Here is a 56,434-nt window from a genome sequence, read left to right as displayed (position 1 = left end):
CGGCCTCCCAAAGGCTTTGCGTGTCGGTGATCCGCCGGCCCAGCAGCGCCTCCACCAGGGCCGACCGTTCCTCCTCCTGCTCGACGATCTGCAGCGTCAGCTGCTGGCGGTAGGCGCTGGCCATGGCTTGCGTGAAGATGTCCTGCGCGGTGAAAACCCTTGCCGTGGCATCCAGGATCGATTCGGTGGGGGTGCCCGCCGCCCGCGCCGCGGCCAGCGTGTCCTCCCACATAAACCGGAAACCCATGCGGTAGGCGGTCATCACCGCCGGCAGGGGAACCCCGGCCAGGGCGCGTTCCGCGCCCGTCTGCTCCGCGGGCGTCACATCGGGATCGCTGTGCCCGGCCAGCGAGTGAAAGATGAACGTCACGTTGGCCACGCAGCTTTCGGCGACCCGATCCCGGGTGACGACGGTGCCATCGCTGTAGGCGTCGATCTCTCGGCACAGCAGGTCCGCCATTTCCGTGCCCAGTTGCGGGGCGCGCGCCAGCATGAGCTTTCCGAGCTCGATGATGTGCGGATCCGCGGCCGCGCCCATACCCAGAAACCTTAGGCCCGCAGGCAGGCGGGTGTGCGCGGTGACACCGAATCGGCCCGCACGTTGTTTGCGCGGACATTGTGGTCTCAGCGCGCGGGCGCGACTCTGGATATACGCCCGATACGCACTTCCCGGAGGCAACCCATGACCGCACTGAGCGCCAACCTCGTCGCATCCAAAGACCGTCACCCCGACCGTATCGCGTTGCGCTGCAACGATTCGCAGGTCAACTACAGCCAGCTGCACGAGGCGGCGGGCCGGGTGGCGACGTTGCTGGAGCGGGCCGGGGTGGAGCCGGGCGATCGGGTGGGCGTGATGCTGCCCAACACACCCGCTTTCGCCGTCGCGTTCTACGGGATCATGTACCGCGGCGCCGTCGCGGTCCCCATGAACCCGTTGCTCAAGTCGCGCGAGGTGGCTTTCTATCTGTCCAACAGCGGCGCGAAGGCGCTGTTCGCGACGCCCGCGTTCGCCGACGAGGCCACCGCCGGCGCCGCCGAGGTGGGGGCGCAGTGCTGGCTGGTCGACGATGCCGGGCTGGCCGAGTTGACCGCTGATCTGCCGGCTGCCGAGGCGCACGTCGGCCGCGACGACGACGACGTCGCCGTCATCCTGCACACCTCCGGCACTACCGGAAAACCGAAGGGCGCCATGCTGACCCACGGCAATCTGAGTCGCAACGCCGATGTCTGCCAGCGAACGCTGGTGCAGATCAGCCCGGACGACGTGGTGATGGGCTGCCTCCCGCTGTTCCACGTGTTCGGACTGACGGGCGGACTGAACGCCTCGGTGTTGGCCGGCGCGACGCTGGCCCTGCTGCCGCGATTCGACCCGCGCGAGGCCGTCAAGCTGATCGAACGCGAAGGCGTCACGGTCTTCGAGGGCGTGCCGACCATGTACTCGGCGCTGCTGAGCGTCGCGGACGAGGCGGTCGCGGAGGCCACCCGCAGCCTGCGGACCTGCCTGTCCGGTGGCGCGGCCCTGCCCGTGCAGGTGCTCGCCGACTTCGAGGAGGCCTTCGGCTGCATGGTCCTCGAAGGCTACGGCCTGTCCGAGAGTTCGCCGGCGGCCTCGTTCAACCATCCCGACCGGCCACGCAAGGCGGGCTCGATCGGCACGCCGGTCGAAGGGGTCGAGATGCGGGTGGTCGACGTGGACGGCACCGAGGTCGCGCAGGGCGAGCGCGGCGAGATCCAGATCCGTGGACACAACGTGATGAAGGGCTATTGGAACCTGCCCGACGCGACGAAGGCCACCATCACCGCCGACGGCTGGCTGAACACCGGCGACGTCGGACGGATCGACGAGGACGGCTACTTCTACATCGTCGATCGCACCAAGGACATGATCATCCGCGGCGGCTACAACGTGTATCCCCGCGAGATCGAGGAGGTGCTCTACGAGCACCCCGCGGTGGCCGAGGCCGCCGTCGTCGGCATCCCGCACGACTCGCTCGGCGAGGAAGTCGGCGCCGCGGTGGCACTCAAGAAGGACACCACGGTCACGGCCGACGAACTGCGCGACTACGTCAAAGACCGCGTCGCCGCCTACAAATACCCGCGCCAGGTCTGGCTCGTCGAGGAGCTGCCCAAGGGACCCACCGGCAAGGTCCAAAAGCGCGACATCACTGTTCCCGCAACCTGAAAGCAGACGATAACGATGGCAACCCAAACCAAGCCCGACGAGCTGGCCGCGCCGCTCGACCTGTTGCTGACCAGCGCCACCAAGCCGTTCGCCAGCCGGATGCTGCCCGACGCCACCTGGGCCCGCTTCGCCGGCAACCTCGCCCAGCAGCCGGGGGCGGTCGCCGGCCGGGTGGGCGCGTTGACCCGGGAACTCGGCAACATCGCCGCCGGCAAGTCGCAGCGCGCGCCGGTGCGGGCCGACAAGCGGTTCAGTGACGCAGCCTGGCAGGAGAATCCGTTGCTGCGCCGGATCATGCAGGCCTATCTGGCCGGCTCCGAGACCGCGGCGGGGCTGCTCGACGATGCGCAGCTCGATTGGCGCGACGGCGAGCGCATGCAGTTCGTCGTCGACAACCTGATCGAGGGCCTGGCACCAAGCAACAACCCGCTGATCAGTCCGCTGGGCTGGAAGGCGTTGATCGACACCGGCGGACTAAGTGCGGTGCGCGGCGCGAAAGCCTTTGCCCGCGACATGCTTTCCAAGCCCCGCGTGCCGGCGATGGTGGACCCCGACGCCTACGCGGTCGGGGAGACCGTGGCGGTCACCAAGGGCGCGGTGGTGCTGAAGACCCGGATGTTCGAGCTGATTCAATACGCCCCGCAGACGCCCAACGTGCGCACGGTTCCCCTGCTCATGGTGCCGCCGGTGATCAACAAGTATTACGTCATGGACATCGCGCCCGGGCGCAGCATGATCGAGTACTTCGTGGCGCAGGGCCAGCAGGTCTTCGTGATGTCGTGGCGCAATCCGCAGGCGCGACACAAGGATTGGGGCTTCGACGCCTACGGCGCGGCGATCATCGAGGCGATGGACGCGGTGGAGCAGGTCACCGGGACCGACAGCACCCACCTGTTGGCCACCTGCTCGGGCGGCATCCTCGCAGCCATGACCGCGGCCCATCTGGCCGAGATCGGCGAGGGCGACCGGGTGGCGAGCCTGAACCTCTCGGTGACCGTGCTCGACGAGACCCGGGCCGGCTTCGCCGCCGCGGCGATGAGCGACCGTGCCGCCCAGGCCGCGATCCGGGCTTCGGCCAAGAAGGGCTATCTCGACGGGCGGGACATGGCGGAGATGTTCGCCTGGCTGCGGCCCACCGACCTGGTGTGGCGGTACGTGGTGAACAACTACGTGCAGGGCCGCAAGCCGGCCGCGTTCGACGTGTTGTTCTGGAACGCCGACACCACCCGGATGACCGCCGCGCTGCACCGCGACATGGTGCTGATGGGGCTGCGCAACGCGCTGGTCACCCCCGGTGAGGTCAGCATGCTGGGCAGCCCGGTGGACCTGGGCAAGATCACCGCCGACGCCTACATCGTCGGGGGTGTGGCCGACCACATCTCGCCGTGGCAGGCGACCTACCGTAGCGCGCGGCTGCTCGGCAGCAAGGACAACACCTACGTGCTGTCCACCAGCGGCCACATCGCGGCGCTGGTCAACCCGCCGGGCAACCCAAAGGCGTCCTACCGCACCGGGCCGGTCGATGCCGAGGATCCTCAGCAGTGGCTGGACGCCGCGGACAAGAACGCGGACTCTTGGTGGCCGCACTACGTGGCGTGGCTCGCCGAACGCAGCGGCGCGGAGGTTGATGCCCCGAAAGCGCTTGGTGGGGAGGGCCTTCCGCCGCTCGGCCCGGCGCCCGGGACCTACGTGATGGAGAAGTGAACATGCGCAGCGCCATCGGTGACGAACGCTATGTCACCGCCGGCGGGCAAAGGATACGCGTCAACGTGCAGCACGGATCGGGGGTGCCGCTGGTGCTGTGCAACGGCATCGGCGCCAGCCTCGAAGTGCTCGACCCGCTGGTGGAGCAACTGGACCGCACGGTGGTCAGGTTCGACGTGCCCGGCACCGGCGGATCGCCCACATCCCCGCTGCCCTACGGCTTTCCGTATCTGGCCTGGGTGCTGGGGCGGGTGCTGACCAAGCTGGGCATCGGCGTGGTGGACGTGCTGGGACTGTCCTGGGGCGGGGCCCTGGCGCAGCAGTTCGCGTTCCAAAATCCGCGCCGATGCCGCCGGCTGGTGCTGGTGGCGACGGGTACCGGTGCGCTGATGGTGCCGGCGCACCCGCGGATTTTGGCGAAAATGGTTACCCCGCGCAGGTTCTCCGATCCCGACTACGCGGCGACCATCGCCGGTGAGCTTTACGGCGGCACGGTCCGCGCCAACGGCGAGGATGTGGCGCGGCTGTTCGTGCGCCAGTTGCAGGCCGGCTCCAAGGTCGGCTATCTGCACCAATTGCTCGCGGGCTCGGTGTGGACCAGCCTGTTCGCGCTGCGCGCCGTGCGGCAGCAGACGCTGATCGTGGCGGGCACCGACGACCCGATCATCCCGGTGGTCAACGCCCACATCCTGCACACGCTGCTGCCGCATTCGCGGCTGCACCTGCACGACGGCGGGCACATCGACGTGGTGCACAACGCGTCCCAGCTCGCGCCGGTCATCGAGGAGTTTCTGGGGGATTAAGGCTTTATGCGAGACCGCCGGCACCGCCCGACGCGCCGGCGCCAGCCTTGCCGCCGATCGCGCCGACGTGAATTCTTTCTTTGCCAGTGCGGGCGAATTGGCCGGCGTCGCCGTAGTCGTAGTTGCCGTCCTTGACGCCAAGGCCTCCGGCGCCGCCGTTGCCGCCGAAACCGCCGTCGCCGCCGACATCGGGGAAGTTTGGATTGCCGTTGTCGGGAACGGTCGCGCCGGCTCCGCCCGTTCCGCCTGCTCCGCCGCGGCCACCCGGCCCGTCGACGCCCATGCCGCCCGTTCCGCCGTTGCCGCCATTGCCGCCGTCGCCGCCCCCGTAGGAGACGACACCGCCGCCGATGCTGCCATTCCCGCCGTTGCCGCCGTTCCCGCCGGCGCCGCCGGTGGAACCGACGCCGCCGTTGCCGCCGTTGCCTCCCGTTCCGCCGTCGCCACCGATGAAGAACCCGCTGCCGTCGCTGCGCACTCCGCCGCTGCCGCCCGTCCCGCCGGCGCCTCCGACGCCGAGGCCACCCGAAGCGCCGTTAGTGCCACCGGTCGAACCGGAGCCGCCGGCGCCCCCAGCACCGCCGAGCGCCGCGTCCCCGCCATCTCCGCCGTTGCCGCCGGCGCCGCCGATTACGCTGCCAGCTTCAGAGGAAGTCCCGCCGGTGCCGCCGTTGCCGCCGCGGCCGGCGGTTCCGCTTGTCCCGCCGGCGCCGCCGTTGCCGCCGACTCCGTGCCCCGACAGAGCATTGCCGCCGTTGCCGCCGGCACCGCCGATACCACTTGCTCCACCCTTCCCGCCAGTTCCGCCCGGACCGCCCTGCGGCGTCGTTGGCATGCCGGTGGTGCCTTGAAGTCCGTTGCCGCCCGCGCCGCCGTCGCCGCCGGTACCACCGGCGCCCCCGTTACCGCCGTTGCCGGCGATGGTTCCGCCGTCGCCGCCCTTCCCGCCGGCGCCGCCGGTTCCGCCCTGGGCCCCGTCGGTTCCGTTGGTGCCAGGGAATTTCCCGGAATGGCCCGCGGCCCCGGTCGCTCCGTTGCCGCCCGCTCCGCCGTCGCCGCCGTCGCCGACCGATCCGCCGTTGCCGCCGTCGCCGCCCTTGGCGCCGGCAGCGCCGATCGTGGTGGCATCGGCGCCCTTGCCGCCGTTGCCGCCGTTGCCGCCGCCGCTCGGAAGGCCGCCGGTCTGGCCCCTGCTGGCGCCATTGCCGCCCGCACCGCCCGCGCCACCGGTGCCGGGGTTGCCGCCGCTGCCGCCGTTGCCGCCGACGCCAGCGTTGACCCACAGGTCGCCGTCGCCGCCGGTGCCGCCGTTGCCGGCGATGCCGCCGGTGCCACCGTCGCCGCCGGTGCCGCCCGTGCCCTTGACGCCGGCGGAGGCGGTGCCGCCGGCCCCGCCCCTGCCGCCCGTCCCGCCGGCGCCGCCGGCCCCGCCCCGTCCGCCGGCTTGCCCGGCGTCCGCTGTGGTGCGAGTCGGGTCGGTGCCCCGGCTGTATCCGTCACCGCCGGTACCGCCGCTCCCGCCGTGGCCGCCGACGCCGCCGTTGCCAGCGTTTCCGGCCTTGGACCCGCCGCTACCGCCGTCGCCACCCTTGCCGCCGTCACCGCCGGTCTTACCGCCGGCGCCGTCGATGCGGGTCGCGGTCCCGGCGTCTCCGTCGACTCCCTGCTTGCCGTCGCCGCCGGCTCCGCCATTGCCGCCGTTGCCGTGGTTTCCGCCGTCGCCGCCGCGTCCGCCGTCGCCGCCCGTGCCGCCGGCGGTGATGGCGTCGGCGCCGCGGCCGCCGTTGCCTCCGTTGCCGCCGGTGGTGGGGGCGGTGCCATCGGTGCCGCGTGTCCCGGTGGTGGTGCCTGGGCCTTGGCCGCCGGCCCCGCCGTTGCCGACGGCGCCGACGTCGCCGCCCCTGCCGCCGTCGCCGCCCTTGCTCACGCCGGCCGACAGGTCGCCGTCGCCGCCCTTGCCGCCGTTGCCGGCGGCGCCGCCGTTGCCGCCGTCCCCGCCCGCTCCGCCGGCGCCGTGGATGCCTGCCGCCGCGGTCCCGCCGTCGCCGCCCTTTCCGCCGGCCCCGCCGGCTCCGCCGGAGCCACCGTGTCCGCCGGCGCGCCCGATGTCGTTGACGGCGTTGCTGGTATCGCTGCCGCGGTTGTAGCCGTCGGTGCCGAACCCGCCGTTGCCGCCGTCGCCGCCATCGCCGGCTCTGCCGCCGTTTCCGGCCAGCGAGCCACCGTTGCCTCCGTTGCCGCCCTTGCCGCCGGCGCCGCCGGCCACGCCGTTGCCCCCGTCGACTTGGGTCTTCGAGCTTGATGCGCCGTTTGTACCGTCCTTGCCGTCCCCGCCGTTGCCGCCGTCGCCGCCGTTGCCGTGGTTTCCGCCGTCGCCGCCGCGTCCGCCGTCACCGCCCTTGCCGCCCGCGGTGGTCGCGTCGGCGCCGCGTCCGCCGTCGCCGCCGTTGCCGCCGGTGCTGGGGGCGGTGCCGCCCGCGCCGTGGGTGCCGGTGGTGGTGCCCGGGCCCTGGCCGCCGGCACCGCCGGTGCCGGCGGTGCCGGTGTCGCCGCCTTTGCCGCCGGCGCCGCCTGTGCCGCTGTTGACCGTGCTGTCGCCGTCACCGCCGTCGCCGCCGTCTCCGGCGCTGCCGCCGTTGCCGCCGGCTCCGCCGGATCCGCCGTTGCCGTGGGTGCCGTCGATGCCGTGGGTGGACAGGGCTTTTCCGGCGGCGCCGCCGTCGCCGCCGGTGCCGCCTGCGCCGCCGGATCCGCCGTTGCCGCCGCGGTCGCCATCGTGGCCCCCGTCGGTGTAGCTGGCGCCGGTCAGGCCGTTGCCGCCGTCGCCGCCGCGGGCGCCGTCGCCGCCGCGGCCGCCGTCGCCGCCGTTGCCGGACAGGCTGCCGCCGGTACCGCCCGCGCCGCCGACCCCGCCGTCGCCGCCCTTGACGCCGTTGACGCCGTCGACGGAATCCGTTGTGCCCGAGGCGCTTGCGTCGGCGGCCTTGCCGTCGCCGCCGCGTCCGCCGTCACCGCCGTTGCCGTGGTTTCCGGCGTCGCCGCCCTTGCCGCCGGCCGCGCCGTCGGTGCCCGCGGTGGTGGCGTCGGCGCCGCGGCCGCCGTCGCCGCCGTTGCCGCCGGTGGTGGAACTACTGCCGGTGGCGCCGCGCGCACCCGTCGTCGAACCCAGGCCGCCGGCGCCGCCGGCGCCCCCGGTGCCGCTGTTTCCGCCCTGGCCGCCGGCGCCGCCGACGCCATCGTTGACCGACATGCCGCCGGCCGCGCCGTGGCCACCGTCGCCCGCGGCGCCGCCGGCCCCGCCGGCCCCGCCGGCGCCCCCGACGCCTTGGTTGCCGGCGTGCCCGGCCGTCGCCGTACCGCCCTGCCCACCGACACCGCCGGCGCCGCCGACGCCGCCGGACCCGCCGTTGCCCCCGGCGAGACCCGCTGCGCCGGCGCTTTGACCCGAGTCGCCGGCGGCGCCCGCTCCGCCGGCGCCGCCGAAGCCGCCCGCGCCGCCGGCGCCACCTGCGCCGCCGTCCCCGAGGAGCTTGCCACCGGCACCGCCGATGCCGCCGGTACCGCCGGTGCCGCCGCCCAGGCCGGAGCCACCGTCGGCGCCTGACGTCGTGGCCGAGAGACCCGCGGTCCCCGTCGCCCCGGCGCCGCCGGCGCCGCCCGCCCCGCCGAAGCCGATTAGCCCGGCGTTTCCGCCATTTCCACCGGTTCCGCCGGTGGCGTCCTGCAGCAGTCCGGACCCGCCGATTCCGCCGGTGCCACCATCGCCCAGCAACCATCCGCCATTTCCGCCACGGCCGCCGGCCGCCCCCGCCCCGCCGGTGCCCCCGGTGCCGCCGTTGCCGATCAGCCCCGCGGCACCACCGGCGCCGCCAGCAACGCCGGGATTCACTCCGGCCGCGCCGTTGCCGCCGTTGCCGTAGAGGAGCCCGCCCGCTCCGCCGGCCTGTCCCGGCGCGGAGCCGTCGGCGCCGTTACCGATCAACGGGCGTCCCAGCAGCGCCTGAGTCGGGCCGTTGATGATGTCCAGCGCAGCCTTCTCCACGGCCTGCAGTGGCTTGGCGCTGAGTAGCTCGGTGGTCGAGTAGGCCGACGCGGCCGCGGCGACCTGGCGGACGAACTGGTCGTGAAACGACTCCGCCGCCGCGTTCACGGCCTGGTAGTCCCGGCCGAATTCACCAAATAGCTTCGAAATCGCGACCGAGATATCATCCGCGCCCGCCGCGGCGAGACTGGTGGTCGGCGCCGCCGCGGATTTGCTGGCGTCAGTGAGCGTCGACCCGATCCGCGCCAGATCTGCCGCGGCGGTCGTGAGCGCTTCGGGTATGGCTACCAAGGACATCGTCGACCTCCGGCCAAAAGGTGGATTGCGCTTAAAAGAACTGTTCTCTGCAAATCAGAACGAGCGTGTGGTGGGCGTCACGTTACTCATTTGTTGCCTCAGCAAGCTATTAAGCAGGCCAAATTTCCCTGACATGCAACCCACCTCGGGCGGGTTATGCCGCCTGGTTCGGCGCAAGAGCCATGGGCATTCACCTCACCAGTATTCAAATGCAGCAAATGCACCATCAGCATCACAATCAGCAATAGCCACAAAGGTCACTGCAGTAACGCGATGGCGGGCTGCGGAGTCGCTCAGGCCTGTAGGTCGGCGGTGATCGCCCCGGTCAGCCGCACCAAGTCCTGCGGGGTGACGACGACGTCGAAGTGCCGCTTGCCGGCGCTGCACAGCACCCGGTCCCAGCCCAGCGCCGAGGAGTCCAGCACGGTCCGCAGCCGCCGGCGCTGACCGAACGGGGAGATGCCGCCGACGACGTAGCCGGTGGACCGCTCGGCCGCGGCGGGTTCGGCCATCGTCGCCTTGACGACGCCCAGCGCCGCGGCGGCCGCCCTCAGTGACAGGCGCGACGGCACCGGCACAACGGCCACCGCCAACTCGCGCGGCAGCGCGATGATCAGGGTCTTGAACACCTGCTCCGGTGCGAAGTCACCCGAGTCCGACAGGTCGGTCACGGCCTCGAAGCGTAAAACCTCGTGCGGCACACCGGCTTTGACGAGCGCGGCGATCGCGGGCGTCGCGCCTCGGGGCACGTTTGCGGGCCCGGGTGCGGCCCTAGGGTCCCGAGTATCCCGGCGGGTTCACCCCGTCCACCCAGAAGTCGACGCCCAGCTTCCCGCCCGGCACGCAGTCGTACACCGACAGATCGGTGACGCCGGAGTCGACCAGCACGTCCTCGCACAACGCCGTGTTGCCGGTGTACTCGCGCGACGGCTTGGTGAGGATGACGTAGGCGGCGTCGGAGTACACCTCGGGCTTGCGCGCCTTGGCCATCGCCTCGTCGCCGCCGAGCAGGTTCTGCACCGCGGCGGTGGCCACCAGGGTGCGCGGCCACAGGGTGTTCGACGCGATGCCCTCGTCGCGCAGCTCTTCGGCAATCCCCAACGCGCACAGCGTCATGCCGAACTTGGCCATCATGTACGCCGTCGGCTTCAGCCACTCCTTGCCCAGCAGCACCGGCGGCGACAGCGTCAGGATGTGCGGGTTTTCCCGGCCCTTCAGGTGGGGGATGCAGGCCTGTGAGACGGCATAGGTGCCGCGAACCTGGATGCCGTTCATCAGGTCGAAGCGCTTCATCGGCACCTCGGTGATGGAGCCGAGGTTGATTGCGGACGCGTTGTTCACGCAGATGTCGATGCCGCCGAACTGCTCGACGGTCTTGGCGACGGCGGATTCGACCGAGTCCGGGTCACGCACGTCCCCGACGATCGGCAGCGCCTGCCCGCCGGCCTCCTCGAGCTCCTTGGCCGCGGTGTACACGGTGCCGGGCAGCTTGGGGTGCGGCTCGGCGGTCTTTGCGATCAGCGCGATGTTGGCGCCGTCTTGGGCTGCCCGCTTGGCGATCGCGAGGCCGATGCCGCGGCTGGCGCCGGAAATGAACATGGTTTTGCCGTTCAGGGACATGGCGTCACAGTAACGTCCGCCTCACGCCGTTCTGGTCGCGGTACCGGCATCCGGCCGGTTGCCGGAAATAGCGGGCCGGTCAACGCTGTTGATGGATGGGGTTTCCGCAGCTAACAGGCCGGGGCAGACAGTCCCCGGTCACAGCCTTTAGATTGGGAGGAGGACTCTGGTGTCAACGGCGACGAGCCTGATCGACAACCCGTTGGACAACGAGCAGTTGGCTCGCTTGTTCGCAGAAGGGACCGTGTTAACCGACATGGCCGATATCGACGGCGCAACCGACTCGGACGTTCCCGCGCCCGCACCGCACGAGGAGACGGACGCGGAGCTGACCGCGCGCTTCGAACGGGACGCGATTCCCCTGCTGGATCAGCTCTACGGCGGCGCGCTGCGCATGACCCGCAATCCCGCCGACGCCGAGGACCTGCTTCAGGAGACCATGGTCAAGGCCTACGCCGGGTTCCGGTCGTTCCGAGAAGGCACCAACCTCAAGGCGTGGCTGTACCGGATCCTGACCAACACCTACATCAACAGCTATCGCAAAAAGCAGCGCCAGCCTGCGGAGTACCCGACCGAGGCAATCACCGACTGGCAGCTGGCCGCCAACGCCGAGCACACCTCCACCGGCCTGCGTTCGGCCGAGGTCGAAGCGCTCGAGGCGCTGCCGGACACCGAGATCAAAGAGGCGCTGCAGGCGTTGCCGGAGGAATTCCGGATGGCGGTCTACTACGCCGATGTCGAAGGTTTCCCCTACAAGGAGATCGCCGAGATCATGGATACGCCGATCGGGACCGTGATGTCCCGGCTGCACCGGGGCCGACGGCAGCTGCGCGGCCTGTTGGCCGACGTGGCCAAGGAGCGCGGCTTCAATCGCGGACACGCGCACGAGGAGGTGTCGTCATGAGCGAGATCACCGGTGGCCAGTGCCCCGACGCCGCCGCTTCCGACGATTCCCACGGCTACCTGGGCTGCGCGGAAGTGATCGCCGAGGTATGGACGCTGCTCGACGGCGAATGCACGCCGGAGTCCAAGGAGAAGCTGCGCCGCCACCTCGAGGCGTGCCCCGGCTGCTTCAAGCACTACGGGCTCGAGGAGCGGATCAAGGCGCTGGTCGCGACCAAATGCAGCGGCGAGAAGGCCCCCGAGGGCCTGCGCGAACGGCTGCGGCTGGAGATCCGCCGGACCACCATCATCCGCGGCGGGCCCTAGCGCCCGGACGTAAAAGCCCCCGGCGTGCCGGGGGCTTTTCGCTGTTCAACGCCTACGCGTTGGGGCGCTTACCGTGGTTGGCCTTCTTGTACTTGCGGTCGCGCTTCTTACGGCCACGCTTGGCCATGGGTAACCTCCGTCGTTCGTCAGATGCAAGGCGGTCCAGGTGCTGGTCCAGGTGCTGGTCCAGTGCCAAGGCCCGCCGGGTTACCCACAAGTGTCCCATGCCGCGCCAAATGCCTCGCCGCTAGCCCGCGCGGCGGTGCCCCGAACGGTCTTATGGTTCGATATACATTCGACAGACATGAGCCTGAGTGGGGTGAAGATGGCCGAGGATGTTCGCGCCGAGATCGTGGCCAGCGTGCTCGAAGTCGTTGTCCGCGAGGGCGACCAGATCGGCAAGGGCGACACCGTGGTGCTGCTGGAGTCGATGAAGATGGAGATCCCGGTGCTGGCCGAAGTCGACGGCACCGTCAGCAAGGTCAGCGTGTCGGTGGGCGACGTCATCCAGGCCGGCGACCTCATCGCCGTGATCAGCTAGCCGTAGACCGCGGCCCATGTCCACTCTCGGTGATCTGCTCGCCGAACACACGGTGCTGCCCGGAAATGCGGTGGATCACCTGCACGCGGTGGTCGGGGAGTGGCAGCTGCTGGCCGACCTGTCCTTCGCCGACTACCTGATGTGGGTGCGCCGCGACGACGGCGTGCTGGTGTGCGTCGCGCAGTGCCGGCCGAACACCGCGCCCACCGTGCTGCAGACCGACGCGGTGGGCAGCGTCGTTCCCGCCGACCGGCTGCCGCTGGTCGCGGAGGCCTTCGCCGCCGGCACCGCGTTGCGGGAAAACGATGGGGCGGAACATCATTCGTGGCAACTGCCCGGGCCGAACGTGTCGGCGTCCCCGGTCCGCTACGACGAAAACGTCGTGGCGGTGCTGACCCAGCATCAGACCGAAACGGCGGTCCAACGCTCGTCGGGCCACCTGGAGACCGCCTACCAGGATTGCGCCACCGATCTGCTGCACATGCTGGCCGAGGGCACCTTCCCCGACGTCGGGGACGTGGCGATGTCGCGGTCCACCCCGCGCGCCGGGGACGGCTTCATCCGCCTCGACGTCAAGGGCGTCGTCGCCTACGCCAGCCCCAACGCGCTGTCCGCGTACCACCGGATGGGACTGGCCAGCGAGTTGGAAGGGCACAATTTCATCGGGGTGACGCGCCCGCTCATCTCGGACCCGTTCGAGGCGCAAGAGGTGGCCGAGCACGTGCTCGACCTGCTGGGGGGTGGGGCGAGCCAGCGCATGGAGGTCGACGCCGGCGGCGCCACGGTGCTGCTGCGGACGTTGCCGCTGGTGGTCAAGGGGTCCAGCGCCGGCGCCGCGATACTGATCCGCGACGTCACCGAGGTGAAGCGCCGCGACCGGGCCCTGATCTCCAAGGACGCCACCATCCGCGAAATTCACCATCGGGTGAAAAACAACCTGCAAACCGTCGCGGCGCTTTTGCGCCTGCAGGCCCGCCGGACCGCCAACGCCGAGGGGCGCGAGGCGCTGATCGAGTCGGTACGACGGGTGTCGTCGATCGCCCTGGTCCACGACGCCCTGTCGATGTCGGTGGACGAACAGGTCAACCTCGACGAGGTGATCGACCGGATTCTGCCGATCATGAACGACGTCGCGTCCGTGGACCGGCCGATCCGGATCAACCGGGTGGGTGATCTCGGCGTGCTGGACTCCGACCGCGCGACGGCGCTGATCATGGTGATCACCGAACTCGTGCAGAACGCCATCGAGCACGCTTTCGACCCCGTGGCGCCGACCGGGTCGGTGACCATCCGCGCCGAACGCTCGGCGCGCTGGCTGGATGTCGTCGTGCACGACGACGGCCGCGGTCTGCCGGAGGGATTCAGCCTGGAGAAGTCCGACAGCCTGGGCCTGCAGATCGTGCGGACCCTGGTGTCCGCCGAGCTGGACGGCACCTTGAGCATGCGGGAAGGGCGGCTGCGGGAAGGCGCCGAGGGGGGCACCGACGTGGTGCTGCGGGTGCCGATCGGGCGCCGCGCCCGCTTACTGCTGTGATGCGGGCACGCAGCAATGCGGCCCCGACATTCGTCGAGGCCGCATTGGCTGAAACTGGGTCAGACTCCGCTGCGGGCCTTCGTCCGGGCGCTGCGGCGCTTGAGTGCACGCCGCTCGTCTTCACTCATGCCGCCCCAGACGCCCGAGTCCTGGCCTGTATTCAAAGCCCAGGCGAGGCACTCCGTGGTCACCTGGCATCGATTGCAGACCAATTTCGCGTCAGCGATTTGCGCGAGCGCCGGGCCGCTATTCCCTACGGGGAAGAACAGCTCGGGATCTTCGTCGCGACAGACCGCCTTGTGGCGCCAATCCATTAGTACTTACTCCTCACTGAGTGCGCAGCAAGACGCACGGGCGTAATTTCTCAGGCAGCTAGCGCTGGCACAAGAAAGCTTCCCGTACCTCTACAAATTTTCTGCGTGCAACCTTTCGATCGTTTCACAGGCTCAACAGATGTCAATAGCGTCAGTTAGCTCGTGGGCTATCTCACTTTGACCAACTCTTACCAAAGCCCTTACACCGTTGTACTACACTCTCCGGCCACTTCCCCAGAGATTTTTGTCTCACTGCCGCTGGGAATACGTAACGAGTCGCTATCTATGCAGCTCACGGAGATTTTTTGGCGGGCGGGGCCGCCACCGCAAGTACATCGCGAACGGCGCGGAATGTCATGCTTTCACGCTCCCCGAGGTACTCGCCGTCGAACTGGGTGGCGGCCGGCCGGCCCGGGGAACTGACCCGCAGCCACGGGGCGTCGTCGTCCCGAATGAGCTGCTTGGCCTGCGGATTCGGCCGCTTCGAGAGGAGCTGGCTGAGCAGTCTGAGGGTGGGGATGACCTTCATGCCGTTGACCGCGAACACCCCGAGGTCGGACTCGAAGCTGCAGCCTGGGTTGGTCACCATGGGCCGGTCATTGCTGTAGGTCCAGGGTGTGGTGTTGGACACCCAGGCGAAATGCACCCCTTCGATTGCCTGACGGTCGGGCAGTTCGATCGTCAGGGTGGGTTCGCGGCGCCGGAAGGCGACCACGATGGGCACCGCCACCCGCCAATACCGCAGGGGCGTGACCTGCAGGCCCTTGGCGCGGCGGGACTCCACCCCGGCGACCACCTCCGCGTCGACGCCCATGCCCGCGTTGATGACGGCCCAGTTCTCGCCGCAGTCGATCAGGCTGATCCGACGCCAGGTCTGGTGCCGGCGGTAGTCGTCGAGCAGCTGGATCAGCTGATTGGTGGCGGCGACCGGGTCCCGCGAAATGCCCAGGGCGCGTGCCAGCACGTTCGCCGAGCCCCCTGGCACCACCCCGACGGCGGGCAGCGGCCCCTTCGGCGTGCTGCCCGGGCGGCCCAGCACACCGTTGACGACGCCGCTGATGGTGCCGTCGCCGCCGTGTACGACCACCAGGTCCACTCCGTTCTCGGCGGCGGAGCGCCCGAGTTCGGCGCCGTGGCCCTGGTGGGCGGTGTGCTCGACGGTGAGTTCGAGGCGGCTCTTGAGCGCGCTGGCTAACAGGTCACGGGCGGCCGGTGTGGTGGACGTGGCGGTGGGGTTGACGATCAGCACGGCGCGCATGATGCACGAGCTTAGGGCGTGCCCGGGCCTCGATTAGGCTCGGTGCCATGACCAATCCGCCGCCCGGGCCAGTGCGCGGCGCGGGGCTGATCGTCGGGCTGCAGGGGGCGGCCGCGCTGGTGGTGGCCGTGGTGCTGCTCGTTCGTGGGCTCGCCGGAGCCGACCAGCACGTGGTCAACGGCCTGGGCACCGCGATCTGGTTCGCCGTGTTCGGCGGCGCGGTGCTGGCGGCCGGGTGGGCGCTGGTGGCCGGCAAACGCTGGGGTCGCGGGCTCGGGGTGTTCACCCAGTTGCTGCTGCTACCGGTGGCGTGGTACCTCGGCGTGGGGTCGCATCGGCCGGCCTTCGGGATTCCGCTGGCGCTGGTGTCGCTGACGGCGTTGGTGCTGCTGTTCAGCCCCGCGGCGGTGCGCTGGGCGGCGGGCGGCTATCAGCCGGATCGCGCGAGCTCGGCCAGGCGCGAGCCGGACAACCGGTAGGTCGTCCACTCGTCCTGCGGCTGCGCGCCGACGCGTTCGTAAAGCGCGATGGCGTCGACGTTCCAGTTCAGCACCGACCACGACAGCCGCGTGTAGCCGTTGTCGCGGCATTCGCGCGCGAGCTCGGACAACAGTGCGCGGGCCAGGCCCCGGCGGCGAAACCCGTTCCGCACGAACAGATCCTCCAGATAGATGCCCGCGACACCGTCCCACGTGGAGAAGCTGAGAAACCACAGCGCCATCGCGGCGACCTCGCCGTCGACCACCGCAACGTGCCCGTGCACCGTGGGGGAGTCGCCGAATAGCGCTGCGGAGATTTGTGTTTCGGTGACCGTGCACTGCTCGGGGGCGCGCTCGAATTCGGCCAATCCGCGAATCATGTCGACGATGTCGGTGACGTCTTCCGGCGTGGCGCGGCGGACCATCTCAGTCATGCGCAACCCCCAGCGCGTTCAGTATGGTGGCGAATTTCGTTGTCGTCTCGTCGACTTCGTCATCGGGGTCGGATTCGGCGACGATGCCGCCGCCGGCGTGCGCCAGCGCGGTACGGCGGTCAGCGGACAGCTGCGCGCACCGGATGGACACCACCCAGTGGCCGTCGCCGCCGGCGTCACACCAGCCCACCGCGCCGGCGTAGAAACCGCGGTCGCCCTCCAGCTCACGGATGGCCTCGGTCGCCGCCCGGGTAGGCACCCCGCCGACCGCTGGCGTGGGATGCAGCGCCAACGCCAGATCGATTGCCGTGATTGAGGAATCGCGCAGGCGCCCGCTGATCGGCGTGCACAGGTGCCAGACCGCCGCGGTGCGGCTGAGGCGGGGCTCGGCGGCGATGGTCAGGTCCTCGCAGAGCGGGTCCAGCGCCGCGCGCATCGTGTCGATGACGAGTTGGTGCTCGTGGCGATCCTTGGCCGAGGCGGCCAGCGCCGCGCCGTTGGCCGCGTCGGCGTCGGGGTCGGTGGCACGCGGGGCGGAACCCGCAAACGGCTGGCACACAACGCGATTGCCGGATCGCGCCACCAAGAGCTCGGGGCTGGCGCCCACGAGTGCGGCGCCCGCATAGGCGTCACCCGCGGCCGTCAGGTCGACGAGGTAGCCGTACGCGGTCGGGTCGGCGGCGATGAGGCGGCGCAGGATGATCCGGGCATCCAGTGGCGCGTCGGCGGCCAGTCGCAGGGCGCGGGCCAGCACCACCTTGTGCAGCGGGTCGTCCGGCGCCGCGAGCCGATCCCGCGCCCGGCCGATCCGGTCGCGGTAGTCGGGCAGGGCCGGCAGGGTGGCGGCGATGCGTACCGGCGGCAGCGGGCCCGTCGGCCAGTCGGGCAGCGCTTCGGACCGCGTCACCGCTGCCGGAGCCAGCAGCGCGGCCGGGCCCTCCGTGTCGAAAGGCAAGGCGCCCAAGACTATTGGCGCATCTCCGGCGCGCAGCGCGGCCTGCGCGGCGCGCACGTCCCGGTAGCGCGCCCGCACCCCGTCGGCAATCAGCGTCCCCTGTGGTCCGCACAGCGCGAACGGTGGTTCGGGGCTCACTTGATGGTCAGCCCGAGCGCGCCGAGCTGGCGATTGCCGTGCTCGAACCCACAGATCGCGATCGACGCGGTGAGCATCCCGAAGCGCTTGCCTTCTTCCAGCGGCAGTTCGAGCCAGCGGGTGACCACCGCGCGGGAGAAGTGGCCGTGGCTGACGAACAGCACGTCACGCGACTCCATGTGGCGCAGCGCCAGTGCCACGGCCGCGTCGGCGCGATCGCTGACCGCAGCGATGCTCTCCCCGTCGGGACAGCCGTGCGTCCAGACCAGCCAATCCGGGTCGGCTTCGCGGATCTGCGGAGTCGTCAGGCCTTCGTATGCGCCGTAATCCCATTCGGCGATCAGCGGCGAAACCTCGTCGACGGCGATATCGGCCAACCGCGCGGTATCCAGCGTCCGTTGACGCGGGCTGCTGACCACCAGCGGATCGTGGAGCTTGAGCTCGCTGAGTACCCGTCCCGCAAGCATGGCCTGCGCCCGGCCGGTATCGGTCAGGTTGATCTCGCTGCGACCGGTGTGCTGGCCCGTCTTGGACCACTCGGTCTCGCCGTGGCGCAGCAGCACCAGTCGGTGGTTGTGCAAGCCCATGCCGACCGATTCTGCCGGACCGACATGCCGGACCCCCGGGGGAGCCACCGTCCGTACCATTCGGCGGGCGACATGCCAGGATGGGCACAGTGACTGCGCAGCGATGAGGAGGAGCAGCGCTCGTGACCAAGACTCGGGTACTGGCGGTAGCCAACCAGAAGGGCGGCGTGGCCAAGACCACGACGGTGGCGTCGCTGGGCGCGGCGATGGTGGACATCGGTAAGCGCGTGCTGCTCGTCGATCTCGACCCGCAGGGCTGTCTGACGTTTTCGCTCGGCCAGGACCCGGACAAGTTGCCGGTGTCGGTGCACGAGGTGCTGCTCGGTGAGGTGGAGCCGAGCGCCGCCCTGGTCGCGACCACCGAGGGTATGACGCTGCTGCCGGCCAACATCGACCTGGCCGGCGCGGAGGCGATGCTGCTGATGCGGGCCGGCCGCGAGTATGCGCTCAAACGTGCGCTGGCCAAGCTCGAGGACTTCGACGTCGTCATCATCGACTGTCCGCCCTCGCTGGGCGTGCTGACCCTCAACGGGTTGACGGCCGCCGACGAGGTGATCGTTCCGCTGCAGTGCGAGACGCTCGCCCACCGCGGCGTCGGCCAGTTCCTGCGCACGGTCGCCGACGTCCAGCAGATCACCAACCCCAAGCTGCGGATGCTGGGCGCGTTGCCGACGCTGTACGACTCGCGCACCACCCACACGCGCGACGTGCTGATGGACGTCGCGGACCGCTACGAGCTGCCGGTGCTGTCGCCGCCGATCCCGCGCACGGTGCGGTTCGCCGAGGCCAGCGCGTCGGGGTCGTCGGTGATGGCGGGGCGCAAGAACAAGGGCGCGGTGGCCTATCGCGAGCTGGCCGAGGCGCTGATCAAGCACTGGAAATCCGGCAAAGCGCTGCCGAGCTTCAACGTCGACGCCTGATTCCCCCTGCGCTCGGCGGGGTCTAGCCGAGCGCCACGACGGTGTCGCCGCGCTGCTCGAACACCCGGGAGCCCGACACGGCCGGGACCACCGCGGCGCTGCTCGGCTGCCGGCTCACCTGGATGAAATTCGTGCTCTCGCCGCTGACCGGGTCGTACACCCCGATGCCGTCGGTGATCGGCACCAGCAGCTGGCCCGCCATCATCACGCCCGGCCCCAGCGGCACCGCCGACTCGCCAGAGGTGATGGTGTAGCGCAGCGTCAGCTTGCCCGTCTCGAAGACCATCAACGAGTCACCGGTCCACCAGGTCACCAGGTTGCCCGCCTGCGAAGCGACGGCCGCATCCGACGCCGGCTTGGGCAGTAGCGTGCTCGCGATCGTCGCGCCGGTCTCGTCGATGATGTCGACCTTCGGCGGTGTGCCGGCGCCACCGGGCAGGTACACGGCGGTGTTGGTTTCCGAGACGGCGACCACGCGCGCGCCCGAGCCGGGCAGGATCCCCGGTTCTGCCACCAGGTGCTGCTGGGGCTCGTCGTCGTCCTTGCCGGGCCGCAACAGCACGAGCCGCAGATCGGTCTGGCTGGAGCAGGCCTCGAGCACCGACACCGCCGACGAGCTGGCCGCGGCCGACTCGAAGCGGCACCCGGAGTGCAGGCCCCGCGCCGACGGCTTCACCCGGGCATCGGTCTCGCCGTAGGCCAGCATGCGGACCATGTCCGAGCGCCACAGCTCCACGTGCGTCTCACCGGCCGAGAGCACCGTGGTCCCGTCGGCGGACAGCCGCACGCGCGGGTCGGCGTAGCCGCTGCGGGCGGCGCCCCGGCGTCCCGTGGCAGCGTCGATGGTGCTGACCTGCCCGCAACCCCGGTCGTCGCGATACACCGCGACCGCGAAGTGGTAGACCCACGACACCCCGCACAGGCCGGTGTCGCGCGCATAGCTCCAGCGGGTCTCGCCGCTGGCGGGGTCGTGCCCTTCGACGCGCGTCCCGTTGCCGGTGGTCACGGTCCCGCCGACCACGATCGGTGCCGTGGTGGCGGCGCTGGCCGCGCTCCACAGCTGCTTGAGCGTGGTCGGCACCTGCTTGGCCGGGGTGGGGCTGGCCGCGGGGCCGGCGGCCGGCCGGCTGACGGTGGCCCGGGCGTCGCTGGTCCACCAGATCAGTGCTGCGGCCAGCGCGACCACGACCGCGATCGACGCCGCGGCGACGAGGTCGCCCTTGGTCCGGCGTTCGGGTCTGACCACTGCGGCGCCGGGTTAGCTGGCCGGCGCGGTGGTGTCCGCAGGCTTGCGGCGACGACGGCGCCGACGGGCGGGCGCCCCCGCGGAGGCAGCGGCGGCCGGCGTCTCTGCGGGAGTCTCGCCGTTGGTGGCGGCGGCGCCGGTGGGGTGTCCCGTCACGGGCTGGCCGCCGCGCGTGCGCCGGCGGCGGGTGCCGCTGCGCGTCCGCGGCTTGGCGGCCGCCTTGTCCGCACCCGGCTCGCGGGCGGGCTCGCGGCGCTTGACCGGCGACTTGCGCGGCGCGCCGACCGTGCCGCCGGTCTCGGTTGAGATGCCCAGCTCGGTGTACAGGTGCGGCGAGTTGGAATAGGTCTCACCGGGGTCCGGGGAGCCCAGGCCCAAAGCCTTGTCGATCATCTTCCAGCGTTCCAGCTCGTCCCAGTCCACGAGCGTGACCGCGACGCCGGTGCGCCCGGCGCGCCCGGTGCGCCCGATCCGGTGGACGTACATCTTCTCGTCCTCGGGGCACTGGTAGTTGATGACGTGGGTGACGTCGTCGATGTCGATGCCGCGGGCGGCCACGTCGGTGGCGACCAGCACGTTGATGTCGCCGGCGCGGAACGACTTGAGCGCCTTCTCGCGCGCCACCTGTCCCAGGTCACCGTGCACGGCGCCGACGGCGAAGCCGCGCTCGGCCAGCTCGTCGGCGACCTTCTGCGCGGTGCGCTTGGTACGGGTGAAGATCATGGTCGCGCCGCGGCCCTCGGCCTGCAGGATCCGGCTGACCAGCTCCACCTTGTCCAGCGCGTGGGCGCGGTAGACGAACTGCTCGGTGGTGTCGTGCACGGCCAGGGAGTGCGGGGCCTCGGCCCGGATGTGGGTGGGCTGGACCATGAACGTGCGGGCCAGCGTGATGATGGGGTCCGGCATGGTCGCCGAGAACAGCATCGACTGGCGGTCGGCCGGGATCTGGCGCAGGATGCGCTCGATGTCGGGCAGGAAGCCCAGGTCGAGCATCTCGTCGGCCTCGTCGAGCACCAGCACCGCCAGCCCACCGAGCTGCAGGTGGCCCTGCTGGCAAAGGTCGAGCAGCCGGCCGGGCGTGCCCACCACGACGTCGGCGCCCTTGCGCAGCGCCTCGATCTGCGGCTCGTAGGGCCGTCCGCCGTAGATGGACACCACAGACAGCGCACGCTGCACGCCGTCTTCGCTGGTGGCGGTCAGGTACTTGGCGGCAGTGCCCAGGTCGTCGGTTACCTGGATGCACAGCTCGCGGGTGGGCACCACGATCAGCGCTCGTGGCGCGCCGGTCAGCGGCCGTGTCGCGGTGTCGGCGGTGATCCGCTCCAGCAGCGGCACGCCGAACGCGAAGGTCTTACCCATGCCGGTGCGGGCCTGCCCGATCACGTCGTCGCCGACGAGCGCGAGCGGCAGGGTCAGTTCCTGGATGGCAAAGGGATGGTCGATGCCCTTTTCGGCCAGCGCGCGCACGATTTCGTCGCGGACTCCGAGTTGGGCAAAGGTGGGATCAGTTGTGCTTTTGAGCGCAGTCATACGTGGGGAATTAGCCTTCCGGTGACGTTATTCGGTGTTGTCGGTGTTTCTCTGTCGCGGTCACGCGCGCACGAGTTCCGACTCCGAGAACGTCTCCGGGCGGGCGGCCCCGCGGGTATCCAGGGCTCTGGATTTTCCGCTGGGCGGGAAGTGCACGCACATTTCGCAGATACCGGCTGAGTAACTGATGCAGCCAGTACCTATCAACATGATAACCGGTCGCACAGCGGGCACCCAGTACCACTTAAGCCCGCCGACTAGAGTGTTGCCATGACTTCGCCCTCGTCCGCGGACCAGGTGGCAGATTCGCCCACGCCCCGGATCCCGGCGGACCACCCGGCGATCAACGACCTGTTCGCTTTGCTGGCGTATGCCGAGGTGGCGGCGTTTTACCGGCTCACCGAAGAGGCGCGGATGGCGCCCAACCTGCGCGGTCGGATCTCGATGGCGAGCATTGCCGCCGCCGAGATGGGGCACTACGAGGTGCTGCGCGACGCGCTGGAACGCCGTGGTGTCGACGTCGTGGCGGCCATGTCGAAGTTCGTGTCGGCACTGGAGAACTACCACCGGCTGACCACGCCGAGCACCTGGCTGGAAGCGCTGGTGAAGACGTATATCGCCGATGCGCTGGCGTCCGCGGTGTATCTGGAGATCGCCGACGGGCTGCCCGAAGAGGTCGCCGACGTGGTGCGCGAGGCTCTCGCGGAGACCGCGCACTCGCAATTCGTGGTGGCCGAGGTGCGCGCCGCGGTGACCACTAGCGGCAAACAACGCAGCCGCCTGGCCCTGTGGTCCCGCCGGCTGTTCGGTGAAACCATCACGCAGACGCAGTACCTGCTGGCCGACCACGACCAGCTCGTTGAGCTGGTGGTATCCAGCGCCGGCGGGCTAGGTCAGATCACTACGTTCTTCGACCGATTGCAGGAAGAACACGACCAGCGAATGCGTGACTTGGGCTTGAGCTAACGCGTGCAGGTCGCCAGGTTGCTGTTCTTGACCGACACCGCCAGCGCTTGGCCCGCGGAGTTGACGACGCTGCAGTTGAGCTGGCTGTAGATGCTGGTCGCGATGACCGACTCCGTCTGCACACCCGGATTCAGCACCACCGCCCTGGTCCAGGGCAGCGCGACGTTCAATTCCGTGTGCGGGAAGCCCCTGGCGTCGGTGTAGACGATGTTCACCAGGTCGAACAGCTGCTTGGTCCCGGTCACGGTGTAGACCACGGTCCGCGGGTTCGGGGTTGCCGACGGCGGGATGGCCGTCGGTGCCGGCGCCGCGGTCGGCAGGCCGGGCAGCGTCCTGGGCGGCACGGTGGTGAACGTCTCGCGGGGTAGCTGGGGCGCTTGCGACGGGGTGGGGGACGGACTGGGCGGGGCGCTGGTCGACGCGCTCGGCGGCGCCGACGGCCGCGGTGTGGCGGAAATCACTGGCGTGCGGGAGGCGGGGGGCGCGATGGTCGCCTTCGTCGACGCGCTGTCGCCGCTGTTGATGATGACCGCGGTGGCGATGGCGCCGATCGCCACCACGGCGCCGACGACGATCGTCGCTGGCCGCCAGCGCCGGTCCGCCGGCCACAACGATTCGCCGTAGCCGTCGTCGTCGGCTCCGTAGTCGTCGTCGTACTCGTCGTCCGGGTAGTCCTCTACCTCGTCGGCGAGCGGGTGCAGTCTGGTACTGATGATGCCGATGTTATAGATGAGAAAACGCGGTGCGGGCCCCTCGCCGGGTGCGCGATCAGTATGGAAGCGAATCGTTATCTGCTCGCGAACTGCCTTTTCGCTTACCGCGAACCGCTGCGGTGGGCCAGGGGGCGATACGTGTCGCGGGCTTCCACTAGCCTGCTGCTGACACGTCTTGGTCAGGGCAGAGCTGAAGATTTGGGAGAGGGGCCACGGTGGAGGTCAAGATCGGTATCACGGACAGCCCGCGCGAGCTGGTCTTTTCCAGTGCGCAGACGCCCGATGAGGTCGAAGAACAGGTCAACGCCGCGCTGCGCGAGGGCTCGGGTCTGCTGGGCCTGACCGACGAGAAGGGCCGGCGCTTCCTGATTCACACCGCCAAGATCGCCTACGTCGAGATCGGTGCGGCCGATTCGCGTCGGGTCGGTTTCGGCATCGGCGGGGATTCCGCCGCCTCCGGCGCGAAGAAGGGCTAGCTGCGGGTCAGCGGCACGTGCGACAGGCCGCCCCAGGCGAACTGCACGGTGCCCTCGACGGCGTCTGACTTAGAAATCGGGCGGTCGGCGTCCAGCCAGTACCGAGCCGCGTCGACGCTCATGCCCACCAGGCCCACCGCGATCATCCGGGCGCGGTGCGGTTCCAGCCCGGAATCCTCGGCGATCAGGGCGAATACCGCGTCGATGCATGATTCGGTGGCCGCCCGCACCTGCGTGGACACCTCGGGCTCGGTCACGTAGTCGTTCTCGAAGATCAGCCGGTAGCCCTGGCTGTCGTGCTCGATGAAGTCGAAGAATGCCTGCACGGCCGCGTGGAGCCGCTGCCGGTTGTCGGTGGTGGTGCTCAGGGCCTGCTGGACGCCGGAGACCAAATTCTCGACATGCCGTTCCAGCACCGCCAGGTAGAGCTCGAGCTTGCTCGAAAAGTGTTGGTACAGGACGGGCTTGCTGACCCCCGCGCGGTCGGCAATCTCGTCCATCCCGGCCGCGTGGAAGCCGTGGTCGACGAAGACATCGCTGGCGACGATGAGCAGCTGGCCGCGACGCTCGTCGCGCGGCAGCCGGTTGCCGCGTCGGCTCGTAGCCGCCATGCTGTCCGCGGACCGACCCCGGTCGGCCGCCTTGACGGCACGGCGTTGCGCTGCCTTGGCGAGATCGCTCATCGACTCCTCATCTGATTCATTGGCTGCTCGTCGGAAAGACATTACTACCCATGAATACTCCGGCACCGACCATCGACCGGCGTGGGAGGTGTTGGCGCACGGAGATCGCAGTGTTGAGCGGTCGTCGGGCGCGCCAGCCATCCCACTGCCCGCCGACTGTGCCATCCTGGGGAAATGACTTCACCGCGGCCTGTGCGTAGCACCGGTCGAGTACCGGTGTTGCGGGACGAGTGGCGGGAACCGCTGCGAGCGCAGCGTGACCCGCTCGCCGAGGCCGGGCGCGCCCGGGCCGAACGCGACCGGCCGCGGCAGTGGCGCAAGCAGACCTGGCTGGGTCGCTTCGTCTCGACCTACGGCTGGCGTGCGTACGCGCTGCCGGTGCTCGTCGCGCTGACGGCGCTGGTGATCTACCAGACGGTGACCGGGACCAGCGCGCCCAAGCCCGCCGCCAGCAACTCGATTCAGGGGCCGCCGGCGATTGGCTCCGTCGGCACGGCGATCCTGGACGCGCCGCCCCGGGGCCTGGCCGCGTTCGACGAGAATCTGCCGGCCGGGACGCTGCCGGAGGGCGGTCCCTTCACCGAGGCGGGCGACAAGACCTGGCGCGTCATCCCGGGCGTCACGCAGCAGATCGGACAGGGCACCGCGAAGGTGTTCAAGTACACCATCGAGATCGAAAACGGCCTGGACCCGACGATGTACGGCGGTGACAATTCCTTCGCCCAGATGGTCGACCAGACGCTGGCCAATCCCAAGGGCTGGACGCACAATCCGCAGTTCGCGTTCGTCCGGGTCGACGCAACCAGCGGGGTCAAACCCGACTTCCGGATTTCGCTGGTGTCGCCCGTGACCGTGCGGGAAGGCTGCGGCTACGAATTCCGGCTGGAGACGTCCTGCTACAACCCGGTGTACGGGGCGGACCGGCAGGCCCGGGTGTTCGTCAACGAGGCGCGCTGGGTGCGCGGGGCCGTCCCGTTCGAAGGGGACATCGGTTCCTACCGGCAGTACGTGATCAACCACGAGGTCGGCCACGCCATCGGGTATGTGCGCCACGAGCCGTGTGACAAGCAGGGCGCGCTGGCACCGGTGATGATGCAGCAGACGTTCTCGACCGCCAACGACGACGCCGCCAAGTTCGACCCCGAATTCGTCAAGGCGGACAACAAGACCTGCCGGTTCAACCCCTGGCCGTTCCCGATCGCCTAACCCGAAATGGGGACTTTTGCGTCTGCTCGCGGCTGTTGGTGTGATGGAAGTGTGTCGACATCCCGGGCGCCCCTGCCACCGCTGGTCGAGCCCGCGCCCGACCTGACCCGCGATGAGGTGGCCCGCTACAGCCGGCACCTGATCATTCCCGGCCTGGGCGTCGTCGGGCAGAAGCGGCTCAAGAACGCTCGGGTCCTGGTCATCGGCGCCGGCGGACTCGGCGCGCCGACGCTGCTCTACCTGGCGGCCGCCGGCGTCGGAACCATCGGTGTCGTCGACTTCGACGTCGTCGACGAGTCCAACCTGCAGCGTCAGATCATCCACGGCGTGGCCGACGTCGGACGGCCCAAGGCCCAGTCGGCGCGCGACTCGATCCTTGCCATCAACCCCCTGGTCGACGTGCGATTGCACGAGTTTCGCCTGGAGCGCGGCAACGCCGTCGAGCTGTTTGCGCAGTACGACCTGATCCTGGACGGCGCCGACAACTTCGCCACCCGGTACCTGGTCAACGATGCCGCCGCGCTGGCCGGCAAGCCGTATGTCTGGGGGTCGATCTACCGTTTCGAGGGTCAGGTCTCGGTGTTCTGGGAGGACGCCCCCGACGGGCGGGGCCTGAACTACCGCGACCTGTACCCGGAGCCGCCGCCGCCCGGCCTGGTGCCGTCCTGCGCCGAGGGCGGCGTGCTGGGCATCGTCTGCGGGTCCGTCGCGTCGGTGATGTGCACCGAGGCCATCAAGCTGATCACTGGCATCGGTGATCCGCTGCTGGGCCGGCTGCTGATCTATGACGCGTTGCAGATGAGCTACCGAACGATTCGGATCGTGAAGGACCCGTTGGCCTCGCCGATCACGGAACTGGTCGACTACGAGGACTTCTGCGGCGCGGCGTCCTCCGCCGACTCGGGCTTGGACAGCACGGGGTCCGGCTCGGCGATCACCCCCCGGGAGCTGCGCGATTTGCTGGATTCCGGCAAGAAGCTGGCCCTGATCGACGTCCGCGAGCCCGCCGAGTGGGACATCAACCACATCGAAGGCGCCCAGCTGATCCCGGTGTCGCTGTTGAGCTCCGGCGAGGGACTGGCGAAGCTGCCGCACGACCGCACGGCGGTGCTGTACTGCAAGACCGGCGTGCGCTCGGCCGAGGCGCTGGCCGCGGTGCGCAAGGCCGGGTTTTCCGACGCGGTGCATTTGCAGGGCGGGATCGTGGCCTGGGCGAAGCAGATGCAGCCCGACATGGTCATGTACTAAGCGGGTAGCTGGATTGGCCTCTATTAGGCTGACCCGTGTGAATCTCGAGCCACCGCCGGAACACGTGCTGGTGGCGTTCGGTTTGACCGGTGTGAAGCCGATTCGCCTGGGGGCCGGGTGGGAAGACGGCTGGCGCTGCGGCGAGGTGGTGTTGTCGCTGGTCGCGGACCACGCCCGTGCGGCCTGGTCGGCCCGGGTGCGCGAGACGCTGTTCGTCGACGGCGTGCGGCTGGCGCGGCCGGTCCGCTCGACCGACGGGCGGTATGTGGTGTCGGGCTGGCGGGCGGACACGTTCGTCGCCGGCAAGCCCGAGGCCAGGCACGACGAGGTCGTCTCCGCGGCGGTGCGGCTGCACGAGGCCACCGGCAAGCTCGAGCGCCCGCGATTTTTGACGCAGGGGCCGACGGCTCCCTGGGGCGACGTCGACGTCTTCATCGCCGCCGACCGCGCCGCGTGGGAGGAGCGGCCGCTGCAGTCGGTGCCCCCGGGTGCGCGGATTACGCCGCCGACCGCCGACGCCGAGCAGTCGATCGACATGATCAACCAGCTCGCCGTGCTGCGTAAGCCGACCAAGAGCCCCAACCAGCTGGTGCACGGGGACCTCTACGGCACAGTGCTTTTCATTGCGACCGCGGCGCCGGGTATCACCGACATCACCCCGTACTGGCGGCCGGCATCGTGGGCCGCGGGCGTGGTAGTGATCGACGCGCTGTCCTGGGGTGAGGCCGACGACGGGCTCATCGAGCGCTGGAACGCGTTGCCGGAATGGCCGCAGATGTTATTGCGCGCGTTGATGTTTCGGCTGGCCGTCCACGCGCTGCATCCTCGCTCGACAGCCGAGGCGTTCCCCGGTCTGGCCCGCACCGCGGCGCTGGTTCGGCTGCTGCTCTAGCGCGGTCAAATTTGTGGTCTTGGAGCGGATTTCCGCATTTTTGTGCGCCCTCGTCGGCGGGGCTCTGCGGACCCGTCGCGAGGGGCCGCAAATTCGCGGTTTCCCGCGGGTAAGCCTCGAATTTGAGGACTTTCGCGGGGTTTTCCCGTCGCTAGTCCACGCGCACCCGCTATACCCCGGGCGGGAACTCGTACCGAACTTCGCTCAGCGCGACCCTACCGTCGATGCTGAGCACCCCCTCGGCGCGCAGCAGCTCGAGCTGCCGGGTGGTCAGGTGTTTGGCCGGGCGTCCGGAGGCGGTGATCACCCGGTGCCACGGCAGATCCGACGAGTCGGTCCGCATGATCCAGCCGACGATCCGCGGACTGGAAAGCTCTGCGACAGCGGCGATGTCGCCGTATGTGCAGACCCGGCCGGCAGGAATCGCGGCGACCAGGAAGCGCACCCGCTCGACCTGGGCGTCGGTTACCGCGGCCATCGTTAGCGCGCTTCCAGCAGCTTGCGGATCAGCGCGGCGACCTCGGTCGGCTTGGCGTGCGGAACCATGTGGTCGCACTCGAAATCCAGCAGCTCGAAATCGTCGCCCAGCCGTTCCGACAGCCCGGCAGTAAGTCGCTCGCCGACGTAGGGCGGCGAGGTCCACAGGGCCCGCACCACGGTCGTCGGCGTACCCGCGGGCGGCAGCACGACGTCACGGGCGAGCTCGCTCCAGTACGACATCATCGCGGGCAGGCTGATCCGCCACCCGTACCGGCCGTCCGGCTGCTCGACCAGGTGCTCGGCGAGGTCGGCGTCGAGCACCGCGGGATCCACGTCGGCCCACGACCCGGTCGCCTTCTCGCGGCGGGCCTCGGCCAGGTCGGTGTAGTAGGGGGAGCCGAACATCGCCTCGGCGATCTGGCTCATCCACTTACCGTCCAGGCCGATCGCCGGATCCAGCAGCAGCAGCGCGGCCACCCGGTCCGCACGGGCGGCGGCCAGATGCAGCGCGACGGCCCCGCCGAACGAGTGTCCCACCACCAGCACGGGCGTGTCGGCGTGCTCGTCGAGCAGGGCGGCCAGCGCCGCGACATTGGCGTCGAGGCTCCACGGCGCGTCCCACGACGACCGGCCATGGCCGATCAGATCCGGTGCGGCAACACTGATTTCGGGCACATAGCCAGCGAGGTGCTGCCAGCGTCCGCCGTGGCCGGTGAGCCCGTGCAGAGCCAGCATCCGCACCGGGCCGGGCGGGCCGAAGCGGTGCACCTGCAGGTCGGCGGTCACCCGTCGATGGTGCCAGCCCGGCTGCGTCGCGCGCTAATCCCGTTCGTCGTCGGGAACCGGGACCTCATATGCCTGCTCGATCAGATCGGCCTCGTCGGCCTCGTGATCCCCCGCACGCAGGCTGTCCAGGCCCGAATCGTCGTCGAAATCGGTGGACTGGTGTTGTTCGATGGCGTCGGCTTCAGGCACTTCCTCGGATGGCGTGAAACCCTCGACGTCCTTCACGTTCGAAAACCCTCCTCGACCGTTCGGCTCTTCGCCAGCCTACGCGGCGGGGCTAGAACATTCGCTCGCAGTGGCCAATCATCGGGAGCATCGCATGGGCAGGATCAGCGGGCCGCCGGGCCGGTTCGACCGGCAGGCGCTGCAGGAGGCGTTCGACCGCGGATGCCCGACGCCGACCTCCGCGTTCTGGCCCGGATCTTTCGCCGGAGCCGACTTGTCGGACCCTCGTGGTTGCATGCGTTCATGTCGTTGACGTGGGAGGCCGAGGCGGGCGCCGTTTTAGATGTCGGCGCGCGCGGCGTGCTGCGTGTCGTCGGGGGCCCCGGGACCGGCAAGAGCAGCCTGCTGGTCGACGCCGCGGTGGCCCGCATCAACGCCGGGGCTGACCCGGAATCGGTTCTGCTGTTGACCGGTTCGGGCCGGATGGGGATGCGGGAACGCAGCGCGCTGACCACGGCGCTGCTGGGCGCGCGCGGCACGGGTGTGGGTCGCGCCGCGGTCCGTGAGCCGTTGGTGCGGACCGTGCACAGCTATGCCTATGCGGTTTTGCGACGCGCTGCCGAGCGCGCCGGCGATGCGCCCCCGCGGCTGGTTACCAGCGCCGAACAGGACGCCATCATCCGGGAACTGCTGGCCGGAGACCTGGAAGACGGACTGGCGGCCTGGCCTGAACATCTGCGCCCTGCCCTCAGCACCGCGGGCTTTGCCAACCAGTTGCGAAACCTGTTGGCGCGCTGCGCCGAACGCGGGGTGGATCCGCTGGACTTGCAACGGCTGGGCCGTCGGTGCGGTCGTCCGGAATGGGCCGCCGCTGGCCGGTTCGCGCGGCAGTACGAGCAGGTGATGCTACTGCGCGCGGCGGTGGGGACGGCCGCGCCGCAGGCGACGACGCCCGCGCTCGGTGCCGCCGAACTGGTCGGCGCGGCCTTAGAGGCCTTCGCCGTCGATCCCGAACTGCTTGCGGCCGAACGCGCGCGGGTGCGCCTGCTCATGGTCGACGACGCGCAGCAGCTCGACCCGCAGGCGGCGCGGCTGGTCCGCGTGCTGGCGGTCGGAGCCGAATTGGCTCTGGTAGCAGGCGATCCCAACCAGGCGGTGTTCGGCTTCCGGGGCGGCGAGCCTGCCGAACTGCTCGCGGGTGACGGCCCGTCGGTGACGCTGACGGTGTCGCACCGCTGTGCCCCGGCCGTGGCGCGTGCGGTCAGCGGTATCGCGCGCCGCCTGCCCGGGGGCGGCCCCGGGCGGCACATCGAGGGCACCGGCGACGAGGACGGATCGGTCACGGTGCGGCTGGCCACGTCCGCGCACGCCGAGGCAGCGACGATCGCCGACGCGCTGCGGCGGGCGCATCTGATCGACGGGGTGCCCTGGTCGCAGATGGCGGTGATCGTCAGGTCGGTGCCGCGGGCCGCCGCGCGGTTGCCGCGCGCGCTGGCCGCCGCCGGAGTCCCCGTGGCCCTGCCCGCCAACGGCGGGCCGGTAGCCCAGGAGCCCGCGGCGCAGGCGCTGCTCACCGTCCTGGCCGCGACGGCCGATGGGCTCGACGGCGAACGGGCGCTGGCCCTGCTGACCGGGCCGATCGGCCGCGTCGATCCGGTCTCGCTGCGCCAGCTGCGCCGCAAGCTCGAGCGCATCAGGGCCGACCGCTCGCCGACGCACCTCGGTGACCTGCTGGTCGAGGCGCTCACCGGTGACGTACCGCTGAGCGGCCCGCTGCGCCGGGTCCGCGGGGTGCTCGACGCGGCCGCGCGCTGCCACCGGGACGGGCAGGATCCGCGCTACACGCTGTGGGCGGCGTGGCACCGGTCGGGGCTGCAACGGCGCTGGTTGGCGGCCAGCGAGCGCGGCGGCCCGGGCGCGGCCCAGGCCGTCCGGGACCTGGACGCGGTGACCGCGCTGTTCGGCGTCACCGACGACTACGTGTCGCGCACGTCGGGTGCGACGCTGCGCGGGCTGGTCGAACACGTCGGCGCGCTGCAGTTGCCGGGCGCCAACCCCGAAGCGGCGTCGCAGGCCGACGAGGTCCGGGTGCTCAGCGCGCACGCGGCGCTGGGGCACGAATGGGATCTAGTGGTCATCGCCGGACTGCAGGAGGGGCTGTGGCCCAACACGGTTCCCCGCGGCGGCGTGCTGGGCACCCAGCGGCTGCTCGACGAGCTCGACGGGGTGTCGCAGGACGCGTCGGTGCGGGCGCCGCTGCTGGCCGAGGAGCGACGGCTGCTGGTGGCCGCGATGGGCCGGGCGAGGCGGCGGGTGCTGGTGACCGCCGTGGACAGCGACTCCGACGGGCCGGGGCAGGAGGCCGCGCTGCCGTCGCCATTCTTTTACGAGATCGCCGCGCTGTCCGGCGGTGAATCCGACGCGGTGCAACCGATTTCGGCGCCCCGGGTGTTGTCGGCGGCGGCGCTGGTGGGCCGGCTGCGTGGGGTGGTCTGCGCGCCCCAGGGAGCCGTGGAAGAGTCGGCCTGCGAGTGCGCGGCACGGCAATTGGCGCGGTTGGCGGGGGCCGGCGTGCCCGGCGCGGACCCGGCCCGGTGGCACGGCCTCGTCCCGCTCAGCACCGACGAACCGCTGCGCGACGACGGGGATCCCGTCACGATGACACCGTCGACGCTGCAGACGCTCACCGACTGCCCGCTGCGCTGGCTGGCCGAACGCCACGGCGGCACCAACGCACGCGAGCTGCGATCCACCCTGGGCTCGCTGGTGCACGCGCTGATCGCCCAACCGGGCCGCAGCGAGGCCGAGCTGCTCGCCGAATTGGACCGGCTCTGGCGGCAATTGCCGTTCGACGCGCGGTGGCATTCGGAAAACGAGCTGGCCCGGCACCGCGCCATGATTCAGGCGTTCGTCCATTGGCGAGCCCAGACCCGCGGCGAGTTGACCGAGGTCGGCGTCGAGGTCGGCGTCGACGGCGCCCTCGGCACGATCAGGCTCCGCGGCCGGGTCGACCGGCTCGAACGTGACGCGGCCGGCCGGCTTGTCGTCGTCGACGTCAAGACGGGCAAGTCGCCGGTCAGCAAGGACGACGCGCAACAACATGCCCAGTTGGCGATGTATCAGCTCGCGGTGGCCGAGGGCATGCTGCCCACCGACAACACCGAGCCCGGCGGCGCCCGGCTGGTCTACGTCGGCAAGACCGGGGCCAACGGCGCCACCGAACGCGAGCAGGATCCGCTGACGCCGGCGGCGCGCGAGCAATGGCGCGACGTCGTCGTACAGGCCGCCGCCGCGACGGCCGGCCCGCAGTTCGTCGCCCGGCGCAACGACGGCTGCGCGCATTGTCCGATCCGGCCGTCGTGCCCGGCCCACGCCGACGGGACAACGCCATGACCCGCTACAGTCCAGCCGAATTGGCCAGCGCGCTCGGGCTTTTCCCGCCCACCGACGAGCAGGCCGCCGTCATCGCCGCGCCGCCCGGGCCGCTGGTCGTCATCGCCGGGGCCGGGGCCGGCAAGACCGAGACGATGGCGGCGCGGGTGGTGTGGCTGGTCGCCAACGGCTACGCCGACCCCGGTCAGGTGCTGGGGCTGACGTTCACCCGCAAGGCCGCCGGGCAGCTGCTGCGCCGCGTCCGGTCCCGGCTGGACCGGTTGGCCGGCATCGGCCTCGGCGCAGACGGTGCGGCGTCCCCGGCGGTGAGCACCTACCACGCGTTCGCCGGCTCGCTGCTGCGGGACTACGGCCTGCTGTTGCCCATCGAACCCGACACCCGGCTGCTCGGCGAGACCGAGCTGTGGCAGCTTGCGTTCGACGTCGTCAACTCCTACCGCGGTGAGCTGCGCACCGACAAGACCCCGGCCGCCGTCACGTCGATGGTGCTGCGGCTGTGGAACCAGCTCGCCGAGCACCTCGTGGACACCCGGCAGCTACGCGATACGCACGTGGAGCTGGACCGGCTGGTGCACCACCTCCCGGCGGGTCCCTACCAGCGGGACCGTGGCCCCAACCAGTGGCTGTTGCGGTTGTCGGCCACGCAGACCGAACGCGCCGAGCTGGTTCCGCTGCTGGACGCGCTGGCCGAGCGCATGCGCGCCGCGAAGGCGATGGACTTCGGCGCCCAGATGGCCTCCGCCGCACGGTTGGCCGCGTCCTTCCCGCAGGTCGGCGCCGACCTGCGCGGGCGCTACCGGGTGGTGCTGCTGGACGAATACCAGGACACCGGGCACGCCCAGCGCGTCGCGTTGTCGTCGCTGTTCGGCGGCGGGGCCGACGGTGACGCCGGCGGGCTGGCGCTGACCGCCGTCGGCGACCCGATCCAGTCCATCTACGGCTGGCGCGGCGCCTCGGCCACCAACCTGCCCCGGTTTTCCACCGACTTCCCGCACTCCGACGGCACCCCCGCCCCGGTCCTGGAGCTGCGGACCAGCTGGCGCAACCCGCCGCGGACGCTGCAGGTGGCCAACGCCATCTCGGCAGAGGCACGCCGCCGGTCGGTGGCGGTGCGCGCCCTGCGGTCGCGCCCGGAAGCGCCGCCGGGCACCGTCCGCTGCGCGCTGCTTGCCGACGTCCAGGCCGAACGCGAATGGATCGCCGACCACCTGCACGGGCACTACCAACAGGCCCGCGCCGACGGTGTCAGCCCACCCACCGCCGCGGTGCTGGTGCGCCGCAACGCCGACGCCGCGCCCGTCGCCGACGCGCTGCGCGCCCGCGGGATCCCGGTCGAGGTGGTCGGGCTGGCCGGGCTGCTGTCCGTCCCCGAGGTCGCCGACTTGGTCGCGATGCTGCGGTTGGTCGCCGATCCCGTGGCGGGCGCGGCGGCGATGCGGGTGCTGGCCGGTCCGCGCTGGCGGCTCGCCGGACGCGACCTGGCCGCGCTGTGGCGACGCGCGCAGGACCTGGGCGGCGGGACCCGCGGTGACACATCCTGGCCCGAAGCGATCGCGATGGCCGCCGGACCAGACGTCGACACCGCGTGCCTGGCCGACGCCATCAGCGATCCCGGGCCGGCGTCCGGCTATTCGGCCGCGGGATATGAGCGCATCGGCGCACTGGCCGGCGAGTTGAGCGCCCTGCGCGGCCACCTTGGCCATTCCCTGCCCGACCTGGTCGCCGAGGTGCGGCGCGTGCTCGGCGTGGACTGCGAGGTCCGCGCCCGGCTGGCGCCCGCGGTCGCGGGGACCTGTTCCGGCGCAGAACATCTCGACGAATTCGCCGACGTGGTCGCCGGTTACGCCGAGCGGTCGGGCGCGGCGTCGGTGGCGGGTCTGCTGGCGTATCTCGACGCGGCCGAGCAGGTCGAGAACGGATTGCTGCCCGCCCAGGTGACGGTGGCCAGGGACCGGGTGCAGGTGCTCACCGTGCACTCCGCGAAGGGGCTGGAGTGGCAGGTGGTGGCCGTGGCGCACCTGTCGGCCGGGACGTTCCCGTCGACCGCGTCGCGCAGCACCTGGCTCACCGACGCCGCGGAGCTGCCGCCGCTGCTGCGCGGTGACCGTGCCCAAAACGGCGCGCTCGGCGTCCCGGTGCTGGACACCTCGGACGTCACCAACAGAAAGCAGCTGTCGGACAAGATATCCGCGCATCGTCGCCAGCTCGATCAGCGTCGGATCGACGAGGAACGCCGGCTGCTCTACGTCGGCGTCACCCGGGCTGAGGACACCCTGCTGCTGTCCGGTCACCACTGGGGTGCCACCGGCATCAAGCCGCGCGGCCCGTCCGAATTCCTGGTCGAACTCAAGGGCATCATCGAGTCGTCGGTCGCGGCCGGTGACCCGTGCGGCGTGATCGAGCAGTGGGCCCCCGCTCCCGCCGATGGGGAACGAAACCCGCTGCGTGACAACGTTGTCGAGGCGATCTGGCCCGTCGATCCGCTGGCCGGGCGCCGCGCCGACGTCGAACACGGGGCGGCGCTGGTGACGCGCGCCGCCCGGCGGACGGACGCGCCCGAGCCCGACGACCCGGAAGGCTGGGCCGCCGACGTCGACGCGCTGTTGGCCGAGCGCGCGGCGTCGCGGTCACCGGCCCGCGCCCTGCCCAGCCAGGTGTCGGTCAGCGGCCTGGTGGATCTGGCCCGCGACCCGTCGGGCGCCGCCACTCGGCTGATCCATCGGCTGCCCACCCGTCCGGACCCGCATGCGCTGTTGGGCAGCGACTTTCACTCCTGGGTCCAGCGGTTCTACGGCAGCGAGCCGCTATTCGACCTCGGCGACCTGCCGGGCGCGGCGGACTCCGAGGCCGGGGACACCGCGGAACTCGCCGCGCTGCGGGAGGCCTTCTCCGCATCGCAGTGGGCGGCGCGCACCCCGGTGGCGGTCGAGGTGCCGTTCGAGATGCCGATCGGCGACACCGTCGTCCGCGGCCGTATCGACGCGGTGTTCGCCGAGCCCGACGGCGGGGCCACGGTGGTGGACTGGAAGACCGGTGAGCCGCCGCACGGGGCGGATGCCATGCGGAGGGCCGCCGTCCAGCTGGCCGTCTACCGGATGGCGTGGGCCGCGCTGCAGGGCTGCCCGGAATCGTCAGTGCGCACCGCCTTTCACTACGTCCGCAGCGGAACCACCGTCGTACCCGATGAGCTGCCCGGAGCCGACGAGCTGGCCGTTCTGCTGTCCGACTCCGGTCGACCCCGCGGCGCCTGATCGTGGTTACATGTTTGCGTGGCGAAAGGTAGCTGGCGGCGGCTGCGGCGTCTCGACGAGAGGCTGACCGCCCAGCCCAGTTACGCGCTGGTCGGCGTGCTGCGCATTCCCCAGGGGCATGCCAGTCCGGCCCGGATCATCACCCGCCGGGTGGCCATCGCCCTCGCGGCGCTGATGCTCGGCGCCGTCACCGTGTACCTGGACCGCGACGGATACCACGACGCCCAGGGGGACCGGCTGTCGTTCCTGGACTGCCTCTATTACTCCGCGGTGACCCTGTCGACGACCGGCTACGGCGACATCACCCCCATCTCGGAATTCGCGCGCGCGACGAACGTCTTGATCATCACGCCGCTGCGCATCGCGTTCCTGATCCTGCTGGTCGGGACCACGCTCGAGGTCGTCACGGAAACATCCCGGCAGGCACTGAAGATCCAGCGTTGGAGGAACAGGGTGCGCAACCACACCGTCGTCATCGGCTACGGGACCAAGGGCAAAACGGCCATCCGCGCGATGCTCAGCGACGACGTGGCCCCGGGCGACATCGTCGTCGTCGACACCGACCGTGCCGTGCTGGACCGCGCCGCGGCCGCCGACCTGGTCACCGTGCACGGCGACGCCACCAAGTCCGATGTACTGCGGCTGGCCAGCGTCCAGCACGCGGCCTCGGTGATCGTCGCCGCCAGCCGCGACGACACCGCCGTCCTGGTCACGCTGACCGCGCGCGAGCTCGCGCCGAAGGCCAAGATCGTGGCGGCGATCCGGGAAGCCGAAAACCAGCACCTGCTGCAGCAGTCGGGCGCGAACTCCGTCGTGGTGTCCTCCGAGACCGCCGGCCGGCTGCTCGGCCTGGCCACCACCACGCCCAGCGTCGTGGAGATGATCGAGGACCTGCTGACGCCGGACGAAGGGCTCGCCATCGCCGAACGCGAGGTGGAGCAGAGCGAGGTCGGCGGCTCCCCGCGGCATCTGCGCGACATCGTGCTCGGCGTGGTCCGCGACGGCCACCTGCTGCGCATCGGCGCGCCGGAGGTGGACGCCATCGAGGCCACCGATCGACTGCTCTACATCCGAAACGCGGGGCACTGATGGCGATCGCAAGCGCGGCGGAGCCGGGCGCACGGCTCGGGGGGCAGCACTAGTGGCCCGCGAGCTCGGCGTCGATTTTCAGCTGCGCAGCGTGCCGTTGCTCTCCCGCGTGGGCGCGGACCGCGCGGATCAGCTGCGCACCGACGTCGAGGCGGCCACCGCGGGATGGTCGGAAGCGGCGCTGCTGCGGGTCGATTCGCGCAGTCAGGTGCTCGTCGCAAACGGCCGGGTGGTGCTCGGCGAGGCCGCGGCGCTGGGCGCCAAGCCGCCGCCGGACGCGGTGTTCCTGGGCCGCATCGAGGGCGGCCGGCACGTGTGGGCGATCCGGGGCGCCCTCGAAGCGCCGCCCGACGTCGAAGCCGAGGTGGTGAACCTGCGCAGCCTCGGCAAGATCTTCGACGACACCAGCAGCCAGCTCGTGTCGTCGGCCACCGCGCTGCTGAACTGGCATGACCACGCCAGGTTCAGCCCGTCGAACGGCGCGCCGACGAAGATTGCCCGCGGCGGCTGGTCCCGGGTCGACCCGATCAGCGGTCACGAAGAGTTCCCACGCATCGACCCGGCGGTGATCTGCCTGGTGCACGACGGCGGCGACCGCGCGGTGCTGGCCCGCCAGACGGTGTGGCCGGAGCGGATGTTCTCGCTGCTGGCCGGGTTCGTCGAGGCCGGCGAGTCGTTCGAAGTGTGCGTCGCCCGCGAGATCCGGGAGGAAATCGGCCTTGATGTCCGCGATGTGCGCTACCTGGGCAGCCAGCCGTGGCCGTTCCCGCGCTCGCTGATGGTCGGCTTCCACGCCGTGGCCGACCCGGACCAGGAATTCTCGTTTAACGACGGCGAGATCGCCGAGGCGGCGTGGTTCACCCGCGCCGAGGTGCGCGCCGCGCTCGACGCCGGCGACTGGACCAGCGCTTCCGGGTCGAAACTGCTTCTGCCCGGCTCGATTTCGATAGCCCGCGTGATCATCGAATCCTGGGCCGAACTGGATTGAGCGTTATTTGACGCGATCCGTGATCATCTGAATGACGGTCGTCGCGATCTGCTCGGCCGATTGCAGACCCACCACGCCGACCGAGATCAGCACCCCGGACCGTTCGCGATACAGGTGGCTCCAGTCCTCGGCGCTGATCCGCAGCGTCGCGGAATCCGCCTTGTCCAGGTTGAAGGTGTAATTGGGGTCCTTCAGGTTGGCGCACGCCTGCAGCGTCAGCTCCAGCTGATGGAACGCGCCGCGCGCGGCGCTGGAGTCCGGGTAGCGGGCCACCGCCTGCGTGACCGAGTTGACCAGTGCGACCCCGCCCGGCTCGATGTCGTCGGTCACGCCGTTGTAGCCCGCGCTGCGAAACTCGGTCCAGCCGGTTCCGAAGGTCAGATCGCTGTGGCCGACGGCCCGGCACGGTCCCGGGGCGTTCTGGTCTCCGGGGGGCGGCTTATGCAAATCCGCGTGGGGGTGCAGGGTGAGGTCCTCGGCGTTGGCGATCTTGCGGACATCTTCGACGCTGACGATGAACGAGTCCACGCCCGGCGGCGCCGTGTTCGAGGGCATCGCCGAATTCTTCCCGTGCGAGCACGACGACGCTGCGATCACGGCGGTGCAGGCGAGGACGACCTTGGCAAAGCGGCCCGCTCGGCGGCTCAGGGTGTGACCAGTCGAGCCTGCTGGCGTCATCGTGATTAGCCGTTTTCTGCGGACCGGCGTCCGCGATCGGTCGGACGTGCCTGTTAGCCAACATCCTAAGGCTGCCGCGGGGCATTCCCGCGCAAGCGTGCGTAAGAGTTTGCCCTGTGGGCGGTGCCGCCGCGCCTACCCGGCGACCTCGGCCAGCTTCGCCTTGACCTCGCCGGCGTTGGGGTTGGTCAGTGTTGACCCGTCGGCAAACTTCACGGTCGGAACGGTCCGGTTGCCCCCGTTGACGGAGCCGACGAACTCGGCCGCCGCCGGGTCCGCCTCGATGTCGACCTCGTCGTAGGCGATCCCGTTGGCCTTGAGGACGGTCTTGAGTCGATGGCAGTAGCCACACCACGACGTTGTGTAAATAGTGAGCGCAGCATTGGTCATAGCCCGTTAACGTAACGCCCCGACAATGCATTCCGCGAAGATTGGCGCCGCATCCCGGTTGTCGGGGGCGCCTGACACTATGGAACCCATGCCTCCGATGGTCACCGACAGCTTGACCGCCGGGCTGGACGCGGAGCAGCGCGAGGCCGTGCTGGCTCCGCGCGGGCCGGTCTGCGTGCTCGCGGGCGCCGGAACGGGCAAGACCCGCACGATCACGCACCGCATCGCCCAGCTCGTCGCCAGCGGTCACGTCGCGGCCGGTCAGGTGCTGGCGGTGACGTTCACCCAGCGTGCGGCGGGGGAGATGCGTTCCCGGTTGCGGGCGCTGGACGCGGGGTCGGTGCAGGCGTTGACGTTTCACGCCGCCGCGCTGCGCCAGCTGCGCTACTTCTGGCCGCGGGTGATCGGGGACACGCGATGGGAGCTGCTGGATACCAAGTTCGCCGTCGTCGCCCGCGCGGCCAGCCGGAGCAGGCTCAACACCAGCACCGACGACGTCCGCGACCTCGCCGGTGAGATCGAGTGGGCCAAGGCGTCGCTGATTGGCCCCGAACAGTACGTCGACGCCGTCGCCGCCGGCGGTCGCGACACCCCGATGGACGCCGACAAGATCGCCACCGTCTACGCCGCGTACGAGGCGCTCAAGGTCCGTGACGAGACCGTCACCCTGCTCGACTTCGACGACCTGCTGCTGCACACCGCCGCCGCCATCGAGAATGACGCCGGTGTCGCCGACGAGTTCCGTGGCCGCTACCGCTGCTTCGTCGTCGACGAGTACCAGGACGTCACCCCGCTGCAGCAGCGGGTGCTTTCCGCCTGGCTGGGCGACCGGGACGACCTGACGGTCGTCGGTGACGCCAACCAGACCATCTACTCGTTCACCGGCGCCTCACCGCGCTTCCTGCTGGACTTCTCGCGGCGGTTCCCGGACGCCACGGTGGTGCGGCTGGAACGCGACTACCGGTCCACGCCGCAGGTGGTGTCGTTGGCCAACCAGGTGATCGACGCCGCACGGGGTCGCGTCGCGGGCAGCAAGTTGAGGTTGGTGGGCCAGCGTCCGCCCGGGCCTGCCCCGTCGTTTCAGGAGCATCCCGACGAACCGGCCGAGGCCGCGGCGGTGGCCAAATCGATCGCCCGCCTGCTCGAATCGGGCACCGCGCCTTCCGAAATCGCGATCCTGTACCGGGTCAACGCGCAGTCCGAGGTGTACGAGGAGGCGCTGACGGAGGCCGGCATCGCCTACCAGGTCCGCGGCGGCGAGGGGTTTTTCAACCGTCAGGAGATCAAGCAGGCGCTGCTGGCGTTGACCCGCGCGGCCGAACGGGGCGCCGAGGGCCCGCTGCCGGAGATCGTTCGCAATATCCTCGAACCCCTCGGGTTGACGACGGAGCCGCCGGTGGGCGCCAAGGCCCGCGAGCGTTGGGAGGCACTGGCCGCGCTGGCCGAACTGGTCGACGACGAGGTCGCCCAGCGCCCCCAGCTGGAGCTGCCCGCACTCGTGGCGGAGCTCCGGTTGCGCGCCGACGCGCGGCACCCACCGGTGGTGCAGGGGGTCACGCTGGCCTCGCTGCACGCCGCCAAAGGGCTGGAGTGGGATGCGGTGTTCCTGGTTGGCCTGGCCGACGGCACACTTCCCATCTCGCACGCCCTGGCCCACGGCCCCGACAGCGAGCAGGTCGAAGAGGAGCGTCGGCTGCTCTACGTCGGAACCACACGGGCCCGGGTGCATCTGGCGCTCAGCTGGGCATTGGCAAGGACCCCGGGCGGGCGGCAGAGCCGCAAGCCGTCGCGGTTTCTCAACGGCATTGCGCCACAAACCCAGTCGACCCTGGCGCCCGCGAAATCCCGGCGCAGCAAGGGCACCCCGTCGCGCTGCCGGGTCTGCAACGAACCGCTCAGCACGCCGGCCGCCGTCATGCTGCGCCGCTGTGAGACCTGTGCGGGTGACGTCAACGAGGAGCTGTTGCTGCAGCTCAAGGCCTGGCGGCTGGAGCTGGCCAGGGAGCAGAAGATGCCGCCCTACATCATCTTCAGCGATAACACGCTGATCGCGATCGCCGAAATGCTGCCCGCAGACGAGGCCGCCCTGATCGCGATCCCGGGCATCGGCGCCCGCAAGCTCGAGCAGTACGGGGCCGACGTGCTCGATCTGGTTCGCCAGGCGCGCTAAACCCGCAGGTCAGAAAATCGGTTGTCAGTGACGGCCGGTAGCGTTTACCCTCGGAAACGGCCTTTATTGGTTGGTGCCTGAGAGGAGGGTGGCCACGATGATCAACGCGTTGAATACGAAAGCGTCCGGTGTAGGCGTGGCTGCCGCAGTGCTCGCGGTGGGAACCTTCCATGCCCCCCGCAGCGCCGCCTGGGCGGCCGCGGGTAAGCACCGCGTCGCCGCCGCGACTGAAGCGTCCGTGGATCGGGGTCACCCATAACGAGCTGACCCGAAATTCGCCGAATGGCCACGGACCCGACGTCATCAGGATCCGTGGCCAAGTCTTTTGGGAAGCAAGCCTCCCACCTGGTCCGGATCGCAGAAGGACAGACACAGACCAGGAAGAGGTGGACGAGAACATGTCAACACTGACCGTCCCTAGACCGACGCTGCCAGCGTTGCCGTGTCATGTCGGCGATCCCGACCTGTGGTTCGCCGAAACCCCGGCCGACCTGGAGCGGGCCAAGACGCTCTGCGCGGACTGCCCGGTCCGGCGCCAGTGCCTGGCCGCGGCGCTGGACCGCGCCGAGCCCTGGGGCGTCTGGGGTGGGGAGATCTTCGAGCGCGGCGCGGTCGTCAGCCGCAAGCGCCCGCGTGGGCGTCCCCGCAAGGGCGCGGAGGTGGCCGCCTGAGCGCCTGGGCCCCGGCCCCGCGGTGATCGCCGCGTACGTGACGCCACTGCGATTTTCGGCGCCGACGCGAAAGTGCACGTAATGCCGGTCACCGCGGCGTGTCGCCGGACATCTGCGCGCCCTCGCGGACAAGCGACGCGACTAGTCGCTAGGCCTAGACCCAACTAGACGACAGCGGTATCGGGCTCGGCGAAACCGGGAATCAGGTCTTCGGAAAGCCGCTTGATCGGCACGTGCGCATCCAGCTGGCACAGGATTGCGGCCACCGAGGCGATGACCCGCATCGGAATGATCAGCTTGGGCGGCAGGTCCATCTGTCGCGCCGTCTTGATCTGCGTCACCGAGCGGTCGATCTGGCCCACGGTCATGCGCTGCAGCCATTTGCGGGTGTAGTGGAACACCTCGACCTCGACGGGCTGGACGTACTGGCGCAGCATCTCGTCGATGTCGCGCACCGAGACCTGCTGGCCCTGCTGGATCAGCCCGGCCTTCTCCATGGTCGGCAGCAGCAGGTCGTAGTTCTTGTCGCGGGCCAGCCGGATCGTCATGCCGAGCTCGATCGGGTAGCCGCCGGGCAGCGGTGCCACCGCGCCGAAGTCGATGACGCCCATCCGGTCGTCGGGCAGCAGCATGAAGTTTCCCGGGTGGGCGTCGCCGTGCAGCATCTCCAGCCGGCGCGGCGCGTCGAACGTCAGCTCCAGCAGCCTAAACCCGATCAGGTCACGCTGCTCGGTGGTGCCGTTGCGGATGATTTCGGCCATCGGCACGCCGTCGATCCACTCCTGGATCACCACCTTGGGGGCGCTGGCCACCACGTGCGGCACCGCGAAATGCGGGTGGCCCTCGTAGGCCTTGGCGAAGGCGCGCTGGTTGTCGGCCTCCAGCCGGTAGTCGAGCTCCATCTCGGTGCGTTCGATCAGCTCGTCGACGATGCCCTGCACGTCGGCGCCGGGGGAGAGCTGCTTGACCACGCCGACCATCCGCTGCATCGTCTTGAGGTCGGCCCGCAGGGCCTCGTCGGCGCCGGGGTACTGGATCTTGACGGCCACCTCGCGACCGTCGGACCACACCGCTTTGTGCACTTGGCCGATGCTGGCCGAGGCCACCGGCTTGTCGTCGAACGACGTGAACCGGTCCCGCCACTTGGTGCCCAGCTGCGCGTCGAGCACGCGGTGCACTCTGGCGGCGGGCAGCGGCGGGGCGTCCTTCTGCAGCTTGGTCAGCGCCTCCCGGTAGGGCTCGCCGAACTGCTCGGGAATCGCCGCTTCCATCACCGACAGCGCCTGGCCGACCTTCATCGCGCCGCCCTTGAGCTCACCCAGGACGGTGAACAGCTGGTTGGCGGCCTTCTCCATCAGCTCGGCGTTGACCTCGTCTTTCGACTTGCCGGTCAGCCGCTTTCCGAAGCCCAGGGCCGCGCGGCCGGCCATGCCGACCGGGATGCTCGCCAGCTTCGCGTTGCGCGCGGCACGGCCACGTTTGATCTCTGACACACAACCATCATCCATGACGGCCCGTGCGGAACGCCCCCTAATACGGCGAGCAGACGTAAAAGCCCCTCCGCGCGCGGCGTGTCGGGTGCTTTTGCGTCTGCTCGGCAATCGGAGCCTGGTACCACAAACCCATGTCAGCCAAGCAAACGCAACACGACGCCGCCGAGGCTCTGTTCCGGGCCATCATCGAGACGCTGGACCGACACCGCAAAGAGGGCACCCTGACCGAGACGGTCCTGGACGACCTGGCCCGGGCCTACTCGTCGATCGCCACCGCCGTGCCGGAACAGGGACGCCTGGGCTGACCCCCGGATGCGCGCACGTCAGCACAACGTGCACAGCGGGTGCTTGGTCCACCGGCGCGCGACGATGGAGCCGGCATTGAGGTCGAACTCCAGCGTGGCATTCAGCGACGGCGGCGGCCCGGGGTCGGGCACCGGTTTCTGGCCGCGGACCGCGGCGATCACCCGATTCACCTGGCTCAGGGCCAGCGCCGCCGTCGCCAGCATGGTCGCGCGGTCGGCCACCCCGACCGTGTCGCGCAGCTGCGCGGCGATGGCCGGCCACGCGGCGTCGCGATCGCTGCGATGCAGATCCGCGCAGCCCAAACAGCTTGTCTCGCCGGGGATCACCAGCGGCCCCACCAGCCCGGTGCCGTCGCGCACCCGGACCGGCAGGTGCGCGATGCCCTGGTGATGCAGGTCGCGGACCATGCGCGGGTCGGCGACGAGGTAATCGGTCAACACCACCAGATCAGCAGTCGGCGACACGGCGGCATGCGGCTGGCTGGTGTGCGCGATCCGCGCGCCGGAGCAGCGCAGCGCCTCCACGAGCAGGTCCGACAGCGGCCCGCGGCCGTGCACCCGGATCGACGCCGCGCGGCCCCGCGCCGGGTCTGCGGGCGTTGCCACCCCGGCGCCGACGAGCTGCCCGACCAGGCCGGCAGCGTCCGGCAGGCCGCCGACGCGACGCTGCAATTCGGCGATCGCGATCGGCGAACGCATGGACCGCAGCAGCGTGGCTAATTCCGCCGCGGACAGGCCGCCCGGTGGCCGAACCAGCACGGCGCGGCGGGGATCCCAGCCCACCTGCACGGCACCGTCGGGCCGCAGCAGCACCGGCATCGCCGGGTCCAGGGCATACAGCGAAGGCCGCGGCATGAATCGAGACTGTGCCACGGCGGGCCCGGGACACGCTGCCCGTTGTCCACAGCCCCGTCGGGAGCTGGGCCGCGCTTAAGCAACCGCGCGGCGTGCCACCGGGACGTCTGCAACCGCTAGCAACAAGCGCGGCTCAGTGATCCGTCGCCCCGCCGGAGTCGGGCTCGTCGCGCTTGTCCCGCTCGAGTTGGGCTTCCAAGTCGGAAAGGGCCTGGTCGATGCCGCTGGTGTCGCCGCCGATGATCCGGTCGATAAACGCGGCCGGCTCGTCGAGATCGTCCGCGGCAGGAAGCAGGTCCGGGTGTTGCCAGACGGCGTCGCGGGCGTCGGCGCCGACGGCCTGCGTCAGCCGCTCCCACAGCGCGGCGGCCTCGCGCAACTTGCGCGGCCGCAGCTCCAGGCCGACCAGCGTCGCGAACGTCTGCTCGGCCGGACCGCCGCTGGCCCGACGCCGCCGCAACGTCTCGCTGAGGGCCGACGCGCCGGGGATCCGGTCGCCCAGCGCGGCGGCGACCACCACCTGCACCCACCCCTCGATCAGGGCGAGCAGCGTCTCAAGCCGTTCCAGCGCCTGCGTCTGCGCCGGCGTGGCCTTGGGTTCGAACACTCCCTGACCCAGCAGCTGTTCGATGGCCGCCGGATCGGACAGCGACGCGGGGTTGAAGTCGCGCGCCAGCTCCTCGATGCCCGTCATGTCGATCTTCATGCCGCGGGCGTAGGCCTCCACGGCGCCCAGCAACTGACTGGTCAGCCAGGGCACATGGCTGAACAGCCGATGATGCGCGGCCTCGCGGGCCGCCAGGAACGTCACGACCTCGCTGCGCGGCCGCTCGAGCCCGGACGCGAACGACTCGACCGCGTCCGGCAGGATGGCCGCCACCCCCTTGGGGCCCAGCGGCAGGCCGATCTCGGTCGACGTCAGCACCTCGCGCGACAACCGCGCCAGCGCCTGGCCCAGCTGCGAGCCGAAGGCCATGCCGCCCATCTGCGACATCATCGACAACAGCGGGCCGGCCATGCTCTTGGCTTCCTCGGGCAGCGACGACGCCCACACCGTCGAGATCTGCTCGGCCATCGGGTCGCACAGCCGCTTCCAGGTCTCCAGCGTGTTGTCGACCCAGTCGCTGGGGCTCCAGCCGACGGCCGTGGTCGTGCCGGCCGGCAGCGCCGTGGCCCCGTCCAGCCACGTCTCGGCGAGGTGCACCGCGTCCCTGATCGCCGAGTTCGTCGTGGCCGGGATGGGCGCGACGAAGCCGATCGAGCTGGTGGCGACCCGTCGCGCCAGGTCGTAGTTGACCGGCCCCGAGCCCTGCCCCCCGGACATCACGTTGCCGGCGTTGCTGAACATCTGGCCCAGCTGGGTGAAGATCTGCCCCAGGTCGCCCATGCCGAAGTCCCCACTCATGCCGAATGCGGCCAGTGGGTCCTGCGCGCCCGAGCCGGAATCGGGATTTTTCTTCCCGCGTTCTTCGCGCCCCGGCTCGTCTTTTTCGGAGTCGTCTCCGGAGGAGAAGCCGAAAGGCGGGTTAGCCATGACGTCAACGGTACTCAAGGGCCGCAGATAAAGCGCTATCTCACGTCATGCTCGTAGCTGAACACCGCCGTCTATGGTTAGCGGCGTGAACAGGCGGATTCTGACCTTGATGGTCGCGCTGGTGCCGATTGTGGTGTTCGGCGTCCTGCTGGCGGTGGTGACGGTGCCGTTCGTGTCGCTGGGTCCGGGTCCCACCTTCGACACGCTCGGCGAGGTCGACGGCAAGCAGGTAGTTCACATCGAAGGCACCCAGACGCATCCGACCTCGGGTCACCTGAACATGACGACGGTGTCCCAGCGCGACGACCTGACCCTCGGCGAAGCCCTGACCCTGTGGCTTTCGGGCACCGAACAGCTGGTCCCGCGTGACCTCATCTATCCGCCCGGAAAATCCCGCGAAGAGGTCGACAAGACCAACAACGCCGATTTCAAGAACTCCGAGGACAGCGCCGCCTACGCCGCCCTGGGCTACCTGAAGTTCCCGTCGGCGGTGACCGTCGCCAAGCTGGCCGACTCCGGTCCGTCGGCGGGCAAGCTCAAGACCGGGGACGCCATCGACATGGTCGACGGCACCCCGGTGCCCACCGTCGAGCAGTTCACCGCGCTGCTGAAGAAAACCAAGCCCGGTCAGGTCGTGACGATCGATTACCGCCGCAAGAACGAGCCGGCCGGCGTCGCGCAGATCACGCTGGGCACGAACAAGGACCGCGACTACGGCTTCCTCGGTGTCTCGGTGCTGGACGCGCCGTGGGCGCCGTTCGTCGTGGACTTCAACCTCGCCAACGTCGGCGGACCGTCCGCCGGGCTGATGTTCAGCCTCGCCGTCGTCGACAAGCTCACCACCGGTGACCTGGCCGGGTCGATGTTCATCGCGGGCACCGGCACCATCTCGATCGACGGCAAGGTCGGCCAGATCGGCGGCATCACCCACAAGATGGTCGCCGCCAGCGGCGCCGGTGCCACCGTGTTCCTGGTGCCGGCGAAGAACTGCGCCGAGGCGGCGTCGGACAACCCGAGCGGTTTACGCCTGGTGAAGGTCGAAACCCTGAGCGGTGCGGTGGACGCGCTGCACGCGATCACCTCCGGAGGTCAGCCCCCGAGTTGCTAACCGGGAAGGACCGCCGCGGCGGTGCGTAGAGTTGTGACCGTCTAGAAATCTCTAGACAACCGGCCTCAGAACAGCAGGGAGCGTAGCCAGTGGGGATGCGGCCCACCGCACGGATGCCGAAACTGAGTCGGCTCAGCCGGATTCTGATCATGATCGTGCTGTTCGGGATCCTGTTGCTGCTGGTTGGCCCGCAACTGGTCGACACATACGTCGACTGGCTGTGGTTCGGCGAGCTCGGCTACCGCTCAGTGTTCACCACCGTGCTGGTGACGCGGCTGGTGGTGTTCCTGGTGACCGCGCTGCTGGTCGGCGGCATCGTGTTCGCGGGTCTGGCGCTGGCCTACCGCACCCGGCCGGTCTTCGTGCCGAGCAACGACAACGACCCGGTGGCGCGCTACCGCACCTTCGTGCTGTCCCGGCTGCGGCTCGTGGGCATCGGAATCCCGGCGGCGATCGGCCTGCTCGCCGGGGTGATCGCGCAGAGTTATTGGGTGCGGATCCAGCTGTTCCTGCACGGCGGCGACTTCGGCATCCGCGATCCGCAGTTTGGCAAGGACCTCGGCTTCTACGCGTTCGACCTGCCGTTCTACCGACTGCTGCTCAGCTACCTGTTCGTCGCGGCGTTTTTGGCTTTGGTGGCGAACCTGTTGTCGCACTACATCTTCGGCGGCATCCGGCTGTCCGGGCGCAGCGGCGCGCTGAGTCGGTCGGCGCGCATCCAACTGGTCAGCCTGGTCGGCACGCTGGTGGTCCTCAAGGCCGCCGCGTATTGGCTGGACCGCTACGAACTGCTGTCGCACACTCGGAACAACAAGCCCTTCACGGGTGCCGGCTACACCGACATCAACGCGGTACTGCCCGCCAAGCTGATCCTGATGACGATCGCGCTGATATGCGCGGCCGCGGTGTTCTCCGCCATCACGCTGCGGGACCTGCGGATCCCCGCGATCGGGCTGGTGTTGTTGCTGCTGTCGTCGCTGATCGTGGGTGCGGGCTGGCCGTTTATCGTCGAGCAGCTCATCGCCAAGCCCGACGCGGTGCGCAAGGAGAGCGAATACATCAGCCGCAGCATCGCCGCGACGCGCCAGGCGTACGGGCTGACCGACGACGTAGTGACCTACCGCAACTACCCTGGCGACGCGCCGGCCACCGCCCCGCAGGTCGCCGCCGATCGCGCGACCACCTCGAACATCCGGTTGCTCGACCCGACGATTGTCAGCCCGGCCTTCACCCAGTTCCAGCGGGGCAAGAACTTCTACTACTTCCCCGAGCAGCTGTCCATCGACCGCTACGTAGACCGCAACGGCGCCCTGCGCGACTTCGTCGTCGCCGCCCGCGAACTGAACCCGGACCGGTTGATCCTCAACCAGCGGGACTGGATCAACCGGCACACCGTGTACACGCATGGCAACGGATTCGTGGCGTCGCCGGCCAACACCGTGCGCGGCATCGCCAACGACCCGAACCAGAACGGCGGTTACCCCCAGTTCCTGGTCAATGTCGTCGGCGCCAACGGCACCGTGCAGTCCGAGGGGCCGGCGCCGCTGGACCAGCCGCGCATCTATTTCGGCCCGGTGATCGCCAGTGCTGCCGCCGATTACGCGATCGTCGGACGCAACGGCGACGACCGTGAATACGACTACGAAACCAACACCGGCACAACGCGATACACCTACACCGGCACCGGTGGGGTCCCCGTCGGCAGCTGGCTGGCACGCAGCGTCTTCGCCGTGAAGTTCGCCGAGCGGAACTTCCTGTTCTCCAGCGTGATCGGCTCCAACAGCAGGCTGTTGTTCAACCGCGACCCCGCGCAGCGGGTGGAGGCGGTGGCGCCGTGGCTGACGACCGACACCGCGGTGTACCCGGCGATTGTCAACAAGCGGCTGGTCTGGATTCTCGACGGGTACACCACGCTGGACAACTACCCGTACTCCGAGCTCACCCCGCTGTCGTCGGCGACGGCCGACTCCACGGAGGTGGCCCTGAACCGGCAGGGCCCGGACAAGCAGGTGTCCTACATCCGCAATTCGGTCAAGGCCACGGTGGACGCCTACGACGGCACCGTCACGCTCTACCAGCAGGACGAACAGGACCCGGTGCTGCGAGCCTGGATGCGCGTCTTCCCGGGCACCGTCAAGCCGAAGAGCGATATCTCCCCCGAACTCGCGGAGCATCTGCGTTACCCCGAGGACCTGTTCAAGGTGCAGCGGCTGCTGCTGGCCAAGTATCACGTGAACAACCCGGGGACGTACTTCAACTCGTCGGACTTCTGGGACGTGCCGCTGGACCCGAATCCGACCGCCAGCAGCTATCAGCCGCCGTACTACATCGTCGCGAAAAACATTCTCAAGAACGACGGTTCGCCGTCGTATCAGCTGACCACGGCGATGAACAGGTTCCGCCAGGACTTCCTGGCCGCCTACATCAGCGCCAGTTGCGATCCCGCGACGTACGGCAAGATTACGGTGCTCACCATTCCGGGCAACGTCAACGGGCCGAAGCTGGCCAATAACGCGATCACCACCGACCCCGAAGTGCTGCGCGAACTCGGCGTGATCGGACGAGATAACCAGGCCCGCATCAAATGGGGCAACTTACTGACGCTGCCGGTTGCCGACGGCGGGCTGCTCTACGTGGAACCGCTGTACGCGTCCCCGGGCAGCAGCGATGCGGCCACCTATCCCCGCCTGATCAGGGTGGCGATGATGTACAACGACAAGATCGGGTACGGGCCCACCGTCGGCGATGCGCTGACCGCGCTATTCGGACCCGGCGCGGCCGCCGCCGCGGCCGGAGTCGTGCCCACCGAAGCCGGCGCGCCGCCCAAGGCCCCGCCGAACGCGCCACCGGCCAATGGTCCGGGACCGCCCGCGCCGCCGTCCGCGGTGCCGCCGGTTCCCGACGGGGCGACCACCCTATCGCCGGCCAAAGCCGCTGCGCTGCAGGAGATTCAGGCGGCCATCGGCGCGGCGCGGGACGCGCAGAAGAAGGGTGACTTCGGTGCCTACGGCGCCGCGTTGCAGCGGTTGGACGACGCGATCAACAAGTTCAACAACGCCAAGTAGCCGCTTGTCCTTTTCGCCGGCGAGCTAACCGCTGAGCCGACGGGCGACCTCGCCGTACCGCTCGAAACGCTCCGGATCGCCCGCGGCGTTGTAGAGCGCCAGCCGCGTCGCGATGCCGTCGTACTTTGAGGTCAGCGCGTCGGCCAGCCCGTCCCACGTCGACTCGGTCGCGAAGAGGGCGATGTGCTCGTCGGTGATCTGCGCCGCCATGCCCGCATAGTCGCCGGCCTTCTGCTTCTCGCGGATCCGCGCGGTCGTGCCCTCGAAGCCGGCCTCGTCCCAGATGAACGAGTAGTTGGGGGTGCTGCCGTAGAAACTCATGCTGGCGCGCACCGACTCCCGCTCGCGGGCGCGCTCTTCGTCGCTGTCGCCGACGATCGTCATCACCGGAACGATCATGGCGATGTCCGACGGCGAGCGGCCGGCTTTGGCGGCGCCCGCGGCGACGTTCGGCACGACGTGACGGCTGATGTAACCGGGCTCGCCGAGCGGGTGCACGTGCACTCCGTCCGCCACCTCGCCCGCCATCCGTAGCATCCATGGATTTACTGCTGCGACATCGACTTTGGGATCGGGCGCGTCGATGGGCCCGGCGCTCCACTGCGGGGTGATGAAATCGAGGTCGTAGAACTCGCCGTGGTGGTCAAGCTTTCCCGTCCGGAAGGCGGTGAAGCAGGCTTTGACGGCGCGAACGTAGTCGCGCAGTCGCGGACCGGGACGTTCGAAGGCCATGCCGTAGCGCCGCACGACGTGCGTGCGCACCTGGGTACCGAGGCCGAGCCGGAACTTCCCGTCGGTCGCTTCCTGCAGCTCCCACGCCGCGGCGGCCGTGACGAACGGGCTGCGCGGAAAGGCCACCGCGACCCCCGTGGACAACTCGAGGCCGGGCGCGGCCTGCGAGGCGACCGCGGCGTTGAGATAGGCGGTCCGCCCCGTCTCGGTGAACAGCATGCCGGAGAACCCCGCGTCCTGGGTCCGACGGGCCAGATCGCCGATCTTGGCCAAGGGCAGGGGGACCGTCATCACGTCGATGTGCACGGCGCAACAGTACCCCCGGCGTCAGGCGCGAGCCGCCGTGTGAAACCTGTCCCGATAGGCCTTGGGACTGATGCCGATGTGATTGAGGAAAACCCGTCGTAGCGTCTCCGCGCTGCCGAAACTCGCCAGCCGGGCGCTCTCGGCGACCGTGCGGCCGGCGTCGAGCGCAGCGCGTGCCACGTCGACGCGGACCATCTCGACGTAGCGGGCCGGCGTGGTCTGCAATTCGGACTGAAACAGCCGCGTCAGTTGCCGCGTGCTCAGGGAGGCCTGGGCTGCAAGCCTTTTCACGCTGTGGTCGGCGGCGGGGTCCGCAGCGATCGCCTCGGTGGCCGCCCGCAGCGGTGAGCCGGGCGGGGGCTCGGCCTCCACCAGGGCGGAGAACTGCGACTGTCCGCCCGCGCGTTTGAGATACACCACCAACCACCGCGCCACTTCGCGGACGAGTTCGGTGCCGTGATCGATTTCGACCAACGCCAGCGCTAGGTCGATGCCGGACGACACCCCGGCAGAGGTGAACAGATCGCCGTCGCGGACGAAAATGGCGTCCGGCTCGACGGTCACGGCGGGGAAGGCCCGAGCAAACAACCGGACATCATGCCAATGTGTGGTGGCGCGTCGGCCATCGAGCAGTCCGGCCTGCGCCAGGATGAAGGACCCCGTGCAAATCGAGGCCAGACGCCGAGCCCGGGTCGAGACCGATTTGATCGCCTCCACGAGTTCGGGGTCAATCGGCCGCCGGGGCAGTTCGTTGCTGCCCGCGACAATGACGGTGTCGACGTGGTCGATTGACGACATAGAGTCGGTGACGCCTAACCGGGACCCCAGAGACGTTGTGACGTCGCGCCCGTCGACCGACGCGATCTTGACCCGGTAGTCGGCGCCGAAGTGGTTGGCTTCGGCGAAGACCTCACCCGCGCCCGCAACGTCCAACATCGTCACGCCGTCGAAGACGACGATCACCACCGAACGGGTAGCTGGGTTGGGCGGCACCACCCGCCCATTGTGTCGCTTTTTGTGGGATCGACGGCTGTTCTGCACACGGTCGGATAGCCGCTGCGGGCGCAGACTGGCTGCAGTGAGCAATGAGAAGGAGATCAGATCATGGCCGTTCAGGCGATTGAGACCATCGCAGGCATCGCGGTACCGGATACCGAACTCGTCCGCGCGACCACCGAATTCGTCCGTGCGGCCGAGGACGACCTGCTGTTCGACCACTCCCGACGGGTGTTCCTGTTCGGCGCGTTGCAGGGCCTGCGCCGCGGCCTGGAACCCAATCTCGAGCTGCTTTACGTCGGGGCCATGTTCCACGACCTCGGCCTCACGGAGCGCTTCCGCACCTCCAGCCTGCGGTTCGAGGTCGACGGCGCCAACGCAGCGCGCGAGTTCCTGGTTGCCCACGGCGTCGGGAAGGCGGACGCGGACAAGGTGTGGCTGGGCATCGCCCTGCACACCACCCCAGGGATCCCCGAATTCCTCGACCCCGAAATCGCCTTGGTTACAGCCGGTGTCGAGACTGACGTGCTGGGCATCGGTCGCGAAGGCCTTTCGGCCGAAGCGCTGTCGGCCGTCACCGCCGTTCACCCGCGTCCAGACTTCAAGAATCGCATCCTGCGGGCTTTTACCGACGGCTTGAAGCACCGGCCGGGCAGCACCTTCGGCACCGTAAATGCCGACGTGCTGCAGCATTTCGACCCGACGTTCGTGCGTGAGGACTTCGTCGAAATCATCCGTAACAACGGCTGGCCGGAGTAGTCGCATGAACCATCAGGTCACCGTGGTGCGGCCAGGGGAGGGCGACGTCGTGCCGCTGCCCGGTTTCGGAGTGGTGTTCAAGCTCCACGGCCGCGACAACGGGGGAGAGGTGGCGATCGTCGAGCATCCGTTCGCGGTGGGTGCGCTCACCGCGGCGCACCGGCACAGCCGGGAGGACGAGCACTTGATCGTGATCGCCGGCGAGATCGGTTTCCGCTCGGACGACAGCGAGGTGGTGCTGGGGCCCGGCGGCTACATCACCAAACCGCGCGGTCAGATGCATGCCATGTGGAACGCCGGCAACGAACCGGGCCGCATCATCGAGATCATCACTCCGGGCGGCTTCGAAAACTATTTCCGCGCATTGGGGGAACTGTTGGCCGAGCACGCCGACGACCCCGCCGGCCAGATCCTGCACGAGCTTCCCGACTTCGGTGAGCTGGCCGCCAAGTACGGGTTGACGTACGGGTCCCCGGACTGGATGGACGACATCAGGCGACGGTACGGGCTCCAGTTGCCGACCCACTGATGGCGGCCGACGAGGCGCTGACCGCGCGATTTGGTGGGACTCGGGCGCGTTGGGTAACCTTGCGTTTACCGACGCGGGGTGGAGCAGCTCGGTAGCTCGCTGGGCTCATAACCCAGAGGTCGCAGGTTCGAATCCTGTCCCCGCTACCAGCGGAAATGGCCCTCAGGCACACGCCTGGGGGCCATTTTCATGCCCTTTGGGAACACTTTTGGGAACATTAGCGAGGGTAATGATTAGTTTGAAGGCTTCCTCTCGCTCGGCCGCGAGGCGAGATGACCGCGTCCAGCCGTCGCTCGGCCATCGAGTCGCTCGTATCTATCTCCGGAAATCGAAGTCGAGCGGGAGATCTGGCGTGAGACTATGCTGCACTCTCAACGGAAAGAGGATTATGACAGCGCGGCTCGTTGGCCTCATAGGCTGCGGCGGCGACACGCCATCGTGGATCGTTCCGGTGTCGGTCGTAGACGCTACGGTTAGGGCATGCGGAACTTATGGCTCGCGCGCAGACGTTCGAGTGGTGTCGGACGAGTCTGTTCTGCACCCGCTCCTCAGCGCGGAGGGACGAGCGGCTTAATTAGCTCCCATCGGGCTACCAGTTCGTAAAGGGAAAGGAAGGCAACGGAATGGCTCAACTCCATCCGGTCGAGGCCGTGCTGCGGGTGCAGTCGATCACCAAGGCCATTGCCAAAGTGCTTCGGGATGACGGACCAACGCGCCGCGCTGACCTACAGGCGAAGCTATCAGAGCAGAGCCACTTCAAAGCAGTCGAGGTTGATGCGGCCCTGAGCAACGTCAAGTACGTCGTCGACGAGGACGACGTACTTTCGATGGCTCCCTAAGCCCGCACCAGAGTGCGGAGCTGATAGCAGCAGGGGCTGTCGATGGGGTTGGCCCGTAGGATAACGGCTGTCGAGGCTGTCGGCGATGTCGGCATTGACGGTAAGACTCTCTCCCGAAACTCGTTACGTAGCAAGCGTTTAAGCAATCGCGAACGCGACGACGAAGCCAGGGCCAAAGATATTCGGAGCGAGGCGCAGCGCGATGTCGACCGGATCACCTACTCGCCCGCATGGCGGCGGCTCGCAGGGGTAACTCAAGTGGTCACCCCGTTCAGTGACCGGCCGCTGATTCACAATCGTCTCACCCACTCGCAGAAGGTGGCTCAGGTCGCAAGGAGTGCTGCCGAGCATCTGCTGAATGACGAGTCGCAACATGAACTTATCGGTGAGTTGGGCGGCCTTGATGTTGACGTGTGCGTCGCTGCCGCCATGGCACACGACATCGGCCACCCGCCATTTGGGCACGTCGGCGAGGAGATCCTTGACCGGATCGCACGAGAAGACGAATCCGATGCCTCTGTCGGCCTGGGCCTCGACGATGGCTTCGAGGGCAACGCGCAATCGCTGCGGATAGTGTTGACGGGTTATTCACGAAGTATTGAATACCAGGGTCTTGATCTGACATATGCTTCGTTGGCGGCCATTGCTAAGTATCCATGGCCGCGAGCGACCAAGAGAGGAAAGGTCGCTCATGACAGAGCGATGGATCTAACTGTCCCACGGACTCCGGCGCAATTCAAAGAAGACGCACTCTATCGTCGGCACTGGCGCAAGTTCAACTATTACGCTGAGCACGACGAGGTCCGAGAACTCACGCGATCCTTCCTTCCCGACGGGTTCGGCGAAGAGACGCAGACCCTCGAGTCGTCTATCATGGATATGGCAGATGATATCTCGTATTCGATTCATGATCTCGAAGATTTTCTTTTGATGGGTGGCATTCTCAATACCGCGGCCATACGAAATGAATTAAAGCAATTCGGAGACTATCAAGACCGGGTCCAGAAAGGTGAAAAGTTCGATAATTTTAAATACGATGGAGCGCTGGGGGATCTCGCGAGAAGGTTGGAGATCGACTACGTCGGCTGGTTTGACCACAAGAAGCTGCGCAACGCGGCGAAGCGATTGGCTAACGATACTGAAAGCATATTCGCAGAGAGCCAGCTAGAGGCTCGAGATGCATCCATACACACTTGGGCGTCGAACCAGGTAGAGAAGTTTTTGACTGGGCTCAAGGTCTCTGAAAAGCCGCTCTGGGCAGACGGACCCCACATCGGACTCCCCGTTGACGCTTGGCATGAAGTTCAACTCTTGAAATTCATCACTAAACGCTACGTGATACAACATCCGGACATGGCGCTTCTACAGCGAGGCCAGGAGTCCATACTGACGGATCTGGTCCAGATGGTACTCAACTGGAACAAGCATGATCAGAAGCGGCTCCCAGCACGCTTATTGTCTGACATCGAAATCGCGAAGACGCTGGCAAAAGATCCGAAGATGCAAGGCTATGGCGAGGGCCAGTTTGCGCGGGGTCCGAATATCAATCGGGCATTTGTTGACTATATATGCAACCTTACCGATGAAGAATGCAGTTCGGTATTTCGCAAGCTCAGCGGTATTTCGGTCCACCATCCCTTCGGCTATTTGGGTTAGGAACACAGCCCCGGAGGGTCATCGGGTCAACGGCTCTATCGACGTTCGGCGATCCGAGACCGAAAGATCATTAGCGCAACTGCGATTCACTCCGATTTCCGGTCGCCCACCAGGCGTCGTCTACTAGGGAGCTCGCCGCTTGCTCGGCAGAATGCCGTTCGTCATTGCGCTGAGCACGTGGGCATAGGTCTCTAGGACAAACCCCATGTCTGCATGTCT

Annotated in this window: 50 protein-coding genes, 1 tRNA gene and 1 pseudogene (1 of these 52 cut by a window edge); 28 read left to right on the top strand and 24 right to left on the bottom strand. The window is 69.3% G+C overall.

Annotated elements, in window-relative coordinates; all coding sequences use genetic code 11:
- Positions 1-538, bottom strand: the 5' end (the start) of a protein-coding gene (locus AC5Y5V_RS19095) for a PucR family transcriptional regulator (RefSeq protein ID WP_499938460.1). Its footprint begins 641 nt before the window's first position; only the first 538 of its 1,179 coding nucleotides appear in the window; its start codon is at positions 536-538; its stop codon lies beyond the left edge, outside the window.
- Positions 539-682: 144 nt separating this feature from the next.
- Here AC5Y5V_RS19095 and AC5Y5V_RS19090 point away from each other — a divergent pair, with 144 nt between their 5' ends.
- From AC5Y5V_RS19090 to AC5Y5V_RS19080, 3 genes are read left to right on the top strand one after another with little or no spacing between them, the layout of a single operon-like run.
- Positions 683-2,182, top strand: a complete 1,500-nt coding sequence (locus tag AC5Y5V_RS19090) for a long-chain-fatty-acid--CoA ligase (RefSeq protein ID WP_499938458.1) — start codon at positions 683-685, stop codon at positions 2,180-2,182.
- A 15-nt stretch (positions 2,183-2,197) separates the two neighbouring features.
- A complete protein-coding gene (locus AC5Y5V_RS19085; protein ID WP_499938456.1) occupies positions 2,198-3,886 on the top strand; it encodes a PHA/PHB synthase family protein in 1,689 nt (562 codons plus the stop codon).
- 2 nt (positions 3,887-3,888) lie between these two features.
- Positions 3,889-4,689: an alpha/beta fold hydrolase gene (locus tag AC5Y5V_RS19080; RefSeq protein ID WP_499938454.1), complete on the top strand. Its 801-nt coding sequence runs from the start codon at positions 3,889-3,891 to the stop codon at positions 4,687-4,689.
- A 4-nt stretch (positions 4,690-4,693) separates the two neighbouring features.
- On the opposite strand, the gene AC5Y5V_RS19075 is transcribed toward AC5Y5V_RS19080, so the two are convergent.
- The 3 genes from AC5Y5V_RS19075 to AC5Y5V_RS19065 all read right to left on the bottom strand — a co-directional run bounded on the left by AC5Y5V_RS19075 (position 4,694) and on the right by AC5Y5V_RS19065 (position 10,648).
- Positions 4,694-9,028: a PE family protein gene (locus AC5Y5V_RS19075; RefSeq protein WP_499938452.1), complete on the bottom strand. Its 4,335-nt coding sequence runs from the start codon at positions 9,026-9,028 to the stop codon at positions 4,694-4,696.
- Positions 9,029-9,321: 293 nt separating this feature from the next.
- Positions 9,322-9,777, bottom strand: a complete 456-nt coding sequence (locus AC5Y5V_RS19070) for a YbaK/EbsC family protein (RefSeq protein WP_499938449.1) — start codon at positions 9,775-9,777, stop codon at positions 9,322-9,324.
- A gap of 22 nt (positions 9,778-9,799) precedes the next feature.
- Positions 9,800-10,648: an SDR family oxidoreductase gene (locus tag AC5Y5V_RS19065; protein ID WP_499938446.1), complete on the bottom strand. Its 849-nt coding sequence runs from the start codon at positions 10,646-10,648 to the stop codon at positions 9,800-9,802.
- Between the two features lie 256 nt (positions 10,649-10,904).
- Between AC5Y5V_RS19065 and AC5Y5V_RS19060 the strand changes: the two genes are divergently transcribed.
- Both AC5Y5V_RS19060 and rsrA read left to right on the top strand, forming a co-directional pair.
- Positions 10,905-11,552 (top strand): sigma-70 family RNA polymerase sigma factor, encoded by a 648-nt coding sequence (locus AC5Y5V_RS19060; RefSeq protein WP_499938610.1) that lies wholly within the window; start codon positions 10,905-10,907, stop codon positions 11,550-11,552.
- Positions 11,549-11,857, top strand: coding sequence for a mycothiol system anti-sigma-R factor (rsrA, locus tag AC5Y5V_RS19055; protein ID WP_499938444.1), 309 nt, complete (start codon positions 11,549-11,551; stop codon positions 11,855-11,857). Before AC5Y5V_RS19060 ends, rsrA begins: the two co-directional genes overlap by 4 nt.
- A gap of 52 nt (positions 11,858-11,909) precedes the next feature.
- Here the strand turns inward: rsrA and AC5Y5V_RS19050 are convergent, their stop codons facing one another.
- On the bottom strand, positions 11,910-11,984 hold the full coding sequence (locus tag AC5Y5V_RS19050; RefSeq protein ID WP_499938607.1) for a 50S ribosomal protein bL37: 75 nt from the start codon (positions 11,982-11,984) through the stop codon (positions 11,910-11,912).
- Positions 11,985-12,182: 198 nt separating this feature from the next.
- Between AC5Y5V_RS19050 and AC5Y5V_RS19045 the strand changes: the two genes are divergently transcribed.
- Positions 12,183-12,398, top strand: coding sequence for a biotin/lipoyl-binding carrier protein (locus AC5Y5V_RS19045; RefSeq protein WP_499909569.1), 216 nt, complete (start codon positions 12,183-12,185; stop codon positions 12,396-12,398).
- Between the two features lie 16 nt (positions 12,399-12,414).
- Complete coding sequence (locus AC5Y5V_RS19040) at positions 12,415-13,932, top strand: sensor histidine kinase (RefSeq protein ID WP_499938442.1); 1,518 nt, start codon at positions 12,415-12,417, stop codon at positions 13,930-13,932.
- A 59-nt stretch (positions 13,933-13,991) separates the two neighbouring features.
- Here the strand turns inward: AC5Y5V_RS19040 and whiB1 are convergent, their stop codons facing one another.
- Positions 13,992-14,246, bottom strand: coding sequence for a transcriptional regulator WhiB1 (whiB1, locus tag AC5Y5V_RS19035; protein WP_499938440.1), 255 nt, complete (start codon positions 14,244-14,246; stop codon positions 13,992-13,994).
- Positions 14,247-14,538: 292 nt separating this feature from the next.
- Complete coding sequence (locus AC5Y5V_RS19030; RefSeq protein ID WP_499938438.1) at positions 14,539-15,504, bottom strand: diacylglycerol/lipid kinase family protein; 966 nt, start codon at positions 15,502-15,504, stop codon at positions 14,539-14,541.
- A 47-nt stretch (positions 15,505-15,551) separates the two neighbouring features.
- On the opposite strand from AC5Y5V_RS19030, the gene AC5Y5V_RS19025 reads away from it, so the two are divergent.
- On the top strand, positions 15,552-15,983 hold the full coding sequence (locus AC5Y5V_RS19025) for a hypothetical protein (RefSeq protein ID WP_499938436.1): 432 nt from the start codon (positions 15,552-15,554) through the stop codon (positions 15,981-15,983).
- Here AC5Y5V_RS19025 and AC5Y5V_RS19020 read toward each other — a convergent pair.
- From AC5Y5V_RS19020 to AC5Y5V_RS19010, 3 genes are read right to left on the bottom strand one after another with little or no spacing between them, the layout of a single operon-like run.
- On the bottom strand, positions 15,935-16,417 hold the full coding sequence (locus AC5Y5V_RS19020; RefSeq protein WP_499938434.1) for a GNAT family N-acetyltransferase: 483 nt from the start codon (positions 16,415-16,417) through the stop codon (positions 15,935-15,937). The two genes, AC5Y5V_RS19025 and AC5Y5V_RS19020, sit on opposite strands and share 49 nt — an antisense overlap.
- Positions 16,410-17,510 (bottom strand): isochorismate synthase, encoded by a 1,101-nt coding sequence (locus tag AC5Y5V_RS19015; RefSeq protein WP_499938432.1) that lies wholly within the window; start codon positions 17,508-17,510, stop codon positions 16,410-16,412. Before AC5Y5V_RS19015 ends, AC5Y5V_RS19020 begins: the two co-directional genes overlap by 8 nt.
- A complete protein-coding gene (locus tag AC5Y5V_RS19010; RefSeq protein WP_499938430.1) occupies positions 17,507-18,097 on the bottom strand; it encodes an acid phosphatase in 591 nt (196 codons plus the stop codon). Before AC5Y5V_RS19010 ends, AC5Y5V_RS19015 begins: the two co-directional genes overlap by 4 nt.
- A 122-nt stretch (positions 18,098-18,219) precedes the next feature.
- Here AC5Y5V_RS19010 and AC5Y5V_RS19005 point away from each other — a divergent pair, with 122 nt between their 5' ends.
- A complete protein-coding gene (locus tag AC5Y5V_RS19005; RefSeq protein ID WP_499938428.1) occupies positions 18,220-19,017 on the top strand; it encodes a ParA family protein in 798 nt (265 codons plus the stop codon).
- A 22-nt stretch (positions 19,018-19,039) separates the two neighbouring features.
- Here AC5Y5V_RS19005 and AC5Y5V_RS19000 read toward each other — a convergent pair whose 3' ends face one another.
- Together AC5Y5V_RS19000 and AC5Y5V_RS18995 are read right to left on the bottom strand one after the other, a co-directional pair.
- The gene (locus AC5Y5V_RS19000) at positions 19,040-20,263 is read right to left on the bottom strand and encodes an Rv3212 family protein (protein ID WP_499938426.1); all 1,224 of its coding nucleotides are present in this window, start codon (positions 20,261-20,263) and stop codon (positions 19,040-19,042) included.
- 12 nt (positions 20,264-20,275) lie between these two features.
- Positions 20,276-21,793 carry a DEAD/DEAH box helicase gene (locus tag AC5Y5V_RS18995; protein WP_499938424.1) on the bottom strand — a complete coding sequence of 506 codons (1,518 nt, stop codon included), beginning with the start codon at positions 21,791-21,793 and terminating at the stop codon, positions 20,276-20,278.
- A gap of 270 nt (positions 21,794-22,063) precedes the next feature.
- On the opposite strand from AC5Y5V_RS18995, the gene AC5Y5V_RS18990 reads away from it, so the two are divergent.
- Positions 22,064-22,759, top strand: coding sequence for a ferritin-like fold-containing protein (locus tag AC5Y5V_RS18990; RefSeq protein WP_499938422.1), 696 nt, complete (start codon positions 22,064-22,066; stop codon positions 22,757-22,759).
- On the opposite strand, the gene AC5Y5V_RS18985 is transcribed toward AC5Y5V_RS18990, so the two are convergent.
- On the bottom strand, positions 22,756-23,472 hold the full coding sequence (locus AC5Y5V_RS18985) for an MmpS family transport accessory protein (protein ID WP_499938605.1): 717 nt from the start codon (positions 23,470-23,472) through the stop codon (positions 22,756-22,758). The two genes, AC5Y5V_RS18990 and AC5Y5V_RS18985, sit on opposite strands and share 4 nt — an antisense overlap.
- A gap of 215 nt (positions 23,473-23,687) precedes the next feature.
- Here AC5Y5V_RS18985 and AC5Y5V_RS18980 point away from each other — a divergent pair, with 215 nt between their 5' ends.
- Complete coding sequence (locus AC5Y5V_RS18980; RefSeq protein WP_499938420.1) at positions 23,688-23,948, top strand: DUF3107 domain-containing protein; 261 nt, start codon at positions 23,688-23,690, stop codon at positions 23,946-23,948.
- Here AC5Y5V_RS18980 and fasR read toward each other — a convergent pair.
- On the bottom strand, positions 23,945-24,631 hold the full coding sequence (fasR, locus tag AC5Y5V_RS18975; protein WP_499938417.1) for an HTH-type transcriptional activator FasR: 687 nt from the start codon (positions 24,629-24,631) through the stop codon (positions 23,945-23,947). The two genes, AC5Y5V_RS18980 and fasR, sit on opposite strands and share 4 nt — an antisense overlap.
- Positions 24,632-24,805: 174 nt before the next feature.
- On the opposite strand from fasR, the gene AC5Y5V_RS18970 reads away from it, so the two are divergent.
- The 3 genes from AC5Y5V_RS18970 to AC5Y5V_RS18960 are packed head-to-tail and all read left to right on the top strand — an operon-like array spanning position 24,806 to position 27,977.
- Positions 24,806-25,837, top strand: coding sequence for a DUF3152 domain-containing protein (locus AC5Y5V_RS18970; RefSeq protein ID WP_499938415.1), 1,032 nt, complete (start codon positions 24,806-24,808; stop codon positions 25,835-25,837).
- 51 nt (positions 25,838-25,888) lie between these two features.
- Positions 25,889-27,085 carry an adenylyltransferase/sulfurtransferase MoeZ gene (gene moeZ / locus AC5Y5V_RS18965; protein WP_499938413.1) on the top strand — a complete coding sequence of 399 codons (1,197 nt, stop codon included), beginning with the start codon at positions 25,889-25,891 and terminating at the stop codon, positions 27,083-27,085.
- 37 nt (positions 27,086-27,122) lie between these two features.
- On the top strand, positions 27,123-27,977 hold the full coding sequence (locus AC5Y5V_RS18960) for a TIGR02569 family protein (protein ID WP_499938411.1): 855 nt from the start codon (positions 27,123-27,125) through the stop codon (positions 27,975-27,977).
- A 169-nt stretch (positions 27,978-28,146) separates the two neighbouring features.
- Here AC5Y5V_RS18960 and AC5Y5V_RS18955 read toward each other — a convergent pair whose 3' ends face one another.
- From AC5Y5V_RS18955 to AC5Y5V_RS18945, 3 genes are read right to left on the bottom strand one after another with little or no spacing between them, the layout of a single operon-like run.
- Positions 28,147-28,455 carry an MGMT family protein gene (locus AC5Y5V_RS18955; protein ID WP_499938409.1) on the bottom strand — a complete coding sequence of 103 codons (309 nt, stop codon included), beginning with the start codon at positions 28,453-28,455 and terminating at the stop codon, positions 28,147-28,149.
- A 2-nt stretch (positions 28,456-28,457) separates the two neighbouring features.
- Positions 28,458-29,243: an alpha/beta fold hydrolase gene (locus AC5Y5V_RS18950; RefSeq protein WP_499938407.1), complete on the bottom strand. Its 786-nt coding sequence runs from the start codon at positions 29,241-29,243 to the stop codon at positions 28,458-28,460.
- Positions 29,244-29,276: 33 nt separating this feature from the next.
- Entirely contained in the window at positions 29,277-29,468 is a 192-nt protein-coding gene (locus tag AC5Y5V_RS18945; protein ID WP_499938405.1) for an Rv3202a family protein, read from the bottom strand.
- 243 nt (positions 29,469-29,711) lie between these two features.
- Here AC5Y5V_RS18945 and AC5Y5V_RS18940 point away from each other — a divergent pair, with 243 nt between their 5' ends.
- From AC5Y5V_RS18940 to nudC, 4 genes are read left to right on the top strand one after another with little or no spacing between them, the layout of a single operon-like run.
- Positions 29,712-32,801: an ATP-dependent helicase gene (locus AC5Y5V_RS18940; RefSeq protein WP_499938403.1), complete on the top strand. Its 3,090-nt coding sequence runs from the start codon at positions 29,712-29,714 to the stop codon at positions 32,799-32,801.
- Positions 32,798-36,052 carry an ATP-dependent helicase gene (locus AC5Y5V_RS18935; RefSeq protein WP_499938401.1) on the top strand — a complete coding sequence of 1,085 codons (3,255 nt, stop codon included), beginning with the start codon at positions 32,798-32,800 and terminating at the stop codon, positions 36,050-36,052. Before AC5Y5V_RS18940 ends, AC5Y5V_RS18935 begins: the two co-directional genes overlap by 4 nt.
- Positions 36,053-36,070: 18 nt before the next feature.
- The gene (locus AC5Y5V_RS18930) at positions 36,071-37,141 is read left to right on the top strand and encodes a potassium channel family protein (RefSeq protein WP_499938399.1); all 1,071 of its coding nucleotides are present in this window, start codon (positions 36,071-36,073) and stop codon (positions 37,139-37,141) included.
- Positions 37,142-37,193: 52 nt separating this feature from the next.
- Positions 37,194-38,129 (top strand): NAD(+) diphosphatase, encoded by a 936-nt coding sequence (nudC, locus tag AC5Y5V_RS18925; protein WP_499938396.1) that lies wholly within the window; start codon positions 37,194-37,196, stop codon positions 38,127-38,129.
- Positions 38,130-38,132: 3 nt separating this feature from the next.
- Here nudC and AC5Y5V_RS18920 read toward each other — a convergent pair whose 3' ends face one another.
- Both AC5Y5V_RS18920 and mrx1 read right to left on the bottom strand, forming a co-directional pair.
- Positions 38,133-38,684 carry a sensor domain-containing protein gene (locus AC5Y5V_RS18920; protein WP_499938394.1) on the bottom strand — a complete coding sequence of 184 codons (552 nt, stop codon included), beginning with the start codon at positions 38,682-38,684 and terminating at the stop codon, positions 38,133-38,135.
- A gap of 258 nt (positions 38,685-38,942) precedes the next feature.
- Positions 38,943-39,197, bottom strand: a complete 255-nt coding sequence (mrx1, locus tag AC5Y5V_RS18915) for a mycoredoxin Mrx1 (protein ID WP_499938391.1) — start codon at positions 39,195-39,197, stop codon at positions 38,943-38,945.
- Positions 39,198-39,294: 97 nt separating this feature from the next.
- On the opposite strand from mrx1, the gene AC5Y5V_RS18910 reads away from it, so the two are divergent.
- Together AC5Y5V_RS18910 and AC5Y5V_RS18905 are read left to right on the top strand one after the other, a co-directional pair.
- A complete protein-coding gene (locus tag AC5Y5V_RS18910; RefSeq protein WP_499938603.1) occupies positions 39,295-41,367 on the top strand; it encodes an ATP-dependent DNA helicase UvrD2 in 2,073 nt (690 codons plus the stop codon).
- A gap of 398 nt (positions 41,368-41,765) precedes the next feature.
- Complete coding sequence (locus AC5Y5V_RS18905; RefSeq protein WP_499938389.1) at positions 41,766-42,038, top strand: WhiB family transcriptional regulator; 273 nt, start codon at positions 41,766-41,768, stop codon at positions 42,036-42,038.
- Positions 42,039-42,202: 164 nt separating this feature from the next.
- Here AC5Y5V_RS18905 and AC5Y5V_RS18900 read toward each other — a convergent pair whose 3' ends face one another.
- Positions 42,203-43,546 (bottom strand): macrolide-binding ATPase MABP-1, encoded by a 1,344-nt coding sequence (locus AC5Y5V_RS18900; RefSeq protein ID WP_499938387.1) that lies wholly within the window; start codon positions 43,544-43,546, stop codon positions 42,203-42,205.
- A gap of 116 nt (positions 43,547-43,662) precedes the next feature.
- Between AC5Y5V_RS18900 and AC5Y5V_RS18895 the strand changes: the two genes are divergently transcribed.
- Complete coding sequence (locus tag AC5Y5V_RS18895; RefSeq protein ID WP_499938385.1) at positions 43,663-43,836, top strand: hypothetical protein; 174 nt, start codon at positions 43,663-43,665, stop codon at positions 43,834-43,836.
- An 18-nt stretch (positions 43,837-43,854) separates the two neighbouring features.
- On the opposite strand, the gene AC5Y5V_RS18890 is transcribed toward AC5Y5V_RS18895, so the two are convergent.
- Positions 43,855-44,691, bottom strand: a complete 837-nt coding sequence (locus AC5Y5V_RS18890; protein ID WP_499938381.1) for a TOMM precursor leader peptide-binding protein — start codon at positions 44,689-44,691, stop codon at positions 43,855-43,857.
- A gap of 133 nt (positions 44,692-44,824) precedes the next feature.
- Positions 44,825-46,243, bottom strand: coding sequence for a zinc-dependent metalloprotease (locus tag AC5Y5V_RS18885; RefSeq protein ID WP_499938378.1), 1,419 nt, complete (start codon positions 46,241-46,243; stop codon positions 44,825-44,827).
- 67 nt (positions 46,244-46,310) lie between these two features.
- On the opposite strand from AC5Y5V_RS18885, the gene AC5Y5V_RS18880 reads away from it, so the two are divergent.
- Positions 46,311-47,333, top strand: coding sequence for a YlbL family protein (locus tag AC5Y5V_RS18880; protein WP_499938376.1), 1,023 nt, complete (start codon positions 46,311-46,313; stop codon positions 47,331-47,333).
- 89 nt (positions 47,334-47,422) lie between these two features.
- On the top strand, positions 47,423-50,398 hold the full coding sequence (locus AC5Y5V_RS18875; protein WP_499938374.1) for a UPF0182 family protein: 2,976 nt from the start codon (positions 47,423-47,425) through the stop codon (positions 50,396-50,398).
- Positions 50,399-50,422: 24 nt separating this feature from the next.
- On the opposite strand, the pseudogene AC5Y5V_RS18870 reads toward AC5Y5V_RS18875, so the two are convergent.
- Positions 50,423-51,439 (bottom strand): annotated as a pseudogene (locus AC5Y5V_RS18870) (TIGR03617 family F420-dependent LLM class oxidoreductase); the annotation flags it as partial.
- A gap of 18 nt (positions 51,440-51,457) precedes the next feature.
- A complete protein-coding gene (locus tag AC5Y5V_RS18865; protein WP_499938372.1) occupies positions 51,458-52,432 on the bottom strand; it encodes a GlxA family transcriptional regulator in 975 nt (324 codons plus the stop codon).
- A 108-nt stretch (positions 52,433-52,540) separates the two neighbouring features.
- Here AC5Y5V_RS18865 and AC5Y5V_RS18860 point away from each other — a divergent pair, with 108 nt between their 5' ends.
- From AC5Y5V_RS18860 to AC5Y5V_RS18840, 5 genes are all read left to right on the top strand, one after another.
- The gene (locus AC5Y5V_RS18860) at positions 52,541-53,191 is read left to right on the top strand and encodes an HD domain-containing protein (RefSeq protein ID WP_499938370.1); all 651 of its coding nucleotides are present in this window, start codon (positions 52,541-52,543) and stop codon (positions 53,189-53,191) included.
- A gap of 4 nt (positions 53,192-53,195) precedes the next feature.
- Positions 53,196-53,720: a cupin domain-containing protein gene (locus tag AC5Y5V_RS18855; RefSeq protein ID WP_499938369.1), complete on the top strand. Its 525-nt coding sequence runs from the start codon at positions 53,196-53,198 to the stop codon at positions 53,718-53,720.
- A gap of 72 nt (positions 53,721-53,792) precedes the next feature.
- Positions 53,793-53,869, top strand: a tRNA-Met gene (locus AC5Y5V_RS18850).
- Between the two features lie 474 nt (positions 53,870-54,343).
- Entirely contained in the window at positions 54,344-54,559 is a 216-nt protein-coding gene (locus AC5Y5V_RS18845; RefSeq protein WP_499938368.1) for a hypothetical protein, read from the top strand.
- A gap of 42 nt (positions 54,560-54,601) precedes the next feature.
- Positions 54,602-56,215: a deoxyguanosinetriphosphate triphosphohydrolase family protein gene (locus AC5Y5V_RS18840; RefSeq protein ID WP_499938366.1), complete on the top strand. Its 1,614-nt coding sequence runs from the start codon at positions 54,602-54,604 to the stop codon at positions 56,213-56,215.
- Positions 56,216-56,434 lie beyond the last annotated feature (219 nt).

Source organism: Mycobacterium sp. NGS68 (genome assembly GCF_059812195.1).
Note: the sequence above shows the minus strand (reverse complement) of the source record. Positions and strands in the feature narration are given on the sequence as shown.

What these genes read in the sequence shown, in the direction of transcription:
- AC5Y5V_RS19030 (WP_499938438.1), bottom strand. Translation starts at nt 15,504, where the DNA reads ATGCGCGCCGTGCTGATCGTCAACCCCACCGCCACGTCCACCACACCG.
- AC5Y5V_RS18855 (WP_499938369.1), top strand. Translation starts at nt 53,196, where the DNA reads ATGAACCATCAGGTCACCGTGGTGCGGCCAGGGGAGGGCGACGTCGTG.
- AC5Y5V_RS19040 (WP_499938442.1), top strand. Translation starts at nt 12,415, where the DNA reads ATGTCCACTCTCGGTGATCTGCTCGCCGAACACACGGTGCTGCCCGGA.
- AC5Y5V_RS19080 (WP_499938454.1), top strand. Translation starts at nt 3,889, where the DNA reads ATGCGCAGCGCCATCGGTGACGAACGCTATGTCACCGCCGGCGGGCAA.
- AC5Y5V_RS18995 (WP_499938424.1), bottom strand. Translation starts at nt 21,793, where the DNA reads ATGACTGCGCTCAAAAGCACAACTGATCCCACCTTTGCCCAACTCGGA.
- AC5Y5V_RS18940 (WP_499938403.1), top strand. Translation starts at nt 29,712, where the DNA reads ATGTCGTTGACGTGGGAGGCCGAGGCGGGCGCCGTTTTAGATGTCGGC.
- AC5Y5V_RS18920 (WP_499938394.1), bottom strand. Translation starts at nt 38,684, where the DNA reads ATGCCCTCGAACACGGCGCCGCCGGGCGTGGACTCGTTCATCGTCAGC.
- whiB1 (WP_499938440.1), bottom strand. Translation starts at nt 14,246, where the DNA reads ATGGATTGGCGCCACAAGGCGGTCTGTCGCGACGAAGATCCCGAGCTG.
- AC5Y5V_RS18910 (WP_499938603.1), top strand. Translation starts at nt 39,295, where the DNA reads ATGGTCACCGACAGCTTGACCGCCGGGCTGGACGCGGAGCAGCGCGAG.
- AC5Y5V_RS18895 (WP_499938385.1), top strand. Translation starts at nt 43,663, where the DNA reads ATGTCAGCCAAGCAAACGCAACACGACGCCGCCGAGGCTCTGTTCCGG.
- AC5Y5V_RS19065 (WP_499938446.1), bottom strand. Translation starts at nt 10,648, where the DNA reads ATGTCCCTGAACGGCAAAACCATGTTCATTTCCGGCGCCAGCCGCGGC.
- AC5Y5V_RS18935 (WP_499938401.1), top strand. Translation starts at nt 32,798, where the DNA reads ATGACCCGCTACAGTCCAGCCGAATTGGCCAGCGCGCTCGGGCTTTTC.
- fasR (WP_499938417.1), bottom strand. Translation starts at nt 24,631, where the DNA reads ATGAGCGATCTCGCCAAGGCAGCGCAACGCCGTGCCGTCAAGGCGGCC.
- AC5Y5V_RS18860 (WP_499938370.1), top strand. Translation starts at nt 52,541, where the DNA reads ATGGCCGTTCAGGCGATTGAGACCATCGCAGGCATCGCGGTACCGGAT.
- AC5Y5V_RS18955 (WP_499938409.1), bottom strand. Translation starts at nt 28,455, where the DNA reads ATGGCCGCGGTAACCGACGCCCAGGTCGAGCGGGTGCGCTTCCTGGTC.
- AC5Y5V_RS19010 (WP_499938430.1), bottom strand. Translation starts at nt 18,097, where the DNA reads ATGGGCTTGCACAACCACCGACTGGTGCTGCTGCGCCACGGCGAGACC.
- AC5Y5V_RS19025 (WP_499938436.1), top strand. Translation starts at nt 15,552, where the DNA reads ATGACCAATCCGCCGCCCGGGCCAGTGCGCGGCGCGGGGCTGATCGTC.
- AC5Y5V_RS18845 (WP_499938368.1), top strand. Translation starts at nt 54,344, where the DNA reads ATGGCTCAACTCCATCCGGTCGAGGCCGTGCTGCGGGTGCAGTCGATC.
- AC5Y5V_RS18990 (WP_499938422.1), top strand. Translation starts at nt 22,064, where the DNA reads ATGACTTCGCCCTCGTCCGCGGACCAGGTGGCAGATTCGCCCACGCCC.
- AC5Y5V_RS19020 (WP_499938434.1), bottom strand. Translation starts at nt 16,417, where the DNA reads ATGACTGAGATGGTCCGCCGCGCCACGCCGGAAGACGTCACCGACATC.
- AC5Y5V_RS18970 (WP_499938415.1), top strand. Translation starts at nt 24,806, where the DNA reads ATGACTTCACCGCGGCCTGTGCGTAGCACCGGTCGAGTACCGGTGTTG.
- AC5Y5V_RS19060 (WP_499938610.1), top strand. Translation starts at nt 10,905, where the DNA reads ATGGCCGATATCGACGGCGCAACCGACTCGGACGTTCCCGCGCCCGCA.
- AC5Y5V_RS18905 (WP_499938389.1), top strand. Translation starts at nt 41,766, where the DNA reads ATGTCAACACTGACCGTCCCTAGACCGACGCTGCCAGCGTTGCCGTGT.
- AC5Y5V_RS19090 (WP_499938458.1), top strand. Translation starts at nt 683, where the DNA reads ATGACCGCACTGAGCGCCAACCTCGTCGCATCCAAAGACCGTCACCCC.
- AC5Y5V_RS18890 (WP_499938381.1), bottom strand. Translation starts at nt 44,691, where the DNA reads ATGCCGCGGCCTTCGCTGTATGCCCTGGACCCGGCGATGCCGGTGCTG.
- AC5Y5V_RS18900 (WP_499938387.1), bottom strand. Translation starts at nt 43,546, where the DNA reads ATGGATGATGGTTGTGTGTCAGAGATCAAACGTGGCCGTGCCGCGCGC.
- AC5Y5V_RS18840 (WP_499938366.1), top strand. Translation starts at nt 54,602, where the DNA reads ATGGGGTTGGCCCGTAGGATAACGGCTGTCGAGGCTGTCGGCGATGTC.
- AC5Y5V_RS19045 (WP_499909569.1), top strand. Translation starts at nt 12,183, where the DNA reads ATGGCCGAGGATGTTCGCGCCGAGATCGTGGCCAGCGTGCTCGAAGTC.
- rsrA (WP_499938444.1), top strand. Translation starts at nt 11,549, where the DNA reads ATGAGCGAGATCACCGGTGGCCAGTGCCCCGACGCCGCCGCTTCCGAC.
- mrx1 (WP_499938391.1), bottom strand. Translation starts at nt 39,197, where the DNA reads ATGACCAATGCTGCGCTCACTATTTACACAACGTCGTGGTGTGGCTAC.
- AC5Y5V_RS19085 (WP_499938456.1), top strand. Translation starts at nt 2,198, where the DNA reads ATGGCAACCCAAACCAAGCCCGACGAGCTGGCCGCGCCGCTCGACCTG.
- AC5Y5V_RS19075 (WP_499938452.1), bottom strand. Translation starts at nt 9,028, where the DNA reads ATGTCCTTGGTAGCCATACCCGAAGCGCTCACGACCGCCGCGGCAGAT.